The following is a 57671-nucleotide window of genomic DNA, read 5'->3' on the forward strand; positions in this document are numbered from 1 at the left end:
CCAGAATAAGAACCGTGTGCTCCTGGAGCGCCGTCAGCTCATTTAGCAGCGCGTCGAGGAAGGTTAGAATGGACAGCGTGGGCAGACTGCCCGACAGCTGCTCGACTCTAGCCTGCGCCTCGACCTTCAGAAGCTTGCCGACTGCGCCGGCAACATAACGCCAGAACCTGATCTCGTCATTGTCCATGGCATCCATCGCAAACCAGCCGCTAGGATGTCCGTTCTGATTGGCCCATTGGGCGAGCAGGATGGTTTTCCCGCAGCCGGCGGGGGCGCTGAGCGGCGTCACTCGGCTCCCAAGGGCGAGGTCAAGCGCTTCATATAGACGAGGGCGCTCAATAAGCCCTGCTGGCATAGTCGGGATCGTAATTTTGGCTTGCGAGATGATGGGAATGGTCAGCGACATCCACGCGCCCCCTTCAACTTTAATTGGCATTTGGGATTCCTCCCAGGACGGGCTCGCCTAGCTCCGCTGGAAGGCAGATATGGCTTCGTATTCCTTCTCCAGCAATTGAGGCAGTCTGACGAAGATAGGCAGCAGCCTGCGATACGCCTCCGTCGCTTCGAGATTGGGCTTATGGGAGTGGATGCCCCCGACCATGCTGCTTACGTCGCTAAGCGACTTCAATTCGCCTTGGCCGTACATTCCCAGCACAACAGCCCCCAGACAGGAGCTCTCGAAGCTCTCCGGAACAGTGACCTCCTGCCCGAACACGTCGGCTAGCATCTGACGCCATAGCTGGGACCTGGCGAAGCCGCCGGTGGCTTGAATGCTGGCCGGTTCACCGATCCCCTCCTGCAGCGCCAGCATGACGGTATACAGATTCATGATGACGCCTTCCAGCACGGCTCTAATCATATGCTCCTTCTTATGATGCATGCCAAGTCCAAAAAATGACCCCCGCGCGTCGGCGTTCCATAGCGGAGCGCGCTCGCCGGCCAGATACGGATGGAAGAGCAGGCCGTTCGAGCCCGGCGGTACAAGCGCTGCAATATCCGTCAGCACCTCATACGGATCCTTGCCCAGGCGCTTGGCTGTCTCTACCTCGGAGCTCGCAAGCTCGTCCCGCACCCAGCGGAAGATCATGCCGCCGTTGTTGACAGGTCCTCCAATGACGAATCGGTTCTCGGTCAGGACATAGCAGAAAGTCCGGCCTTGCGGATCCGTCACCGGCTTGTCCGTCACGGTGCGAATGGCTCCGCTGGTTCCGATTGTAACGGCTACCACTCCCGGTTCAATAGCGTTCACGCCCAGGTTGGACAAGACGCCGTCGTTGGCGCCGACGATGAACAAGGTATCCGGGAGCAGCCCAATCATGGAGGCGAACTCCGGCTTCATGCCACTGAGGCTGTAGGTTGTGCTGACAAGCGAAGACAATTGGCTCCGCGAGACGCCGGCAAGAGCAAGCGCCTCGTCGTCCCAGTCGAGCTTCTCCAGATTAAGCATGCCAGTGGCGGAGGCGATGGAGTGATCCACGATATATTGACCGAACAGCCGGTGGAATACGTATTCCTTGATGGAAATAAATTTGTGCTGGGGCTGGAACAGCTCAGGGCGCTCCGCCTGCAGCCAGAGGAGCTTGACGAGCGGCGACATGGGATGGATAGGCGTACCCGTTCTCCTATATATGTCGTGCCCATTGTGCTCCTCCTTGATCAAAGCGGCATAGGGAGCGCTCCGATTGTCGGCCCATGTGATGGAAGGGGTAATGGGCTGCCCATTGCCGTCCATGACAATCAGGCTGTGCATGGCCGCGCTGAACGACGCGAATGCGACCTCCTCGCCGGATACGCCTGCGGCTTCCAGACAGCCTCTCATCGCGATAAGGACGGATTGGAAGATCAGCTCGGGATCCTGCTCTGCGGAGTCAGGCACAGGTGTGAGCAGCGGATATTCAACGCCGTGCTTTCCCAAAGCCCGGCCTTGCAGATCGAATAGCACCGCTTTGGTGCTGGTGGTGCCGATGTCTACGCCCATGCGGTATGGTTTCAATGAATAGTCCTCCAGTTAGGGCAGGAGAGCAGCGATTTAAGGGCTCTCTCTGCCCTGTTAGTATTAGGGAAATGCTAGCTCTTCTCCAGCGATAGAAGCTCGCGAATATCCTGCTCGGTTAGGGCAGATACCGCATCGTTGTCGGATTCAATGACATCGTCGATCAGGTTTTTTTTGCGCTGCTGAAGCTCGTGCATCTTGTCTTCCACCGTACCCTCGGCTACTAGACGAATGATCTGAACGACGTTCTTCTGGCCGATTCGATGAGCGCGGTCTGCAGCCTGCTGCTCGACGGCGGGATTCCACCATAGATCGTACAGAATGACCGTATCTGCGCCTGTCAGGTTGAGACCAGTTCCGCCGGCCTTGAGCGACAGCAGGAACAAGTCGCGCTCGCCTTCGTTGAACCGGCTGCAAAGCTCGACTCTTTCGGAAGGGGGCGTGCCGCCGTCCAGGTAGAAGAAGGAGATGCCGCGATAGCCAAGCTCCCGCTTGATCAGCGCCAGCATCTCGGTGAACTGGGAGAAGATCAAGGCGCGCTTGCCGGAGCTCCGGCATTCCTCCACCAGCTCCAGCAGCTGCTCGAACTTGGCGGAGCGGCCGTCGTAGCCCTCTACGAACAGCGCCGGGTGGCAGCAGAGCTGGCGCAGCCGCGTAATGCCCGCCAGTATACGGATGCGCGACCGGCCAGAATCGTCGCTGTCCAGATGCTTCAAGGAGTCCTGCCGCAGCTTCGCCAGATAGGCGGCATACAGCTTCTTCTGCTCCGGCAGCAGCTCAGAGGCATGAATGGTCTCGATCTTCTCCGGCAGCTCCTGAAGCACGTCCTGCTTCAGCCTGCGAAGGATGAACGGCCGGCAGCGCCTCGCTATAGCTTCCCGCGTCATGTCTCCGAATTCCTTTTTGCCTGGCAGAAGCTCCGGGAATACGGCGCGGAGAATGGACCACAGCTCCTCCAGCCTGTTCTCGATCGGAGTGCCCGTCAAAGCGAATTTGAACGCCGCGCGAAGCTGTCTGACCGCCCCGGCGGTCTGGGTGCTGTCGTTCTTGAACGCCTGCGCTTCATCCAGAATCAGCGTATGGAAGGTGCGTTCCGCATAATGCTGGCGGTCTCTGCGCAGAAGCGGGTAGGAGGTGATGAACACATCGGGCGGGTCGCCGCCATCGGCAACCGCGTACAGCCGCTCTTGCCTGCTGCCGTCAGCGACAATTGTCCGCAGCTCCGGCGCGAATCTCGCCAGCTCGTTGCGCCAGTTGTACATCAGCGAAGCGGGGGCTACAATAAGCGCGGGCTGACGTGTTTCCCGGATCGCCTCCTTCACCGATACCAAGTAGGCGATGCTTTGGATTGTTTTGCCCAATCCCATCTCATCCGCGAGGATGCCGCCAAACCTGTAGCTTGCCAGCGTCTTCATCCATTGGTAGCCGAATGCCTGATAATCCCGCAGCTTGTCCGTCAGCGAGTCCGGCACAGGGAAATCCAGCCGGTCGGGATGCTTCAGGTTGTCCAGCAGCTCCCGCAGCGCTCTCCCGAGCTTGATTGTACTGCCCTCCAGGGGCTCGTCCGCCAGGGCGAAGGCCCGATGGATCGGGACCGGCACAGAGAAGCTGTCGTCGAACAGAAGCGGCTGATGAAGCCCCACTCCGTTCATAACCCGCAGCAGCGCCTGAAAGCCTTCCGTATGCAAGGGAAGCAGCGCTCCGCTTGCCAGCTTGTAATAACGCTGCTTCTCCTGCACGGCGCGGACGATCGCTTTGATCTCCCCCTCCGAGATGCCGTCCATCCGGAAGCGGAAGTGGAGCCAGTCAGTACGCTCCTCCCAAGCGATATGCAGCTTCATCGGCGGAGCGTCGGATACCACGCGCAGCTTGACAGCGGATGTGGCGTAGATGGTCAGATGCTGCTCCAGAAGGGGCACGACATCATGGAGAAAATAAAACTCAGCGTCGTCCCCCTCCAGGATGTAGCCGCCTTCCGTTCGTCCGAACCGCTCGTCCTCCATTAGCGCGAGAATGTGAGCTTCCTTCTCCAGCTCGCGCATGAGTATCCGGTCGACGCCTCGCGGCTTGTCCGAGGGCTCCAGCGGATTAATGACGATGTCGCCATATTGGAATTCGAGGCCAGCCAGAAGCCTGCCGCGCACGCGGTCCAAATAGATTCGGGCCTGGAGCGGCTTATATAGGATTTGGTTCGATATCGCTTCGGATATGTCGACCCGGCCCAGCTTCGCGAGCCCTGGAATGGCGCGCTCCATAAGTAATTCAATCTGCTCCGGCGCGACAACGATCCGCTCGGCATCCTCTGAGTCGCGTGTGGCGGCGGTCAGAAGCGATTTCACCCCTCCCAGCCTCTTCATGGCCTCTGAGCCGACTCGATAGAATCGGCCGTCCAGGAACACGAGACCGTAGCCGTCCAGCACGAAGAGACGGGCCACTCCGTCAGCAGTCAGCACATAGCCGCTGCCGCTGGAGTCGCGGTCCAGGGCGAAGCGAAGCGGAAGCCGCTCGCCGGCTTCCGCGAGCCGGACACCTGAGTAGACGGCGGATGGCTTCGCGTGCTTGCGATATATCCCGTCGTACGCTTCAAGCTTGACCTCCTGAGCGGCGGATAAGGCATCTAGCAGCTCCTCCGCGAGGTAAGGCAGGATAAGCATGATTTTGTCGCTGGGCGAGGCCGAAGCAGAAGGATAGCTGCTGCTGAACAATACGTTTTTCGTCCGCTCCTCCTCCTGTGCCAGCCGAATCAGAAGCTGCAGCACGCGCTCATCCTCCTGCGAGAAGGTATGCCGCTTCGGATCATAACGGAATGTCTTCGTCAACGTATGTTCTGTGCCTTGCTCCATTGCGTCCAGCAAGCTGGAAATATGGGAGACGATATACAGGCGATCCGGGCCCAGCCTTAGCTCTATGCCGAAGCGATGCCGTTCGTTCCCGTCCGGGAGCAGCTGAATGGCGAATTCAACGGATAACCTCTCTCGTTCGTCCCTTAACAGGCGGGCTCCCGGTCCCGGTCTGCCCACTGCCGGCTGCTGGTCCCGGAAGAGCGAGAGCAGCCCGTCGGCGACTATTCGATCGGAATCGCTGCTGAGATAAACCTTGCCGGGTCTTTTGCTTGCCATAAATGGATCATTCATCTGAAGCACCTCACTTGCTGATCCACTTTCTGTGAGTATAAATGGAAAAGGTTTGGAATCTTAAAATGGCGGTATGATATATAGTCCGTCTTTTATTATAAAGCATTTTGGGCGGGAAAGGGGATGACGTTGATGCAGAACAGAGAGCTGAAGCAAAAGGACGGGTCCCAGCTATTGAGGCCATCTGAGGAAAAGGGGGCTTTCCCCCCATCCATAGAGGCGTTTGGCAGGCTGCGGGAGGAGACGATTGACTTCGCTGAAAGTGTGCCCGCATCCCAGCTGGATCGTATCATGGAGGGCAGCCAAACGAGTATTCGCTGGCATCTGGGTCATCTGCTGGCAGCGTGGGATCATGGCATATTCCCGAAGCTGGGAGGGAGCTGGCTGCTTCCGACCCCCTATCATACCCTTTTCCCCGAGGGTACAAGCCCCAGCTCCTGGAGCGAGGAGCCGCCGTCTCAGAAGGAGCTTGTTACGCGGCTGAGGGAGCAGATGGAGGACATCATGGACGAGCTCTCCTCTCATCTGGATTATCCGCTGGCAGAGCCGTTCAAGGAGATGTCCTCCATGTCGGAAGTACTGGATTATTTGCTCGACAAGGAGCGGCAGGAGTTGAAGACGATGAAGGAGCTGGCGGACGCGATCGTTTGACTTCACAAACTGTATGAAATATGATTACAGTACTACTGTATGAAAAGTGATTACAGTATGAAAAGTCCAGCGGTATGATGTCAAGTCCCTGAATCGGTCGAATTGGTAATTTTCTTGGCTGTAACAGCTGGGAGTGCCGAAATATGGACGCATCAAACTAGACCCAGTTGAAAATCGAGTGTAATTCCAAAATTTAACTGGGAATTAAGCTAAGGACTTTGGCAAAGGAGGCGTTAATCCTTCGCAGGCGTCACCTTCCTTCGTGGCGTATAGAGTTGGCCGTTGCGTAGCAGCACATCGACCAGACGCACAAGTTTTCTTGCCGTTAAGACGAGGGCGCGTTTATGTTGGTGCTTAGGAACTTCTTTAAATTTCTTTCGGTAGTATTCACCAAATTCTTCATCGCGGTTTTTCACCGAGTTGGCAGCTTCAACCAGGTAATAGCGAAGGAATCGGTTGCCGGATTTAATGCGTTTCGTATCTTCTGCCTCGAATGCGCCAGATTGTTGTCTGCGCCATGTAAGTCCGGCATACTTGGCAACAGCGGCTTGATCACTGAAGCGTTCGATGTCGCCGAGCTCAGCTAGGATACCGGCAGCGTAGACGCGATCAATGCCGGGAACGGAACGCAGGCAAAGGGCTCCTGGAATGGTCTCTAGAATCTTCTCGATCGCCTTGTCCAAATCTTTCAGTTGAGCCTGGATGCTTCGAATGGCTTGGATCGATGTGCCGAGTACAAGGTCAATGGAGTCCTCAACCACCTTGGAGAGGCGGTAGGAAGCTCTGGCGGCCTTTTGTATGCAGGCAGCAACGTTCTCGGGATCTGGGAAGCGATTGCGCCCTTTGTCCCGTAAGTAGTCAGCCAGATCGCCAACCTCCTTCGTCGCGATGTCGTCTAGGCTATACTTCTCGGACAGCATCTCAAGGATGGCATGGCCGAATACAGAGCTCTCGACTTCGGTCGTAAAGGCGTTGCACTTGTAGAACAGGCTCTGTAAGAAGTATTGCTTCTCGCGCGTCAGGTTGTGGATCAAGTGAAATCGCATGCGCGTCAGGCGCTGGAGCGCGACATACTGCTCCTGCATGACGACGGTGGTCGTCAGTCGCCCGAAGCGAAGGCGATCGGCGATGACCCAAGCATCTAGCCTGTCGGTCTTGTCCAGATCGGGATAAGCATCTCGGAACTTGCTGACCAGCTTTGGATTAATCGTGAAGACCTTGGCGCCCCGCTCTCGGAGTGAAGCGTCCTGATGCAAGTACATGGCGGGATGCCAGCTGTACACCGAAGTAGACTCGAGACCAATATGGATCTCTGCGATTGCATGCTTGTCCGCCAGAGCAACGATGCGGTCTCTGAGGTACGAAGCGCCTTCGAGATTATTCTTGACGGTGAGTGTCTCTAACTTATCACCGTCCACATTCATGAAACACGTTTCCAGCTCTTTCGAGCTGACGTCAATACCGACAAAAAGCTTCATTTGGAATTCCTCCTTTCGATGAGGGATAACGGGAATAGACTCTCCGGGATGCCTCCGGCGCACGCGCAGATCAATCACCCTCGCCTATAAGAACACACTTCGGTCCATGAGCTGCCTTGGTTTGCTAATGCCAAGCATGGGGTGCCAAAGGGAACGGCCAGCGGGTCAGAAGCTCAGACGCGTACCGGAGAAACAGACTTAAAAATGTAGACACGCTACAGGAGGCAAAAGAATTTCCCCGATGGATCCCTATGATCCATTGTCCAGAGGCATGCCGGAAAGTCCAGTCCCTTATTCAAATTTCAAGGTGCGAATTTACTGGAAATTGAGAAGTTCGCCTCCAGCTCCCTCGGGAGCTGGAAAATGGCTCAAAACTAAGTTCTAAAAATACTATACGAGGGAGGCGAGAGCATGCCGCAGGAAGAGCAGCAAATGACACAAGGGGAGAAAGCAGAGCATCGCGAGAAGGCAGGTCCTTCATTCCGCGTACCGTTGTCTGTGCTTGACGTGTCCCCCATTATTCAGGGCGGGACGGTTGCGGAATCGCTTAGGAATACATTGGATTTGGCCCAGCATGCCGAGGGGCTTCAATATACCCGATATTGGCTGGCGGAGCATCATAATTCACCCAGCATTGCCAGCTCCGCCACGTCAGTCGTCATCGGCCATGTCGCGGGCGGAACATCGACGATTCGTGTAGGAGCGGGAGGGATCATGCTGCCGAATCATGCGCCGCTGGTCATCGCAGAGCAATTCGGAACGCTTGATGCGCTGTATCCCGGCCGCATCGATCTGGGACTTGGCCGCGCGCCGGGCACGGATCAGCTCACAGCGGCAGCGCTTCGCGGGGCAAGGGGGACGAACGGGGGCAATTTCCCTGAGCAGCTGGAGCAGCTCCGAGCATACATGGACCCCTCCAGGGCCGAAGCGGCTATGGCGGTCAGAGCCATTCCCGGCGAAGGGGCGCAGGTGCCGATCTGGCTGCTGGGCTCCAGCGATTTCAGCGCGATGCTAGCGGCGCAGCTTGGCTTGCCGTTTGCGTTCGCCGGCCATTTCTCGCCCACCTATACCGTGCCTGCCATGAAGCTGTACCGGAACAACTTCCAGCCCGGCGTGCTGGATGAGCCTTACGGGATGGTAGCGGTTAATGTCGTGGCAGCGGATACGGACCAGGAAGCGGCTTATCTCGCCACTTCCATGCAGCAGCTGTTCCTCAGCTTCATCCGGAATCGTCCCGGCCCGCTGCCGCCGCCAGTACGCGATATGGAGGCCCTATGGTCGGAGCAGGAGAAATATGCGCTGCAGCAGCAGCTGGGCTCCTCTATTGCAGGAGGACCCGCCACAGTGCGAGAGAAGCTGTCCGCCTTCGCGGAAGCGACCGGCGCTGATGAAATTATGATAGCCGCCCATATCTACGATCATGGGGCTAGAAAACGCTCGTACGAAATTATTGCGGGCTTGTAGGGGATTATTCCATCCCATCCTGGGGCTCAGCCGGGGGGCGATGCCCTCTCTTAAGCTCGCTAATGGAATAGCCGAAGTCCATCTGCAGATGGGGATAGTCCTTGAAGCCCTGCCAGTTGCCGCCCCAGGTGAAGCCTAGCCGTTTGGCGATCGCGACAACCTCCATCCAGTCGGAGGCGCCATTGCGGTTGCCGTCATATTCCAGATCCCAGATCGCTTTGCCCTTCGGCGTCAGCAGGGCGAAATCGATAGCAAGCCCGTAATTATGATAGGAGGCGCCGCCTCTTACGTGAGTAACGACGGGCCCCGCCGTTGTTCTTCCCTGGGCGTACAACGCTTCCTGCTCCTCATGGCTGCGGAAGCCGTCAGTCACAAGGACGGAGATGCCAAGCGATTCCGCCGCCATTACCAGCTCCTTGGACTTCGCCTCCACTATGGGATGTAGGGCAACGATAGGCGGTGCTTCCTTTACGATGAAGGGAAGCGTCCGCGCGATAGAGTCGGAGCGGTATGTCAGAATAGCTCCGGCGAGCATAAGCAGGAACAAGACGAGCAGCCAGCCCCGAAGGCGCCGCCTTCTGACGGGGTAGCGCGGCTGCGTGGGAATAGGAGAAGCAGGCGCTGCCTGCAGATTCCTTTCAATCGGCGTCATGCGTAATCTCCTTGCATAGATGGAATTCTCGTTCGGCTATCTCTTCGTTGCTCCAGCATCCTTCAGCAGGCCGAACAAATAGTCAACGGAGCGCATGGCGTATTCCTTCCGGAGCAGTACGCCATTTCTCAGAATGACCAGGCAGGGAACGCTGGCAATTTGCCATTGCTCTCGAAGGCGAGGAGCGAAGTTGATGTTAATCTTGGCCAGCGGATAATCAACGCCGGCGGCCTCCGCGACCTCCAGCATGCGCTCGGCTACCTTGCAGGTGCCGCACATGGGCGTAGAGAAGAGGACGGCGGCTCTGCCAACGCGGGCCTCGCTGATCTGAAGCAATTCGGGTTCCTGTAGCTCGTGCAGCGGCAAAGTTTTCACTCTCCTTACAAAAAAATCGGCATTGCCTTATCGATTTCCATCATAGCATATATTAAAAGACTGATTGGCTGGGAGTGCCGAAAAAAAAGTGGAACCATCACAATTGGTGCTGCGTATCACCAAGGGTACAACACAAAACCCGATATGCGAATATTCTCCAAAGGGGAGTAGCTGGCACAATAAGGCCGTCATGACGAGAACAAGCTTCTCCGGTCTTATTGGCAACGTGACAACGTTGTTTGCGAGACCTTTGTCTGGTGTTACATACATCAGACAGAGGTCTTTTTTGCGTGGCGATGTGTGAGTGCACTGGCCGAAGCGGAGCTTTGGGCGGATGAAATCGGATGAGGGGGAATGGAACATGGAAATCGGATTGTTGCTGGAATATGGCTGGGTGCTGCTCGTGCTGGTAGCGCTGGAGGGGCTGCTGGCGGCAGATAATGCGCTTGTGCTGGCTATTATGGTGAAGCATCTGCCGGAGGAGGAGCGGAAAAAAGCGCTGTTCTATGGACTTGCGGGAGCATTCGTATTCCGGTTCGCGTCGCTGTTCATTATTTCGTTCCTGGTGGATGTGTGGCAGGTGCAGGCGATTGGCGCCTTGTATTTGCTGTTTATTGCGCTTAACCATATATTCCGCAAGGCTGTTGTCAAGAAGAGCGAGGAAGCCGCGCGCCAAAGGACGGGCAAGGAGCCGAAGAAAAGCGGCTTTTGGATGACGGTGCTGAAGGTGGAAATCGCGGACATCGCGTTTGCGATCGACTCCATACTGGCGGCTGTCGCGCTGGCGGTGGCGCTGCCTCAGACGAGTCTGCCGAATATCGGCGGTATGGACGGGGGACATTTTGCCGTCATCTTCATGGGCGGGTTTATCGGGCTGCTCATTATGCGCTTTGCGGCTACGCTGTTCGTGAAGCTGCTGGAAAGCAGGCCTGGACTTGAAATTGCAGCCTTCTGCATCGTGGGCTGGGTTGGCGTGAAGCTGGCGGTTCATACGCTGGCGCATCCATCGCTTCATGTCATCCCACATGATTTCGCAGAATCGGCCGGCTGGAAGCTGACCTTCTACGCCGTGCTTGTCGGTATTGCGCTGGCAGGCTGGCTCCTGTCCGGCAAGAAGTCTGGTGCGGCGCATGGCTATGAGGGTAAAGACAAGAAACAGGCGGAAGGGGTATAATAATTCCACTTCAATGTTGTGGAGGAGATACCTGTTGGCACAGCTTTATTACAAATACGGAACGATGAACAGCGGCAAATCATTCGAAATTATTAAGGTGGCGCATAATTACGAGGAGCAGGGCAAGGCGGTGCTGATCTATTCCCCGGCCGTCAGCGCCAGAGGCAGCGTGGATCGGGTCGGCTCCCGCGTCGGGTTCGAGCGGGAGGCGATTCCGGTAGGCGAATCGACGAATTTATTCGACAGCGTGACGGAGCAGGTTGCCGCTTCGGGACGTATCTACTGCGTCTTGATTGACGAAGCGCAGTTCCTGAAGCGTCAACATATTCTGGAGCTGACTCGCGTCGTAGATGAGCTGAACATTCCGGTCATGGCGTTCGGATTAAAAAATGATTTCCAGAATCAGCTGTTCGAGGGCAGCTACAATCTGCTTGTACATGCGGACAAGATTGAGGAAATCAAGACGATCTGCTGGTACTGTGACCGCAAAGCGACGATGGTCATCCGCTTCCGCGACGGTCTGCCAGTCAATTCAGGCCAGCAGATTCAGATTGGGGGCAACGAGGATTATAAGCCGGTCTGCCGCAGATGCTATAATCGGGCATTTCAGGAATCGGCGGTTTAACTTCTATTTTCGAGATGCGCCAAGTACATATTGTATAACGCGAGGGCAATAGCGGGGACGTTAGGACTTGTGTCTGAATAGAATGTAGGACAATAGGTACGAAACGGAGAAAGGAAGAAGCCGACTTTGCTTCATAGGTGACCCTTATGATGAGACGACAGATTCCTCTGCTTCATGAGTGTGTTTTCCGCAATCTAAGCGATCGGGATATGGAGCTGGACGAAGTATTCCGGCGCATTCAACAGTTCATGCGGCTTGAGCCGCGGGGCTCGTATCAGCTTGTGATCGGCACGGATGCACAGGTGCATAACGGCCATACCAAATTTGTGACGGCTGTTGTGATTGTCAGGCAGGGCCGAGGCGCCTGGTTCTGCTACCGTCATGTCATTCTGCCGAGGGAAGTGAAATCGATCCAGGAGAAGCTGGGACTGGAAACCTCGTTCAGCCAGGAGATCGCCATGTTCTTCGATGCCGGCAAGCGGGCTCAGCTTGAGGATATCATAATGCCGCATGTGTACTCGGGCGCTGAATTCCACATGTACATCGACATTGACGCGGGAACGGACATGAGGCGCAACGCGACCGCCGCGTATGTGCCGGACATGGTTGGCCGCGTTGAAGCGATGGGCATGTCAGCCCGCGTCAAGCCGGAAGCCATTGTGGCGTCCGCGGTGTCGGATCGGTTCACGAAATCGCCGTACAGGACTTCCAAAAAGCTGGCCGCCAAGCAGCAGCCCAGCTCCGGCGCTGGCGCCGGCGGCTACTGACGAGCCTGCCTCCTCGGCGGCGTCCCTGCTTTCTACATAAATGAGCTTACGTTTCACTCCCGAAGACAATACGACTATCAAGAGAGAGGTTGGAAGGTTATGTACACGGTCAAGGAAAAGACATTATCAAGTGAAGCCGTTCGCTGGATCGGCACGAAGGAGGAGCATGCCAGGCTGCTGCTCGACAGCTATAAGCGGTTAACGGGCAAGACGCTTCTCGTCGAGCAGGCTGGGCAGTCACTGGCGGAAGCGATGGAAGAGGCGCCCTTTGTTGTGCTGTCGCATGGGCTTGAGGACGATCCCATACTCAATTACGGCAATCGTATGGCAAGGAAGCTGTGGGAGATCGATGAGGCTACACTGCTCACGACACCGTCGAGACTGACAGCGGAGCCCATGGAAAGGGATGAGCGAGCACGCTTCCTCGCGCGAGTGTCAGAGCAAGGTTACGTGGATGACTATACGGGAATCCGCATCTCCAGCTTAGGCAGGCGGTTCTTCATCGTGAACGCAACGGTATGGAATCTTGTGGATGATTCGGGGGCATACAGGGGACAAGCAGCGATGTTCGCCGAGCATCGAGATATATAAGGAGGCTGGCGGGTCATGGCCATATCAATAGGACTAGCGGGCTGGGGTGATCACGACTCGCTGTACCCGGCGGGCACAAAGCCTGGCAATCGGCTGAGCGTGTACGGCAGCCACTTCCCGGTTGTGGAGGTCGACAGCACCTTCTATGCGATACAGCCGCAGGAGCGGTTCGCGGCATGGGTGAGCGGCTCGCCGGCCAGCCTGCGGTTTGTGGTCAAAGCCTATCAGGGCATGACGGGCCATCAGCGGGGTCCGGCTGCCGCAGCTCATGACCCGAATGCCATGTCGGAAGCGTTCTGCCGTATGCTGGAGCCAGCTCTCTCGAGCGGCAGGCTGACGGCAGCGCTGTTCCAATATCCTCCTTGGTTCGACTGCACGAGCCGCAATGTGAAGGGACTGCGGGAGATGAAGCGGCGTATGGAGGGCTTCCCGTGCGCGCTGGAGTTCCGGCATCAGAGCTGGTTCCAAGGCGACATGAGGGAGAGGACGCTTGCTTTCATGCGCGAGGAGGGATGGATACACAGTGTCTGCGACGAGCCCCAGGCCGGAATCGGCAGTATTCCGGAGGTGCTGGAGGCGACGGACGCGGAGACAACCCTTGTCCGCTTCCACGGCAGGAACGCTGCCCATTGGAACAATGGCGGCGGTCCCAACTGGCGCGAGGTGCGTTATCTCTATCAATACTCCGACGAGGAGCTTCTGGAGTGGAAGTCGAAGCTGGAGACGCTGGCGGAGAAGAGTCGAGAGGTCGCCGTCATCTTCAACAACAACTCGGGCGGACATGCCGCCGGCAATGCCAAGACCTTAATGGCGATGCTGGGGCAGAGAAAGCCGGACGGCGGCGATCCGCTTGCTTCGCTGCCAGCCCAGCCGCCGCCGCCCGAGCAGCTTGAGCTGTTCTGAATACAAAAAAATGCAATACATATTCGATTTTCGGCGCAAACGGTGATAAAATGCATACAAGAAGCTAATCCACGCGCTGGAGCCGTGGCAAGTAGGAGGAACAACAATGGAGTACATCAGTACAAGGGGCAAGGTTGGCAAAATCGGATTTATCGACGCGTTTATGATGGGTCTCGCGGACGATGGAGGTTTGCTTGTGCCAAGCGAAATCCCGCAGATTTCGGCGGACACGCTGAAGAAGTGGCAGGACCTCAGCTATCAGGAGCTTGTTCTAGAAATTTTCTCTTATTATACGAACGATGAAATTCCCGCAGCGGATCTGAAGGCCATGGTCGAAGCCAGCTACGCGACCTTCCGCGATCCCGAGGTTACACCGGTTAAGCGAATCAGCGACGAGCTGTACCTGCTGGAGCTGTTCCACGGTCCAACGTTTGCGTTTAAGGACATCGCGCTGCAATTTATCGGCAATTTCTATTCCTATGTAGCCGAGAAGCAGGGCAAGAAGATTCATATATTGGGCGCTACCTCCGGCGACACGGGCGCATCCGCCATTCAAGGCGTCAGAGGCAAGGACGGCATCAAAATTTGTATTCTGTTCCCTACCGGCAAAGTAAGCAGGGTGCAGGAGCTGCAGATGACGACTGTGCAGGACGACAACGTGCTGAATCTGTCCGTAGACGGCAATTTCGACGATTGCCAGGGCATGATTAAAGAGCTGTTCGCGGACCTCGACTACAAATCGGCGAATCATCTGGCGGCGATCAATTCCATTAACTTTGTGCGCATCCTGGCGCAGACGGTCTATTACTTCTATTCCTACTTCCAAGTGGCCAAAGCGAACGGCGGCAGCATCGGCAAGGTGAACTTCAGCGTGCCGACGGGCAACTTCGGCGATATTTTTGCAGGATACTTAGCGAAGCGCATGGGACTGCCGGTTGGCAAGCTGATTCTGGCGACGAACGAAAACAACATTCTGGAGCGGTTTATCGAGGAAGGCGTCTATATGCCAGGCGATTTCCGTATTACGTACAGCCCTTCCATGGATATTCAGGTGGCGAGCAACTTCGAGCGCTATTTGTATTATGTGCTGGGAGAGGACGCGGAGGAAGTGAGCCGTCTTATGGCGCAATTCAAAACCGAAGGGGAAATTGCGATTTCGGCGGAGGTGCTGTCTCTGGTGCAATCGGAATTTGCTGCGCACGGAGTAGACGGGCAAGAATGTCTCGACACGATCTCGCAGTTCAAGACGGAGCATGATTATTTGCTGGACCCGCATTCCGCTTGCGGCGTAGCCGCTGTATACGAATGCGCCGAAGAGGGCGAAATCAGCATCTCGCTGGCGACCGCCCACCCTGCCAAGTTCGACGAAGCGATCCGCCTGTGCGGCATCGAGCAATCGTTCCCAGCCGAAATTTCCGGGCTGTTCGACAAGCCTCAACGTCAGGTGCTGGTCGAAGGCAAGCTGGAGGACGTAGTGGCGCAGCTTGACAAATTTTATAACTAATGACCAAATGCGAGACCCCCGCCGAGTTCCGAATCGGCGGGGGTCTTTCCCATGTGCGCTATGGCATCCGCACCTGCGACGGGGGCATCCCCTTGTACTTCTTGAAGGTCCTGCTGAAGTAATAGATATCATGGAAGCCTGTCTCTGCGGCGATCTCGGAGACGGTGAGCTTGGTCGTTCGCAGCAGATGATCCGCTTTGTCGAGACGGGCAGCTGTCACGTATTCAGTAACCGTGCGGCCTGTCAGCTCCTTGAACAGCCGGCTGAAGTGGAAGCGGCTGAGTCCCGCGATGCCGGACAGCAGCTCGACGGAAAGCTCGTCCCTATAGTGCTCCGCGATATAGCGGAAGACGGGCTCGAAGCGCTCGACGTTTTTCATTCGCTCCGCATGCTCGTCCTTGGTCAGGACGGTGGCCACATGGCCGCGCAGCAGCAGGGTCATGAGGCGGTACAGCTCGGACTTAATGGCAAGCTCATAGCCGAACTTGCGCTCTCTCAGCTCGCCAATCAAAGCCCGCATGCAGGCATTGGTCGACTCGTCCCCGCGAATGAGATTGCGCAGCAGCAGTCGGTTCTGAGATATCGGCGCTATAAACTTTGTTTCGGCGGCGTCCACCGAGCCGCTGTGGAGCAGCGATATGTCTGAAATCAAGCAATAATAGACAACCTCTGACGTCAGGCTGAAGCCGTAGTGAAGCTCATTGCTGTTGACGACAATCAGATCCCCAGGCAAGGCATGTATGGGTGTTGAGCCGCATTCAATAACGGCCTCTCCAGCTTCAATAAACAGAAATTCGAGATGCTCGTGCCAATGATGGGGAAACATGACGATGCCGGCCTGGTCGAAACGGGTCCGGTGCGCCTTGATGGGAAAATGAGGATTCGGCATGCTCATCGTTTCACGAAGCGAGTCGTATTTGCCGGGCATAGTCATGGATAAGTCCCTCCTTGCCAGAGCACATTTGTACAAACAAACCGCACGCCTTTGCATGGGCGCTTCAGGATGAATTCATTATAATACGAAAGTGTGGACATATAAAAGCTATCCAGTGAAATATCACTTTCAAGGCGATAAGGAGAGGTTGGCAATGGCAGTGGTCCAAATCGGAGTAATCGGCAACGGCTCGATCTCGGCATCCCATCTGAATGCTTATCAAAACAACAAAAGTGCAAACATCAATGCCGTTTGCGATCTGAATGAAGAGCGCGCCCGCGCGGCAGCGGACAAATACGGAGCGGAGAAGGTCTATACGGATTACCGAGAGCTCCTTGCGGACCCCGCGATTAACGCCGTCAGCATCTGCACCTGGAACAATACACATGCGGAGATCAGCATTGCAGCCGTGAAGGCTGGCAAGCACGTGCTGGTGGAGAAGCCGCTCTGCCGTACAGTCGAGGAGGCGCTGGAGGTGCAGCGGGCCGTGGAGGCTTCAGACCGCATTCTGCAGGTTGGCTTCGTCCGGCGTTACGACAACAACGCTCAGCTGCTCAGAAGCCTGGCCGAGCAAGGCGAATTCGGCGAAATCTATTACGCCAAGGCGACGGCGTTCCGCCGGCTGGGCAATCCTGGCGGCTGGTTCTCGGACATCGAACGTTCAGGCGGAGGCCCGCTGATCGATATCGGCGTACACGTCATCGATCTATGCTGGTATATGATGGGCCGGCCCAAGCCGACAGCCGTCAGCGCCAATACATATCGCAAGCTGGGCAACCGCTCCAACATCCAGAATCTGTCGTTCTACAAGGCGGCGGATTATGACTCCTCCAAGAATACCATCGAGGATATGGCCAACGCGCTTATTCGGTTCGAGAACGGCGCTTCCCTGATGGTTGACGTCAGCTTCACCCTTCATGCCAAGAAGGATGAGATGAGTGTGCGTCTATACGGGGACAAGGGCGGCATGGAGATTGATCCAGAGGCAGTGATCGTATCGGAGAGGAACAACACGATCGTCAACATTCATCCGCAGACGGATCATAAAGCCTTCGACTTCGCGAGCGGCTTCCAGAACGAAATCGACCACTTCATCGAAAGCGTGCTGAATGGCACGCAGCCAATCAGCCCCGTGCAGGACGGCGTCGAAATCATGAAAATCTTGTGCGGCATCTACGAATCCGCGGAGAAGGGCCATGAGGTGAAGCTATGAAGCTGGGCATCAGCACGTACAGCCTGCACAAGGCGTTCTCCTCCGGCGAGCTGTCCATCATCGAGGTCATCGATTATATTGCCAGTATCGGAGCGGAGCATGCGGAGATTGTACCGCTTGGGTTCTCGTTGACGGACAATCCGGAGCTGGTTCAGGATATTCGTCAAGCGGCGGGGCGCGGAGGCATCGAGCTGTCCAATTACGCGATTGGCGCGAATTTCGCCGGCTTGTCGGATGAAGCGTTCGAGAACGAGATTGCACGCGTGAAACGGGAGGTCGATGTCTGTGCTGCACTCGGCATCTCTCGCATGCGGCATGATGTAGCCTCACCCAAGGACATCTCTATCGGCAGCTTCCTGGCGGAGCTGCCGCGACTGGCACAGGCCTGCCGCGAAATCGCGGAGCACGCGCAGAGCCGCGGCATTACAACCAGCGTGGAGAATCACGGCTATTTCATACAGCATAGCGACCGGGTGCAGGCGCTTGTCCAAGCGGTTGGACGGGATAACTTCCGCACGACCCTTGACGTTGGCAACTTCCTGTGCGCGGACGAGAATCCCGTTACCGCCGTCCGCAATAACATTGGGCTGGCATCCATGGTTCACGTGAAGGACTTCTATATCCGGCCTTCCAAGCGGTATCCGGGCGAAGGCTGGTTCAAGTCCTCCGGCGGCAATTATCTGCGCGGAGCGATCGTCGGCCAAGGCGATATCGACATGCCGGAGGTGCTCCGCATCGTCAAGGACAGCGGCTACGACGGCTATATCTCTATCGAGTTCGAAGGCATGGAAGAATGCAAGGCCGGTACAAGGATGGGGTTTGACTACGTCAAGGGATTATGGGCCGCATTATAATACAAGGGAGGAATAAGGGTATGGCATCTCCGATTATGACGAATAAGATTGGCGTTATCGTGGACAGCTTCCAGGTCGGCGTAAGAGAAGGACTGCAGAAGGCGAAGCAGGTTGGGGCGGATGGCGTACAGATCTATGCGGTGAAGGGCGAGATGGACCCTGACAATCTATCGCCTGCGGCGCGCAAGGAGCTGAGGTCGTATATAGAGTCGCTGGGCTTGCAGATATCAGCGCTTGTCGGCGATCTTGGCGGCCATGGCTTCCAGGATTCTGCCCAGAATCTGTACAAGATCGATAAATCGAAACGAATTATGGAGCTTGGCATGGAGCTTGGCACGAATATTATTACGACGCATATCGGCATTGTGCCAGACGACACGAACAGCCAAGTGTATGAATCCATGCATGCGGCTTGTGAGGAGCTTAGCCGCTTTGCCAGCGGGATGGGCGCATACTTCGCAATCGAGACGGGACCGGAGACGTCCCAGCATCTGAAATCCTTCCTCGACAGTCTTGGATCGAGAGGCGTATCCGTTAACTTCGATCCCGCGAACATGGTAATGGTGACCGGCGATGACCCTGTACAGGGTGTATATATGCTGAAGGACTACATCGTGCATACCCATGCCAAGGACGGCGTGAAGCTGGGCAGCATCGATCCCAGGGACGTCTACGGCTTTTATGGGTACGAGGCGGAGCTCGATCACGAGAAGGTTGCCTCCATGGCGGAATCCGGCGAGGCGTTCCGCGAGGTGCCCCTTGGAGAAGGCAGCGTCGACTGGAACGCTTACCTTCAGGCATTAAAGGACATTGGGTACGGAGGCTATCTGACGATTGAGCGCGAGGTTGGAACAAATCCGGAGGGGGACATTCGGCTAGCCGTTGAGTTTCTGAAAAAGTATAGACGTTAACTGTCACCTCTAGGCCCTTGCAACGATGGCTATACGCTATTGTTAGCAAGGGCTTTTTGTTGTTGCTATATTTTATAGTTGTTGCACACTTCACAAGGCTAGTGTCGAATATGGATTTCCATTGTAGGAAATAATGGGAACATGTCGAATAAACGGGTGATTTCAAGTGAGTAAAGAGACGGAAGCGGCGACAATGGGGCAGGAGCTCTCTTCTGATCTGGAGCAGAACCTGCGGCAGCTTAAGCGTATATTCCAAGGCAGCGGAGATATCCTGTTCAGGCCTTGGGGCTACGGTTCGGACTACAGCAGCAAAGCGTGCTCGATTTACTATAGCACGCTGGTCCAAGAGGATGCGGTCAACTATATGAAGTTGTCGCTGCAGGACCTCGAGAAGCATGAGGTGGGTCCAGGAACAGGAGTTTCCTTGGAGAAGCTTCAGCTTTTTTTTGAAAACAACGGGGCATCGACACGGAAAGCGATGCTTGTGGATCATATGACGCAGCTCGTAGAGGAAATTTCAAACGGAAAGCTGGTCATCTTATTCGATGGCTGGAGCAAGGCGCTGAGCTATCAAGCGCAATCGGTGGAAACCAGGCAGATTAATGAGCCGGTGAATGAATCCGTTGTGTTGGGACCACGCGAGAGCACAGTAGAAAATTTAGAAAAAAACTTAGGCTTGCTCAGGCTGAGACTCAAAACGCCAAAATTTAAAATTGAGATGGTGACGGGTGGCGGTGGAACCCAAACCACAATAGCATACGGCTATATCGAAGGGACGGTCGACGACGAGCTGCTGACGGAATTTAAGCAAAGAATGAAGCAAATGGAGTCAACGGAAATACTGGAGACGTCTTATATCGAGCAGCTTATTGAGGATTCTGTCTGGTCCCCGTTCCCCCAGCATCGCTATACCGAAAGAACGGATATGGCGGTCGCCGCTCTGCTTGACGGCAAAATTGTCGTTCTTGTACAGGGCACGGGAGGCATGCTTTTATGCCCCGGATTATTCCCGGAATTTTTCCAATCCAGCGAGGATTATTACCAGCGCACCGTGATCTCCTCCATGATTCGCTGGCTGCGCATTGTTGCGTTTATTATCGCGCTTACCTTGCCCAGCATCTATATCGCGCTGTCGACCTTTCACCCCGAGCTGATACCGACAGTGCTACTGCTGGCGATACTGAACGCGAGAGAAGGCATACCGCTGCCGGCTTTTTTCGAAGCGCTGCTGATGGAGTTTTTTTTCGAGCTGATGCGGGAGGCCGGCGTCAGGCTGCCTCGTCCAATCGGATCGGCGGTCAGTATCGTTGGCGCGCTTGTTATCGGTGACGCGGCGATCAGCGCAGGCATTGCGTCTCCTATTATGGTTATTGTCGTTGCGCTTACAGGCATCGCTTCCTTCTCTATCCCGCAATACGGGATGGCGATTGCCCTGCGCATATTACGATTTCCGTTAATGATAAGCGCGGCTGTGCTTGGAGGCTTCGGCATGATGATCTGCATCCTGTTTATGCTGCTTCACCTATGCAAGCTTCGTTCGCTTGGCCAGCCTTATCTGGCGGGTCTTGGGCCATTCCGAGTTCAGGATCTTCGTGACATTGTGATGCGTGTACCGCTCAAAAAGCTGCTCCGTTCACCCCGAAGCCTGCATAAACGATGAAAGGGAGGAGCGGGATGGTCTACAAGGCAACAATCGTTATTCTGTTCATGTCTTTCATCCTGACGGGCTGCTGGAGCAAATATGAGCTTACGGAACGGGCCTTCGTTATGGGAGTGGCTCTGGATTTGCGGGAGGACGGCCGAATTGAAATGCTGACGCAAATGTATCGTCCAACCTCCTCGGAAATCGGAAAATCGACAGCTACGATTTCAGAATCCAGTGTGAATATCAAGACGGCGGACGACACCGTCATGGAAGCGATTCGCGATATTCCGATTCATCTGGGCCGGCTTGGGCAATGGAGCCATATGCGCGTCATTATTGTAGGGGAGAAGCTGGCGCGTTCGATGAATTTGCTGGAGGGGCTCGATTTTTTTTACAGGGATCATGAACCGAGGGCCAGTGTTTCCATTATGATCTCGAAGGGCAAGGCGGCCAAACTGTTCGAGAAAAGTCCTCTGATTGAGCAGACGACGGCACAGCAGCTGCTGCGTTCGGAGGTAGCCTCTTATATGAATGCCGCCAAAACGGTGGACACCAGCCTGCTTGACTTAGTTCGCGATATGAAGAGCGCCCACCCGGATACTGCAATCGCATATGTGTATGAGGATACACGAACCTCCCATATGTTTTCTGCAGCTGGAATGGCGCTGATTAAGGACGGCAGGATGACAGGCGTGCTTCCATCGAGCAGGGTCGAGGGATATCTGATGCTCACACAGAAATATCAGTCTGGCGCCATCGAGATTCGATGTCCGGGACGGAATCGAGCGGAAGAGTCGGTAGAAGTGCTGACTCTGGATACCAACGTTAAGCCGCATATTCAAGGGGAGCAGATTGAAGTGAAGGTAAAAATCGATGCCGAAATATCTATTAATGAGCTGAAATGCACGAAGATCGCCAGCAAGGAAGATGAGCGCGCGTTTAATCGCAAGGTCGAGAAGGAGATCTCTCGACAGGTGAAGGAAGCGATCCAGACGCTGCAGGAGCAGAAGATCGACGCCATTGGCATTGGCAAATGGATATACCGCCATCATCCAAAGGAATGGGAGCGGCTCAAGCCCAATTGGGACGAGAGGTTTGCGGCCATTCCCTTCAAGATCGAGACCAAAATGAAGCTGGTGACGAACGGCACCATTACCAGCAAGAAGCTGTCCAAATAAAAAGGTGGTGACCTCACACATCCATGTGGGAAAGAATGCTGATTGTCGGGACCGCACTCGTCGGCATGGCGTTGTATGACGGCTTCACTTTGCGAAATAAGCTTGCAGCAAGGGGGAAGCTGGTATACGGCGCGCTTATTGCGTTATCCTTGTATGCCGCCGTCGATTTTATATTTACGCTGAATCTGTTCGATTACCTGGACGCGGTGATTATACCGTTCGAGTCGACGGCCAAAGCGATTGAGGAAGCACTCAAAACCGACTGGGAGAAGTAAGCGTTAGGGGCAAGCTGATGGCCAAGCTGAAGGAGGAGCCGCATGAAGAAGGAGCAGATCAGCCACATGCAAGCGGGAGTACTACTCTTTGTATTTATGACGGGGTCCTCCATTATTAATATTCCGGGTCCTCTTATTGCCAAAGCTGGCAATGGCGCATGGATTTCTCTGCTGCTGTCCGGCGCCTGGGGTCTCTGTGTGCTGTCCATGCTGCTTTTCCTGTACAAACGATTTCCAGAGCTTAGCTATATCGACTACAGCCGCAAGCTAATCGGACATGTGCCAACGCTGTTATTTGGCCTCATGACGCTCACCTTTCTGTTCCAGATGCTATCGGCTATTGTGATGGATGTTGGTTTGTTTATGGTGACCTCCATGCTGCGGCAGACGCCCGTCTATGTGTTCACTTCATTGATCCTGCTCATCGCTGCGATGACGGTCAGGGCGGGCATTGAGGTTATCGCCCGAATGTTCATGATCATTATGATGTTCAGCGTATTTTTTATATCCATTACATTATTGCTCGCGATCCCTGACTATCACCCCGAATTTCTGCTGCCGATTATTCCGAAGGGGATCAAGCCTGTGCTGCACGGCGCATACTTCACATTCGGCTTTCCTTATGCCGAGGTATTTATGTTCGGGATGATTATGCAGCATGTGGGGATCAAATATAGGCACAAGGTTTCAAGGTGCATGCTGATTGCGCTTGGCCTGAATGTCATTACCTTGATGATATCGGTGGTCAGCTCGATTATGATATTCGGCCCATATGCGAGCGTTCAGCCATATGTGCTGTTTGCGGTGGCGCGGCTTGTGGAATTTCAGGAAATCATTCAGCGCATTGAATCGATTATCGGCATGTCGCTCATATTGGGCTCTTATATGAAAGCGACGATTACCCTGCATGTTATCTGCCTGTTTCTTGCGCGTCTCTTCGGGCTGGAGAACAGCTCAGCGCTTGCGCTGCCGGTTGCGTTCCTCTGCTTTATCGCAGGGCTGGTTACCTTTGATGGTCCTTCGCAATGGGGAATGGTTGTGACGGCTGTGCACCCCTTATGGGCGTTTGCTGTTTTTTTTCTGCCGGTTGCCATTCTGACGGTGACAGCGGCGGTTAGGAGAAATGTGTAGCGTGAAGACGGTCGATTCCTGTAAAATGGTGTCATATTGTTGGCATCATTAGGAAGGGGATACTCCGGTTGAATCGTTTGCTGACTCGCATGGTTTTGTTTTTCTCTTGTTTAATTATTGCCGCGGTGGTCGTGTTAGGCTTCACGATTTACCGTTCCTCCATGAGTCTTGTTGAAAGCTCGCTGGGGGCGCAGGCCCAGCTGGCGGCCGAGAATGCCGCCAAGCTTATCGATCCTGAGAAGTATGCGGCATTGACGCCGGATGCAGGAGAAACGGCTTATTATTACGAGCTGCGAGAGCAGCTGAACGAGCTGCGAGAGCTGAACGGGCTTAAGTACTTATACACGTTAGGGCGTGGTGAGGAAGGTGGCCAATACTATTATTATTATATGGTTGACGGCGCGCCTATGGACGTTTCTGAGGATGATTTCTCGCCAATCGGCACAAGAGAGGATTACGCTTATCCCGGTATGCTTCAAGCGTTCGCGGAAGGGAATCCTGTTGTTGGAGAGCTGACCAACGATGAGCAATACGGAGCGACGATTACGGCATATGTGCCGCTTCAGGATGCGGATGGTGCATTAATGGGGCTTATCGGCGCGGACTTCGATTCCACCAAGGTGTATGCGCTAATGGCGGACAATACTAGGACGACGCTGATCGTTGCGGGTGCCATTATTGCGGCAGGCATCGCGCTGGTCTTCGCCCTGGCAAGCTATTTGACACGGCCGCTGCAGCAGCTGACAACAACGGTTGCCAAAGTGAGAGAAGGCGATATGACTGTGGATATCGGGATCAAGCGCAAGGACGAGATTGGCCATCTGGCGATGACGTTCCAGCAGCTTGTGAGCAATACAAGAACGGTTATTCGCAGCATGAGAGACAATTCGGAACGGCTGCTGACGGCTTCGGAAGGCGTGTCCCACCATGCAAGGAGCACAACGGAGGCAAGCCGGCAGATCGCAGCCAGCATTCATGAAGCCTCCGCAGGGGCTTCCACCCAGGTAAGCCGTGCGACCGATATGACCAAGGCGGTAGAAAGCGTAGCTCGCAGCATGCAGCGGATTACGGAATCGGCGGGCGTAGTGTCTGAGATTGCCCAGGATACTAAGGAACGCTCCGATCGGGGCAAGGTGCTTATCGGCAGCGCGGTATCGGAGATGGAGAGGATCGGAGAAGCAGCGGGCGCCATGCTGGAGGCAACGAAGCGGCTTGAGAGCCGCTCTGGAGAGATTGGCGGCATTACGTCTGTGCTGGCGGATATTGCTTCGCAGACGAACCTACTGGCTCTGAATGCGGCGATCGAAGCCGCAAACGCCGGTGAGCACGGGAGAGGTTTTGCGGTTGTTGCGGATCAGGTGCGAAAGCTTGCGGTGCAATCCCGCACGTTTGCGGAGCAGATCGCGGGACTTATCGAAGCGACTCGCGCAGAGACAGTCCAGCTGTCGGCGGACATGGCGGACAATGCCGTTAAGGTGAAGGACGGAATCGGAGTGGTTAAGGAAGCCGGAGAGACCTTCTACGCGATCGTGAATGGGCTGGATTTGGTTCACGCCCAGCTGCAGGAGATGTACGCCGCGTCGCAAGAGGTATCCGCCGAATCGGAGGAGGTGGCGGCGAGCGTGGAGGAGATGGAGCGGATATCCCGCAACGCCGCCCAGCATTTCCAGGGCATCGCGGACAGCTCTGGCGCTCAGATCATATCGATGGATGAGGTGGCGGTATCCGCTGAATCGCTCCGTGGCATATCGAACGAGCTGGACGCTTTGAATCGGCGGTTTACGGTTTAAGGCGCCAGTATGGGCGGCCATTTATAATTTTGACTTATAGTATAGGAATACGGTGGATTTAAGGGTATAATCGGTAATAGTGTATCATCAACCTAAACGGCCCATGCGGCTAATCTATTTGGTAAGGAGTAATTGGCAATGGCAAAAACGCTTATTTTCGGGCACAAAAACCCGGACACGGACACCATTACATCGGCAATCGCTTATGCGGAGCTGAAAACAAAGCTGGGAGCTGACGTTGAGGCGGTTCGTCTTGGCGAAGTAAATGGAGAGACGGCTTTCGCACTGCAAACATTCGGCATCGAGGCGCCGCGCCTCGTGGAGAACGTTGCGGACGAAGCGAAGGATGTTATTCTGGTTGACCACAACGAGCGCCAGCAAAGCGCTAACGATATCGATAAAGTGCGCGTTGTCGAGGTTATCGACCATCACCGGATCGCCAACTTCGAGACAGCGGGCCCGCTGTACTTCCGCGCAGAGCCAGTAGGCTGCACAGCAACGATTCTGCTGAAGCTGTACAAGGAGAACGGCGTGGAGATCCGCAAGGAAATTGCCGGTCTTATGCTGTCGGCAATCATCTCCGACTCCCTGCTGTTCAAATCGCCGACTTGCACCGAGCAAGACGTAGCGGCTGCTCGCGAGCTGGCAGCTATCGCAGGCGTAGACGCAGAGACTTATGGATTGGACATGCTCAAGGCTGGCGCTGATCTTAGCGACAAGACGATTGAGCAGCTGATCTCTATCGACGCGAAGGAATTTTCGATGGGCAGCTACAAGGTCGAAATCGCGCAAGTCAACGCTGTTGACGTAAACGATGTGCTGAGCCGCCAGGCAGAGCTTGAAGAAGCGCTGAACGGTATTATCGCTTCCAAAGGCCTGGATCTGTTCCTGCTGGTTGTGACAGACATTCTGAACAACGATTCCATCGGTCTGGCGCTTGGCAGCCAGGCGCAAGGCGTGGAGAAGGCGTTCGGCGTGAAGCTGGAGAACAACAAAGCGCTGCTCCAAGGCGTCGTATCCCGCAAATCGCAAATCGTGCCTCCGCTGACTGAGGCGCTGAGCGCTCTGTAATATTTGATAGGATGAATAGGAGGCAGTCCGGGGCTTCGTTGCGAAGCTTCGGGCTGTCTTTGCTTTAACATATACTATAAGTTATCTCGTTTACGCCTGGGAAGGGCGAGATGAAGGGGTGAAGGTGACATGTTTGAAATTAGGGAATTTACGATTGAGAAGCTAAGGGATCCATACCGCATCTTGTCCGGCGATCGCTTCGAGCTGTATATGGAGCTGGAGATTGATGAGGAGGACGAGCTGTATATGGAGGAAGGGGTCAGGCTTCGCGTTATTTACGTCAAGGAAGAGTCTAGCGCGTCCCGTATTGTAAAATATGAATTTCTGAATGCAGGGAGCGGCGCTTACATCGATATGGAGATGACGGAGGAGGAGGAGGCGTTTATCGACGCCTTCTGCAAGGAGCGGCTGGAATTGCCTCTGGAGGAATAGGCATATCGCTTGATTCCCTCCGCATAAGTTTCATAGAAGAGCTCTACGAACCTTTATTACCTGGCTAAGGGGGAGAGACTTATGCGGGAGCCTTTCCGGAACGAGCCGTTTACGGATTTCACCTTAAGCGACTCTATCTCAGATTTTCAAGCCGCGCTGCGAAGCGTGGAGTCCCAGCTTGGCCTCGAATATCGACTGAAGATCGGTTCCGACCGCATCGAAACGACGAATAAGCGGAAGTCGATTAATCCTTCCGAATTTAAGCAGATTGTAGGTATCGTCTCGCAGGGGGACGCGAATTATGCCCACAAAGCGATACTGGCTGCGGCCGCAGCCTTCGAGGACTGGAAGCGGGTTCCGCCCGCGGCACGGGCCAGAGTGCTGTACAAAGCGGCGGCGATTCTGCGACGCCGCAAGCATGAATTCTCCGCGTGGATGGTGTACGAAGCGGGCAAAACCTGGGTGGAGGCGGACGGCGATACGGCGGAAGCGATCGATTTCATGGAATTCTACGGCCGTGAGATGGAGCGACTGGCAGAACGGCAGCCGTTGGTGCCCTTCCAGGGTGAAGACAACGAGCTGACCTATATGCCGCTTGGCGTCGGCATCGTCATTCCGCCGTGGAACTTCCCGCTTGCCATTATGGTCGGTATGACGATGGCTTCTGTCGTTGCGGGCAATACGGTTGTGCTGAAGCCGGCAAGCCCGACCGCGGTAATTGCCGCCAAGTTCATTGAGCTGCTGGAGGAAGCGGGCTTGCCGGATGGGGTTGTGAATTATTTGCCCGGGGCCGGAGGCGATATCGGCGATTTCCTGGTGGAGCATCCCCTGACAAGATTTGTTTGCTTTACGGGCTCGCGGGAGGTAGGTCTCCGTATCAATGAACGAGCGGCAGCGGTACAGCAGGATCAGAAGTGGATCAAACGTGTCATTGCGGAGATGGGCGGCAAGGACACCATCATTGTGGCGGAGGATGCCGATCTGGATCTGGCGGCAGAGGCGATTACCGCCTCGGCGTTCGGCTTCTCGGGACAGAAGTGCTCTGCCTGCTCGCGGGCTGTCATTGAGGAAGCCGTCTACGAGGATGTGCTGGAGAGGGTAGTAAAGCGCACGGCAGCGCTGAAGATCGGGCTTGCAGCGGAGCAGTCGACGGAGATTGGTCCGGTCATCGACGAGCGGGCTTATATTAATATCTTGAAATATATCGAGGTGGGACGCACGGAAGGCACGCTAGTGCTGGGAGGCAGCAAGCGGGGCGGCACAGGCTATTTCATAGAACCTACGATTATTCGTGATGTGGCTCCTTACGCAAGAATCGCCCAGGAGGAAATATTTGGTCCGGTGCTTGCGTTCATCAAGGCCGCGAATTTCGACGCGGCGCTTGATATCGCAAACAATACGGCATTCGGCTTGACCGGGGCTGTCATCTCGCGCGACCGCGCGAAGCTGGAGAAGGCCAGGGAAGAGTTCCATGTGGGCAATCTGTACTTGAATCGCAAGTGCACGGGGGCTCTCGTCGGCGTTCAGCCATTCGGCGGCTTTAATATGTCCGGCACCGATTCCAAGGCGGGCGGACGGGACTATTTGCTGCTGCTCACCCAGGCTAAGGTCGTGTCGGAGCGGTTTTGAATGAAAGTTCAAAGGGCTCTCCTTTGATCACGAAGCATTTCCTGAAGGCAGATTCGACTTCGAGTCTTGGATTCAGCCGAGATCTCCGGTGCTGAAAAGTGGACCTTTTGAACTTGATTTGAATTGAAGCTATTTAATGAATTAAACCTGCCTAAAGAATTAAACCTTGATTCTGAAAGTGAATTTGGTTAGCGGGTACAGCCACTTCACGCCGCTCGGCGTGAGGGTGTCCGCTGCGAGATGGGACAAGTATCCAAGCGCTGCGGTTATGGCCAACCCCTCTACCTGAAGATCCTGCTCAAGCCCTGTGCCGAGCCACCACCAGAGAGGAATCATCCATAGGGTATGCGTGAGTCCCCGGTGATTCAGCCACGGCGCCCAAGCGATGAAGACACCCACTCCGATCAGCCACCATTCTCCTCTGGACAGTCCAAGCGCCGCAACGCCAATGCCGACAAGGCTGACTAGAGCATTACGAATCGCGCCAGTGCTCATTGTTAAGCCGATCAGCATGGCGGAGATGCCCGCGCATGCGATTTCCAGCCGGACGGTGTGACCGGCGAGCCATAGATAGAGGACTGCAGCCGCGCATATGCAGCCGACCCATACGGCGTATTGACGAATTTGTCTGCTGGCCTTGGTCAGCTTGCCGCTCAGCATGCTGGTGCCGTCCAAATCTGCAGCAAGCGCCGAGAAGGCCGCAGCTCCGATATAAGTGTGCGCGTGCGTTAAATCCGGCGAAAAGTAGACTGCCGCCCCCGCGCCGATGGCGACTCCGATCGCCAAATGCGTTTTTCCCCTCATGCTGCTGTGAAAGCCTCCTGTATGTTCTAGTAGTAATGTCGCCAGCAGCGAATAGACGTTCTTGGCACGTCTATTTCACTCAAACATGCCTCATTCGACCATTTAGATGTTTCTGGCACGTCTATTTGCTCGAAAACTCCCGTCCCGGCACGAATAGACGTTTCTGGCACGTCTATTTCACTCAAACATGCCTCACTCGCCCATTTAGATGTTCCTGACACGTCTATTTGCTCGAACCCCCCCGTCCCAGCACGAATAGACGTTTCTGGCACGTCTATTTCACTCAAACATGCCTTACTCGCACATTTAGATGTTTCTGGCACGTCTATTTGCTCGAAAACCCCCGTCCCGGCACGAATAGACGTTCCTGGCACGTCTATTTCACACAAACATGCCTCACTCGACCATTTAGACGTTTCTGGCACGTCTGTTTGCTCGAAAACCCCCGTCCCAGCACGAATAGATGTTTCTGGCACGCTTAATGTTTCAGTGGTTAGCTCGCTGCCCTCATAAGTGCTCCTTGTTAATTTGCTCATTGCGGACCATCTGCTCCAGCTTCTCGACAAGTCTGTCGTGAACATCGTCCCGTCTCCGAAAGCCCCAGAATGCCTTCCGTTTCTCCTGTCTCAGCAGCTTCAGCAAATACAGCTTCTCCTTCAATGTGAGCATGGTGCCGCCTCCTTCCTGAGTACCGCTTCTTCCATCATTATATACGATATTGCTTGGCTGCGGGATGGACTAAAGTGTGACAATGTGTTCGAAGTGAGAAGTGAGCGAAGTAAGTTGAGTAAAGTAAGTAAAGTAAGTAGAGTGAAGTAAGTAGAGTATGTAGTGTGAAGTAATAGAGTGAAGTAAGTTGAGTAAGTAAGTAGAGTAAGTAGAGTGAAGTAAGTAGGGTGAAGTATTAGAGTGAAGTAAGTAGGGTGAAGTATTAGAGTGAAGTAAGTAGAGTAGACTAAATTAGATTTGAGTAGATTAGATTTGATTTGAGTAGAATACGGTTTGGACTATGGAGTGGGAGGTTTGCGGCGTTTGATAACAGGCAGCTTAGTACGGGATTACTGTGTGAGGGTGTTTTTACAATGCACTTTTTTGGACAATGTTTTCAAACTGCACTTTTCTTGACAACTCCACTACTCTAAATCCTGCAAATCCGCAGCAATTCAGGCCTGTGACCTTGGAATATATTCAAATTGATGTAGAGTGTGCAGGAATATAGCCTGTTGGTGGTCGGTAAATGGGTGGTTCTGCTGAAAATGATGTACAATCGCAGCAATCCCCCTCTTTTGAACATAAGGGTATCCAAAATAATGTAAAATCGCAGCAATTTCCTTCGCTTGAGCCAAGGGATGCAGAAACTCATGTATAATAGGATCAACATGTACACGTCACACCGCGCGTATCACACCGCACGTATCACACCGCATGTAAGGCAATAGCCGGCTGAGGGAGATTGGAATAATAAATCCGCCGACAATAAAGGAGAGTGGCTCGATTGCAATTTCCCGTGATAACCAAGGCGTTATCCGAGCGGCTGGAGGAGTCGGAATTGGATTATATGACCTCCAGAGTGATTGCCATCAAAGAACGCGACGGCAATCCGATGGGTGCTGAGGTGAAGAGATTTGGCGGGGCCACCGCCTTTTATGTGAAGGAAATGCCTTGGGGGAGCTTCAATACGGTGAAGGGGCTGGGCTCTGAGGATATCGGCTACGTGGATGACATCATTCGTTTCTTCCGAGAGCATAATAGGCCGTTTCAGTTTGAGATTATGCCCGCCAAGGCCAATGGAGAGCTGCTGGGTTACTTGTCTCAAAGGGGCTTCTATCAAAATGGCTTTCATACCACCATGTTCGGCGTTCCAGCCTTGCACTTGCCATCCTTCTCAAGCGGCATTACGATTCGTGAATTGAATAGGGATGAATTTGCCCTGTACGGACAATTGCATTGTCTAGGAACGGGATTAAACGTAAATGGAGCAAGCCATGTAGCGGATAACAATTCCATATTGTTTGACCGCCCTGGGTGGCGTTTCTTCATTGGCTTCGTAGAGGATCAGCCTGCAGGCGTTGCGGTTATGTATATCAACCATAATGTCGCGTCCTTGACCTTTGCCGCTACTGTTCCGGAGCTTAGGCGACGCGGGCTGCAAACGGCCTTCGTGCAGGAGAGGATACGTGAAGCTGCACGGGCGAGCTGCGAGCTCGTAGTCAGTCAATGTGCTTATGCATCCACCAGCCAAAATAACATGGAGAGATCGGGAATGAGGGTTGGCTACACAAGAGCGACCTGGGTAGGGAAATGATAATGGGATCGAGCTGCTAAGCATAGCCCAATAAAAAGCGACAGTCCTGGACGTCTAGCTCCTTGTCCTCGGCTGTCGCTGTTTCATTTCATCCTCAGGGCTGTGATTGCCGATAAGCCCAGTGGTTGGTTGGGCCGATGCCGCCGCCGATATGAATGCCGTCCTCGATCGCTGCCTGAATGAAGGCTTTGGCTTGGCTGACCGCTTCATGGGCGCTTAGCCCTTGGGCAAGTCCCGCTGTTAAAGCAGCCGAGAAGGTGCAGCCCGTTCCATGCGTGTGCATGGTGCAGACGCGCTTGGAGGAAAACTCGGTGAAGCTGGTTCCGTCATACAGCAGGTCAATCGCCTCGTGGCCGGTCTCATGACCGCCTTTCATAATCACATGGCGAATGCCGAGGTCGGCGAGCCGTCTGGCGGCGTCGCGTTTATCAGCGTCGCTCCTTATTGACATGCCGGTCAGCCGCTCGGCTTCAGGAATATTCGGGGTGACGAAGTCGACCAGGGGCAGCAGCTCCTTCTTGAAGGCCGCAAGCGCGGCGTCCTGAAGCAGCACGGAGCCGCCTTTGGCTACCATAACGGGGTCGACGATGACACGCGTCCACTTGAACTCTCTTAGGGAAGCGGCTACGGCTTCGATGATATCATGGCTGAACAGCATGCCCGTCTTCAGCGCGTCGACCCTGATATCGCTGCCGATGGACCGAATTTGCTCCGTTACGGCTTCGGGACTAAGCGGATAGACGGCTTGCACGCCCGTCGTATTCTGCGCGGTCACGGCTGTAATGGCTGACATGCCGAATACGCCGAGCTCCTGGAACGTCTTGAGATCGGCCTGAATGCCGGCGCCGCCGCCGCTGTCCGATCCGGCGATCGTCAGCGCGCAGGGAACCTGACGGCGCGAAGCATGCTTATTTATGCTCAACATGGTGGGAACCCCTCTCTCCTTACGATATAGCAAAGCGACGCGGCGAGAAATACGGATAATAGCTTGGCAAGGCGTTGTTCTGAATACGGTCGGCGACCAGCTTGGCTGTAATGGGACTCAGCAGTATGCCATTGCGGTAATGGCCCGCCGCGAACATCACTTGAGCTGTATGGTCGAGCTCGCCGAGGAACGGATAGCCATCCTGCGTAGAGGGTCTAAGTCCCGCCCATTGATGGAAGGGGACTCGAGACTCCAGCATCGGGACGGCGAGCTTGTTCCAGCCTCGCAGACGCTCGATGCCGCGTTCCGTTACAGTCGTATCGAAGCCCGCCACATCCTCCGAAGCGCCGCATACAAGCGTGCCGTTCGCTTTGGCCACCAAGTAGCCTTGATTGCCGAACAGCATATGGCGTACGGCTTGCCCGTTATGAGCAGCGTTGACTTCATCGAAGGCATAAGCGCATATTTGCCCTCGGATAGGATAGATGGGCAGCGGGATGCCGAAGGTGCCGGCAAGCTCCTGCGCCCAAGCGCCCGAGCAGACGACAAGGCGGTCGCCTTCAAAGCGTCGGCCATCCTTCGCCGCGAGCACGATGCCATCCCTCCACTGCTCTACCGACACTCCTCCCAGCTCATCGTGAATGGCGACGCCTAATGTCCGGCAGCCATCCTCCAGCGCTCTGACATAGTCAGGCGCATAGAGGTGGCTTTCTTCGGGCGTATACAGCGCCGCCTTCACCTGACGGGACAGCAGAGGCTCCATGTCGAATAAAGCGGCGCCATCCACGATCGTCCCCGTTGAGCCATGCTGCCGCTGCCATAGCAGCCTGCCCTCCAGCGCAAGCCGGTCAGCCTCGTGATAGGTCAGATAGAGACTGCCGGATTCCGAATATTGGAACGGTATCGCAGACTGCTCCCGAATACCCTTAATCCACGAGAGATAGAGGCGCAGACTGTCCAAGCATAATTGGAAAAAGGGATCGGGACCCTCCACGTTCTCTGAATAAGGCGCCAGCATGCCGGCCGCCGCTCCGGATGCCTGGCCGCCGCAGCGCGCGATTTCGAGCACCGTCGTTGAACAGCCTCGGCGTTGCAGCTCGAAGGCAACGGATAATCCGATAACGCCGCCGCCCATTATGATGATATTCTCGCTCATGTGCGTAACCAGCCCTCTATCTTCTGTCATAAGAATAATCAGTCTAAGTCAGCTTTAAGGAATCGTATCCACTGCTCGCCGTAGCGTATTTTTTCTTGGCGATTCGACCGGAAAGGTAGGATAGACGGCCGGCTTCAATCGCAAGCCGCATAGCTCTCGCCATACCGATAGGATCGCGCGCTTTGGCGACGGGCGTATTCATCAGCACGCCGGCGCAGCCGAGCTCCATCGCTTGGGTAACATCGCTTGCAGAGCCGAGCCCCGCATCGACGATAATAGGTACGCCGGCCTCTTCCACGATAAGGCCGATATGATAAGGATTAAGGATGCCGAGGCCAGTGCCGATCGGCGCTCCTCCGGGCATGACTGCCGCAGCCCCCGCTTCTTCAAGCCGCTTGCACAGAATAGGGTCGTCGGATGTATAGGGCAGCACGGTAAAGCCTTCCTTAACAAGCTGCTCCGTTGCTCGAAGCGTCTCGATGGGATCAGGCAGCAGCGTCCGTTCGTTGGCGCTGATCTCGACCTTCACCCAGTCGCTTAGCCCTGAGGCGCGGGCCAGCCGCGCGATGCGAACGGCTTCGTCAGCTGTACGCGCGCCCGATGTATTCGGCAGGAAGGTGAATTGCCCCGGCTCGATATGCTGCAGAATGGAGTCGTCCTCCGTCGCAGAGAGGTTGACGCGCCGAATGGCGAAGGTCAGCACCTCCGAGCCTGACGCCCGGATCGCTTCCTGCTGCACGTAGGGATTGGGGAACAAGCCGGTACCGAGGAACAAGCGGGAGCTCAGCTCCCGGCCTCCGATTTGCCATGTATCTGGTTGTGTCATCGTTTGCTTAACCTCCTCCTACAAAATGAACCAGCTCAACCCGGCTCTCCTCGCGGACATCGGTGGATGCCCATTGCTCTCTCGTCAGGACGACACCGTCGGCCTCGACGACAATCGGTTTGGCCAGCAGGTCGTAATGGGCCACAATATCTTCAATCGTTCGAACGTTCTCAAGCTTCTCGGTCTTGCCGTTGATGATGATGTTCATGGCGTCCCATTCCCTCCATTCAGCTTGCGCAGGAAGGCTTCGCAGGTGCCCTTGACATCGGGGCTGCCCACAATTTCGCTTACCGCACAAATTCGGGTAGCGCCGGCGGCGATAACCTCGTCCACATTATGCAGCTTAATGCCGCCAATCGCCACAAAGGGAATGCGAACGCGCTCTGCAACCTCGCGGACGTAGGCCACCGTTACGGGATCGACGACATCCGCCTTTGTTGCCGTAGGGAAGACGGGGCCAACGCCGATATAATCGGCACCCTGCTGCTCCGCGAGCAGAGCTTCCTCAATCGCATGCGTCGAGATGCCGATTATTTTGTCGCCGACCAGTCTTCGCGCCTCCACAAGAGGCACATCGCCTTGACCGAGATGAACGCCGTCGGCGTCTACCTCAAGCGCGATATCAATATGATCATTGACGATAAAAGTAACTTGGTATTGGCGAGTCAGCTCCCGAAGCGCCTTAGCCTTCTTCAGCAGCTCCTCGCGTCCGCTTGTTTTGTCGCGCAGCTGAATGATGTCGACGCCGCCCTTGATGGCCTCTTCCATCACGTCAATTAACTCCCGTCCAGGATGGAATACCTCGCCGGTAATGGCGTACAGCTGAAAGTCCTTCATGCCCTTCATCTCCTCTCTATGCTCAACTCAACTGCCGATATAACGGTCATAGATGACCTTGGCCCGGGTCAAATCGTCGGTTCCCTGCACCAGCACCCGGCCGTCAGGGAAGAGAACAAGCTTCTCCCCGTCCCCCAGCTCCGCGCGGAGCAGATAGGCATTCAACAGCAAGCTTGCCGCAACCGGCTTCAAGCGCTGCTCCCAAGCGGACAGATCGAGAGGGCCTTTGCTCGCGAACTGCACCGTTTCCCTGCCGCATAATGCGAGGGCTTCATCGCCTTCAGTCTGAAGCGCGGGGTATTGCTTCAACTGGCAGCAGGGGCAATCCTCGCGGGGCGCGCCGAGCTTCATCTCGAACAGGCGGTTGCCCCAAGCGTCAATGGAGAGCAGGCTGTCCCTGCGTGCTTCATGGTCGCCGACGAGAAACTTCAGCGCTTCGACCGCTTGGAAGGAGGCGACAATATCGACAATCGGCGAGATAACGCCGATCATATCACAGGTTTGCCCGCTGGAGTCGCCCGATGGCACGAAGCAGCGGAAGCATGGCGTCGCGCCAGGGACAAGCACCGCGCTCATGCCTCGGCTGCTGACGGCGCCTCCGTATATAAACGGTATACCTCGCTGGAAGCAGGCGTCATTCAGCAAGAAACGGGTTTGAAAATTATCCGTGCCGTCCAGCACAAGGTCTATATCTTCCAGCAGCGGCCCGATGGTATGGGCGGTCACATCCATGACGCGAGCGTCGATCCGCACATCGGAGTTGATGCGATTCAGTTTTTTTTGAGCGGCAATGACCTTGGGGTAGCCTTGTCTAACGTCGTCTTCATCATAAAGCAGCTGTCGCTGCAGGTTGCTGGCTTCCACGTAATCCCGGTCGACCATTCGGACGAAGCCGACGCCGGCTCTGACCATATGATTCGCGAGCACGGTGCCCAGCGCGCCCATGCCGATGATGCATACCGAGCTGCCCTGGAGCTTCAGCTGTCCTTCCTCTCCGATCGGACGGAATAACATTTGTCTTGAATACCGTTCCTTCATGGGTGCATCCCTTCTTGCCTACAAGTTCCGGAACGCTTGCTCCGGGTCTACCTCTTGCTTCAGCTGACCGTGCTCCTGCAGCCATTCCACAACCGACTGCCAGGTCTCCAGCGACTGGGAGCCGAACGGCTCATCGCCCGCATCCATAAGCGGCAGCAGCATGTCTAGGCTCAGCTTCTCGATGTCGGCGTCGAGCGGGTATTCGGTTTTTTGCTGATCGAGCAGTACTCCCAGCGCTTCCTCCGGATGCTCCGCTGTATACTGCTGGCCTTTGGCTGCGGCATCCAGGAATTTGCGGTACAGCTCCTGCTTCTCCTCCGCGCCGTCCTCGCTTGCGATCAGCACCAGCTCGTAGTAGCTTGGCACGCCGTATTGTGTGGGGTCAAAGGAAACGAGCTCGACGCCTTCCTTCTCCAGCAGCAGCTTCTCGTGATTAATGTAGCCGCCAACGATGGCGTCTACCTTGTTGGTCGTCATAGCCGGGATAAGGTCCCATCCAATATCCTGCAGGCCTAGAGAGGAGGCGTCTCCGCCGTCGGCCTTCACCATTGTGCTTACAATGGCTTCGTTCAGCGGGATGGAGGGAAAACCGACTCGCGCGCTGGTCAGCTCCTTCGGACTTTGAATGCCGCTGGACTTCAGCGCGAGGACATGGCTAAGCGGATGCCGAACGAATGCGGCAAGCGATACGACCGGGATATCCTCCGAGCGGGAAATCGCAACCTGCATCTGATAGCTGAGCGCCAGATCCGCTTTGCCTGTGGCGACGAGCTTAACGGCATCGTTGGTGCCTGCCGGCGTCTGCAGATTGACCTTCAGCCCGGCCTCCTCGAAGTACCCTTGCTCTTCAGCGGCGTACAGGAAGGTGTGTACGGCATTGGGGTACCAGTCCAGCAGAAGCGTCAGCTCCTGAAGCTCGCCGGCCTCTTGTTTGTTGGAGCCTGCCGAGCAGCCTGTGAGCAGCAGCGCGCCTGCGACGGCCAGCGACAGAGTGGTGCGAAGGAACGATAATGGATGCTTGTTGAATTTCATGAATGATTCATCTCCAGTTTCTATAGGTCTAAGGTTCAAAAATCATAGAATTAAGCGCGGCGATGGCCGAGCAGCAGCCGTTCGATTGCCAACACAGCCGCAAACAATCCGATGCCCATCAAGGAAAGCAGCAGCACGCCCCCGAATACGGCATCGCCGGCCAGCATATGGGAGGCTCGCTTGGTATACATGCCGATTCCCGCCTGGCCGCCAAGCCATTCACCCAGCGTCGCTCCGCCTACGCTGATCGCGGCCCCAAGCTTCAGGCCCGTGAAGAAGCCGGGCATGGCGGAGGGGAGCTTCCACTTCAGGAACAGCTGTCCTGCAGTCGCGCCCATCGTCCGAAGCAGATCGCCAGTGTCTGCATCGGCGCGGCGGAAGCCAGCCGCAGTGTTCACCGCAATCGGGAAGTAGGTGAACAGGATAACGACAGCTACCTTGCTGCCAAGCTCATAGCCGAACCACATCACCATGATCGGTGACAACGCAACAATCGGAATCGTCTGGGAAGCGACGATTAGCGGATAGAGCGTGCGCTCGGCCAGACGGGACCGATCGATCCAGATGGCCGTCAGCAGCCCCAGCAAGGTGGAAAGGCCGAGGCCAAGCACCGCCTCCCACAAGGTAACGAAGAAGTGTCGCAGCAGCGGCTGACGATCCTCCCAGATGGCGGCGAGCACATCGGACAGTCTAGGTATCACATAATGCGGGATGCCTGCCAGCGGAGGGCCAAGCTCCCACAAGCCGGCAAGCAGCGCGGCGAACAGCAGAAGCGGTCCATTCGCGCGAGCCGCCGGAAGCAGCTTCTTCATCATCATCGCGTCACCGCCTCCTTGGCGGGCGGGCTAAGCGGATCCCGCTGCTCATACAAGTGAAGCAGCTGCCGCTTGAGCTCGATGAAGGCCGGGTCCAGCACCAGCGATGAATGACGAGGGCGCGGCAGCGGAACGTGAAGCTCGCGGAAGGAAACCACCGGCGCATGTGAGGCGACGAGCACCCGATCCGACAGCAGCAGCGCTTCATCCACATCATGAGTAATAAATAAGACCGTCTTGCGATGCTGCTCCCAGGTTTGCAAGAGCCACTCCTGCATGGAGGAGCGCGTCATGGCATCCAGCGCACCAAACGGTTCGTCCAGCAGCAGCAGCTCGCCCCCTCCCAGCAGGGAGCGGAGGAACGATACGCGCTGGCGCATGCCCCCGGACAACTCATGCGGATATTTGCGTTCCGTCCCGCCAAGTCCCATGCCCGGCAGCAGCTCCAGCACCTTGCGCCGCGCTTCTCGGCGCGCCACGCCTCTGAGCTCAAGTCCGATCGCAGCGTTATCCAGTACGGTACGCCAGGGCATCAGTCCGTCACGCTGCGGCATGTAGCCGATTCTCCCTTGCCTGACCGCTTCGGCGATGTCCAACCTCTCTGCGCCGAAGCCAATGGAGCCTTGCTCGGCAGGGAGGAGACCGGAGATGAGACGGAACAGCGTTGTTTTGCCCAGACCGCTCGCAGCCAGCAGGCTGACGAACTCTCTCTCCTGAAGCTCGAAGCTTAATCCCTCGAACAGCGGCCGCTCATCACCGGGGTAACGGAAGACGAGGCCGTTCACGGCTAACGCGGCAGGTTTCTTCCATGGCGCTAGGCCGTTGTGGCTCACACCGGCCACTCCTCAAGCCGGTATGCCATATCCCAGAACAGATATTCCAGCCGGGAGGTCGTCAGGAAATGCTCCTCCAGCAGCGCCAGCTCACGCTCAGGCAGACCGTCGGCCAGCTTGTTCATCTGTCCGATGCACCAGTCGGTCAGCTGTCCGAACTCCTCCGAGCTGTACATCAGAATCCATTCCCGGAACAGCGGATGCTCCAGCGCTTCTGGAATGGCCGCCAGCGCGACGCCAATCTCGCGATAGCTCCACATGCAGGGCAGCAGAGCGGCCAAAACCTGGGCAAGCGAGCCGCTCGCAGCCACATCCAGCATGTATTTGGTGTAGGTGATGGTTGTCGGCGCAGCCTTGGTCCCCTCCAGCTCCTCCCTGGTGACTCCGAACCGCTCGGCGTATTGGCGGTGAAGCTCCATCTCGACATGCAGAGTGGAATGGTACAGCTCCGCGAATTTGTGCATCGTCTCCAAATCAGGGGATTTGACGCTTGCAAGCGCGAACAGCTTGGCATAGTCAATGAGGTATACGTAATCTTGCTTCAAGTAATAGATGAATCGGTCAGCGCTTAACGAACCATTCCTAAGCTCGGTCAGGAACGGGTGCGCGTGGCTGCGATCCCAGATCGGCTTGCTGGCTTGATAGAGCCGCTCGCTGAATAAGGTCATGACAATCCCATCCTTTCTTGTGAGTAGCTTGGTTGAGGCGAGGACGGCTTCGGCGTATTACACCACTCCACAATAAAAGCCAGCATCACTTGCGCGTACCGGACAAGCTCCTCCATACTTGCGCTTTCATTAACGGCATGGGCTTGGCGCAGCTCGCCGGGACCGTAGATGACGGTTGGAATGCCCGCTCGGGCGATCCATCCGGCATCGGTGACGGTAGGGCTCATGCCGATCTCCGGGGCGGCGCCGACCAGCGCCTCATGGCTGCGGGCGAGCCCCTGCAAGCCTGCCGCATGACGGTCCAGCGCGAGCGACGGGAATATCTCGCCGCGTTCCTCCAGCATGGAGCGTCCGCCCCAACGGAAGCTTGGCGGATGGCTGCGGAGCCATGGGTCTCCATCTGCTACTCGCAGCAGATGGTCCTCAATCTCTTGGGTAACCTCTTCGAAATCCTCATCGGGGTAGAAGTGAACCGTGATCCATAACGCGCAGCGATCCGCGATAAAGGCGGCATGCCGTCCCCCTTCAATGACGGCGGGGTTAATCGTGTTGGAGCCTGCTGGGAAGCCGGGGTAAGACTTTGTCACGGCCCAATGCCTCTCCAGCTCCTGCAGTCCGTTAATAAGCTTCATCATCTTCTCGATGGCGCTGGCTCCCTGGACGCCGCCGCCTGCATGGATGAGCTTGGCGCGCATGCCGTCGTGGAACGTCTCCGGGCTTTGAATCGTAATCCAGCCGGTAATAACGCCGCCCTGCCCCTGAATCGCAAGGGAGCTTGTGTCGGCCACAATCGCGAAGTCGGCCTCACAGCCTCTTTCCATGCAAGCCCGAGTGCCGGCTTCGCCGGCTTCCTCACCAATAACGGACTGGAAGAGCAGGTCTCCACGGAGCTCGACCTCTTGCTCCCGCAGCAGTCCAAGAACGAATAAGAGAGCGGCAAGTCCGCCCTTCATATCGGATACGCCTCTGCCGTATAGGCGGCCATCCTCCAGAGACAGCGTGAAGGGATCACGCTTCCAACCGGAGGGATCGCCGACCTCGGCAACGTCAATATGGCCGTTAAGCAGCAGGCTGTTGTATTGGGCGCTGTGGGAGCCGCACTTGACAGCCGTTACATTAGGATCGCCGGGATAGACCTCCCAGAGTGAGGTTTCGAACCCGCATGCCGCGAGCTGGGACTCTACATATTGCTGAGCCTCCGCGGTGTTGCGGGCGGGTGGACTTACTGTGGGGAAGGCGACCAGCCGCTCCAGCAAGGCGAATAATTCGTCTTGACGGGATTCGGCGAGCGCCTGCAGTTGTTGAATGAGCTGCTGCGAAGCTTGTTGCTGCATAATTCCTCATGCACCTCCTAGATCGATGACCAGGACAGCGCCGGACATAGAAAAAACCATTCGAGAATAAACGAATGGCTTCAATTCGACTTGTTCTCTACGCCAGCATTACCTGGTTCAGATTAACGGTCAGGGAAACCAGTTCCCAATCTCAGCCAGACTTCATCCAGCCCCCGTACGATATTTAATTAGCTGTCACCACTATAAACCAGGTAACGGGAAAATGGCAATAACATTTTGGAGTAATATGCTATAATGAGCTTTAACGATGATAGGTTTGGTGGGATGGGTCATGACGATTACGGAGAACGGCACGCGGTCAGCGGCTTGTGATGATCCGTGCGGCGGTACGGAAGCGGATATTGGCAGCGTAAAGGACAAGCTGGTGGACGACCATACAGCCGTGGAGCTTGCGGATCTGTTCAAGGCGCTGGGAGACCCCACGCGCATACGGATTCTGCACGCCCTGCTGCAGTCGGAGCTGTGCGTGCATGATCTGACCGAGGTGCTGGAGATGGGGCAGTCGGCGATCTCCCACCAGCTGAGGCTGCTTCGCAACATGAGAATCGTGAAACGGCGCAAGGTCGGCAAAACCGTCTATTATTCACTGGACGACGACCACGTCGAGCAGCTTATCGTCCTCACGCTTCAGCACCTGAGACATGAATAACTGCAGAAACGGCCGCACGCCATCGCTTAGCGCTTCTAATAGAGGCTGGGCGATGGCTTTTTTTGGCGCGTTGGCAGAAATGGTGACTCACGCAGTGAAACTAATGGAAACCTCCTCGACTGATCCACTCATCCTCTACATGCAGTTGTGCAGTTAATTTCCTGAAAATGCTTATTATGCTTCAAATTAACTGCAGGTTCTGCAGCTCATTATCGCATTTGTGGCCAACTTTGTAATGTGAGCATTTCCATTCCAAAGCTGCTGCCTCACTTCCTCGGCTTAACTAAGGGAAAACCGCTGGCGGTACTCGCGAGGAGAGAGCCCCTCAAATCGGGAAAAGCAGGTCGCGAAGTAAGCCGCTTGGTTGAAGCCGACCTCCTCAGCTACGCGCGAGACGGACAAGTCCGTCTGCAGCAGAAGCAGCTTGGCTTGCTGGATGCGGAACCGCAGCAGATAGTCGAACGGCGAGCAGCCGAATTCCTGCTTCATGCAGCGGGCGATGTAGACGGGGTGGAAGTTGATGCTCTCCCCCAGCGATTGTGCTGTAATGTTTTCTCGGTAGTGCTGCCGCAGGTAAGAAGCGGCCCTCTCCGCACAAGCGAGCGCCGGCGTTGGTGAACGGGCTTCGACGGAGGCGGAGAGCAGGTCGATCACCTCCTGGAACACGAGCTGCTGCTTCCAGCGCACGCCGTGGATATGGTCGTTGATGCTCATCTGCGCCAATTGCGGAAGCTTGCTCTCCAGCAAGGCAAGGCTGGCAGCCTTGGCGAATTGGGGCAGACGCTTCACGAATGTGCGCGGGGCGAACTGCTCAGCCGCGGGGATCGGCTCCGCCGAATCGCTGAGTCTGGCCGGCGTCAGGGGGAAATCCGCATAGGACCATTCGCCAAGAGTGCGGAAGTGCGCCCAATAATATTCGGTATCCTCTTCACATGCTTGAGTGGGATAATGCTCCGCGTCGGGCCTCAGAATGAGCATATGCCCCGCGCGCACCTCGTAATGACGATCCTCTTCCCCCATATACAAGCAGCCCTTCATGACAACAATGAGATCAAATACGCCAATTGCTCTCCGGCTGGGATGCCGTCGTCCCGGAGGCATGACGGTGTGTCCGCCTATAATGTAGTGAGGCAGCGGTGGAACAGTCAGCTCAATTAGGCTCAGTTACAATCCCTCCACGTCAGGTTGGAATAATGAAAGTTTCGGTTGAAAATTTGAACCATCCTTTTCAGTATACCATTTATCATAGACATCGAGAATACCCCTGCATCTAAGCTACCTTACTAACGAAGTGAGAGTGTAGGCAGGGGATGAATCGGGAATTTTGCTCATGGATAGACACGAACATTTGTGCTATAATTGGAATGAGTTAACATTCATCTCTTTTGCAGCGAGGTGACGAATCAGACGATGCTCCAGCATAAAGCCTTCAAATTTCGGATCTATCCTAGTCATGTACAAATCATGCAACTGCGCAAAACGTTGGGTTGCTGCCGTTTTGTGTTCAACCACCTCCTATCAAAATGGAGTCAGATCTATCAGGCTACAGGCAAAGGTTTGTCTTATAACGCCTGTGCATCTCAGCTTCCTGACATGAAGCGCGAGTGGTCTTGGTTGAAAGAAGTGGATAGCATTGCCCTGCAGTCAGCTGTGCGAAACTTGGCTGACGGATATCAGCGCCACTTCAACAAGCAAAATGAACGACCTCGCTTCAAGAGTCGAAAGCATCCCGTACAAAGCTATACGACGCGATATACGAACGGGAACATTGCCGTGAAGGGAAACCGTCTGCAACTTCCCAAGCTAGGCTGGGTACCCTATGCCAAGTCAAGGGAGATCGAAGGCCGGATCCTATCCGCTACCGTACGACTAGCCCCAAGCGGCAAATGGTTTGTATCGTTGGTATGCGAGGTTGACATCCAGCCTCTTCCTTTAACGGACAGCATACTTGGCATTGACGTGGGTATCAAGTATCTTGCCGTGCCTTCGGAAGGTCCTGCAATGGATAATCCAAGATATACATTGCGATATGAACGGCTGCTCACGAAATGGCAGCGCATCCTTGCAAGAAGGAAACAAGGCGGAAGTAACTGGTCTAAAGCGAAAAGAAAAGTCGCCCTCATCCATGAAAGGATTCGAAATAGCCGATTAGACGCGATGCATAAGCAGACGACGAAATGGATCCGTGAAAACCAAACGATCTGTCTCGAGGACTTACGCATTGCTAACATGATGAAACAACAACACCTCGCCAAACACATAGCAGATGCTTCCTGGGGCGAAATGAGCCGACAACTGCATTATAAAGCCAAGTGGTATGGCCGAACGGTCAAAGAAACACCGGTTTTTGCGCCAACGAGTCAAACCTGTCACATCTGTGGGAACAAGCAAGCAGAAGTGAGAGATTTGAGCGTGCGGGAATGGACATGTTCATCCTGCCAAACACCACATGACCGAGATTGGAATGCGGCACAAAACATAAAGGCCATGGCCCAGTAATGAACAAAATAGGAACTGTGGGAACCGCAGGGATCGCTTGGTGTACGATATTTTGAAAGGAAATATCGCTACGACTTTGCTCCGTGAGGAGCAACAACCCAAGAATCCTCCACCTCTTAGGTGGCGGGAGTGTTCAAAATTCAATATGAAATGGAGCGAAGAAGAGCCCTCCGCCGGGCTTAGCGATTCGCGCTGGAGGATGGGGAGCATGAAGGATAACGTCAAAAAACTGACCCTGTGGGCGCTCGCCTGGCCAATCTTCATTGAGCTGTTTCTGCAGTTTCTGCTTGGAGCGGCGGACACGCTGATGGTCAGCCGCATTTCGGACGACGCGGTTGCCGTCGTCGGTTTTTCAAATCAGTTGTTTTCAGCGATGATGACGTTGTTCGTGACGGTGGCGAGCGGAGCGGGCATTCTGATTGCACAGAAGCTGGGGGCGGGCAAAGCCGAGGATGCCCGTACGCTTGGCATTATGTCCTTAACTGTAAGCGGCGGTATCGGACTTGCCATTAGTGTCTTGCTTTATTTGTTCCCCCGCCAGATCTCGGCATGGCTGCAGCTGCCGGAGGAGCTGCTGCCGCTTGCGGAAACATATGTCTCCATCGTGGGAGGGGGCATGGTGCTGGTCGCCATGATGTCGGCGCTCAGTACAGCCATCCGCAACACCGGCAATACGAAGGGACCGATGTACATCGCGATTGGCATGAACGTGGTGCATGTGGCGTTGAACTACGCCTTTATTTTCGGAGCGTGGGGATTTCCCGAATGGGGCTTGCTGGGCGTTGCATTGTCCACCGTCATTTGCCGGCTGCTCGCGGTGCTGGTGCTCTTATTTATGTTCCTGCATACCTTCGCCCGTCCTATTCGAATTCGCGACTTGGCGCTGTTCGACCGTGGTTTGTTCGGTGAAATTATCCGGATTGGGTGGCCGCTCGGCGTCAATATGTCCTGTTGGGTATTCTCGCAGCTGGCTATCTATACGTACATTGCAATGATTGGTGCGGCGGAGCTTGCGGCGCGAACCTATATGAATACGCTGGAGTCGTTCTGCTTCATGCTTGGCTATTCCATTGCGTTGGCGCTGCAAATCCAGATTGCCCTCCTGTTCGGGGCGGGGCGAATGAAGGAGGCGTATCGGACGTCGTTCCGCGCGCTGGGCATAGGGCTTGGCCTCGTATTCGTGAACGCGGTCGTTATCTATGCGATCGGCAAGCCGGTGCTTGGGCTGCTCACGGAGGATGAGGCGATTATCGCATTCGGCGTGTCGCTGCTGGGACTTAATATACTGCTGCAGCCGGGCAAAATGCTTAATATGGCGATTCAAAACGCCCTGAACGCTGTAGGCGACACCAGATTTACGATGTGGATTTCGCTCGGCTCACTGTCAATCGTCGCAACCGGTGTCTCGTATTGGTTCGGAATCGGGCTTGGCTGGGGGCTGGCCGGTATTTATGCCGCGATGATCTTGGACGAATACATTCGCGGAGCGCTGGCGCTTATGAGATGGCGAGGACGCAAGAAGCTGCGCGCTGCGGCCGGCGATATGGCGGATGAGAGAGCGCCGGTGTCGAGCATTCGCCATGATGGGGTATTGGAGGTATAACGATTTGAACCCGCAGAGATGCGGGTTTTTTTCAAATTACCAGAAAGTATAAGTTTTCTCTATACTGGGCTTATATTTCAACGCGAAACGTATGATTCACACGGTTTAGGGGATTAGTAAAAAGTGGTTGCGGGATTGGTGAAGCAATTATATAATACATATGAGCATGTATTCATATATTAGCAATGGCTGGTCAGCATGCAAGCTGACGGCAAGGAGGGATAGTCGTGAGCCATCATAACGATTCTGTAAACACTCATACACACGCCCAAGGCGATAGCTGCAATCACTCACATAGTCAGGAACAGACACATAGCCGTGAGCAGACTCATAGCCATACACACGCACACTGTCACGGGGACGGGCACAGTCACAATGGCGCGCACAGCCATGACCACGGCCACCATCATGGCCACCTCGGCCATCATCATCACGGGCCGAACAACAAGGCGGGGCTGACGATCGCGCTTCTCATCACCTCAGGCATTATGTTTCTTGAATGTATTGGAGGTCTGGTGACCGGCTCGCTGGCGCTGCTGTCCGACTCCGGCCATATGCTGAGCGACGCGGGGGCGCTTGCGCTGAGCCTCGTAGCCATGTGGTTCGCGGCGAAGCCGGCTTCGCCGAACAAGACGTACGGCTATTATCGGTTCGAAATATTGGCGGCGCTGCTGAACGGCGTCACGTTATTCGTTATCGCGGGCTTCATTATAGCGGAAGCGATCGAGAGGTTTCAGCATCCCCCTGAGGTGGCCAGCGGCACCATGATGCTTATTGCGTCAATCGGTCTGTTGGCTAATCTAATCAGCGCGTGGGTGCTGATGCGCAAAGGCGATGTGCATGGCAATCTGAACGTGCGAAGCGCGTATTTGCATATTTTGGGCGATGCCTTAGGCTCGGTTGGGGCGATTGCTGCAGGGCTGCTTATGCTAGCTTTCAATTGGTACATTGCCGATCCTATCATAAGCGTTGTTGTCGCACTGCTTATTCTGAAGAGCGCATGGGGAGTGATACGCTCGACGATTCATATTCTGATGGAGGGCACGCCTGTTACAATTGATACCGCCAAGGTGAATGAAGCGCTGCTCGCAATTGAGGGCGTCAAGGATGTACACGATTTGCACATATGGACCATTACGTCAGGACTGGATTCCCTATCCTGTCATCTACTCATCGAGGACAGCGCAAGCAGCCAGAAGGTGCTGCAGGAGGCGGTGAAGCGAATCGAGGAAACGTTCCAAATCCAGCATACTACCATTCAAGTGGAGAAATCGCAGCTGCAGCATTCGGAAATGAAGGTTTGACCCTTGGAAAAAACGGCATTCCACTCGCGTTAAGCGATTCGGAATGCCGTTTCTTTTTTTGCAGCAAATGGACTTACCTCGTTGCCGCATTTGATTTGGATTTGTAGACTATCGACCCAATCAGGTAGCTGACGATGCCCCAAGTGCTCATGATGGCAACGCCCATCCAGAAGCTGCCCGACAAAACGCCGTTTGCGTAGATCAAGCCGTCCCGCATTCCGTCAACAAAGTAGGTAAGGGGGAGAAGCTGAGGTACGATTTGGAGCCAGTCTGGCAATGTATTGACGGGAAAAAACACGCCGCTCAGGAACATCATCAGCATACTGGCGATATTCGCCATGCCCATGTAAGCCTCCATCGTCTTGCTGAAGGAGGAGAACAGATATCCCATCGCGCTGAACGCTAATGCGCCAACAATAAACGCAATGAGCAGACTGAATAGGTTGACATGCAGCGTTGCGCCAAAAGCGAATACGCCGACGAGCGTAAGGCAGAAGATCTGAATAACGCCAAGCATCAGTCTTACGATCATACTGGCGAGGCCGAATAGCCCCATCCTGGCAGGGGTCATCCGAAGTCGCTTCAGAAGGCCCCGCTTGCGCATGTCAACGATCTCGACCATGCCGAACAGGCCGCCCTGCGCAACAGCCAAGCCGATCATGCCCGTCAGCAGGAAATCCTCATATTGCACATCATCCGCGGCGGTTGAGATGGATTCCATACTGACTGTATAGGTGGCTGTGGCGCCCGCAGCCGCGAGATTGGCCTGCTGGATCAGGGTGTTCAGAATGCTGGATACCGCCTGAGTCGATGCGCCGCCTTCATTCGCTCGATTGACGATTAAACCGACCTCGGACACTCCTTCTTGCTCAGGCAGCACAATAAGCGCGTCAACCTCCTCGCTTTGAATCCAATCCTTGCCTTGCTGTATGGAGACGGTCCCGCCGCTCTTCACCTCAAATACAGGAATTTGCTGAAGCTGGCCCAGCAATGCGCTTGAGGACGCGTTAGGCGAAGGATCCGCGACGGCAATCGTCGCCTTGAATGGGCTGGAGCCGCCGCCTCCAAAAATAACCATAAACAACACCATTAAGATAATAGGAAAAAACAAATTCCAGAACCAGACCTGCTTGTCGCGGAACATCATTTTGACTTGAGCGGTGAACATGCTTGCGAACTGCTTGGCAGCCATCCTCAGTCCCTCCATTCCTTGCCCGTGAAGGCGATAAATACGTCCTCCAGGCTCATCTCGCGAATCGAAATCTGCTCTACCCGATACCCATTATTCTTCGTAAAACCAAACAAATGATAGAGTGTTTCCTCCGGTTTTGTCGTCCACAGCTTAAGCGACGTGCCTTCGAGCTCTGTACGAACGACGGCGTTATCCTGCAGGGCAGACAGCTCCGTCTCTGCTGCCGCTGCAGCGCCGTCGAGGAACGACAGCCGGACCTCGCGCTCCTTGGTCAGCCGGTCTATCAGCGCAGCGGGCGTGTCCAGCGTTACGATTCGGCCCTGATCTACAATGCAGACGCGGTCGCTCAGCTTCTCCGCTTCTTCCATGTAGTGCGTGGTTAGTATGATCGTCTTGCCAATCCCCTTCAGCTTGAGAATGATATCCCATATGTTGCGGCGGGCTTGGGGGTCCAGGCCGGTTGTAGGCTCGTCGAGAAAAATAATGCCGGGATCATTAATCATCGCCAGTCCGATTGCGAGACGCTGCTTCTGTCCCCCGGACAGCGTCTTCACGTGCTTGTTCCTCTGCTCCGTCAGGTTAATCATCTCCATTACTTCACCAGCGGGACGGCAATGGGTGTAGAAGGTGGAGAACAGCTCCAGGTTCTCCTGAACCGTCAGCAGATCGAACAGGGCGCTGGATTGGGGCTGTACGCCAATCTGGCGTTTAATACGATCCTCGTCCCTGGCCCAGGTCAAGGAGCCGAAGCGAATGTCGCCGGAATCAGGCGGCAGCAGCCCTTCAATCATTTCGAGCGTGGTTGTTTTGCCGGCGCCGTTCGGTCCGATAATGGTAAAAATTTCGCCGGGCATCGCGGTGAAGCTAATCTCCTGTACGGCTTTAACATCGCCGAACGACTTGCGCAATTGATGTACTTCCAATACGGGCAAGGCCATTGATGGATCACTCCTTTTTTTGGCATAAGCGTCAACTGGGATCTCTGCTAAGTCACATTGTAGCAAACACATGGGGGAGTCGATTACGGTCCAGGGAACGCAGTCATCTCCGTCTGAAGACTGAGATTGGCAGGTTTTGGCGGCGCTTTAGCGAATGTAAGTAGAGTGGATGTTGAATAATGGGTGCGGGAGAGGGGAAGCGCAATGAAAGCTATCAGATGGGGAATTATCGGCTGCGGCAATGTGACGGAGGTGAAGAGCGGGCCCGGATTTCAGAAGGCGGAGGGAAGCGAGCTGGTTGCGGTAATGAGGCGCAATGGCGAGCTTGCTGCGGATTATGCCGCCAGACATGGCGTGCCAAGATGGTATGATGATGCGGACAAGCTTATCCAGGACCCTGAGGTGGACGCTGTGTACGTGGCGACTCCACCTTCGTCGCATAAGGAATACGCGATCAAATGCGCGGCGGCCGGGAAGCCGGTCTATGTCGAGAAGCCGATGGCTCTGGACGCTGAGGAATGCCAGCACATGCTTGAGGCTTGCGAGGAGAAGGGCGTACCTTTGTTTGTTGCATTCTATCGGAGGGCTCTGCCGTATTTCACACGGATCAAAGAACTGCTGGAGAGCGGCGCGATTGGCGAGATACGTTATTTGACCATGACGCAGCATCAGCCAGCAGGAGTCAATAGTGGAGCGGAAGTCCTGCCGTGGCGCCTGGACCCCGCCGTCTCGGGCGGCGGACTGTTCGTCGACCTCGCGAGCCACACGTTGGATATTATGGACTTTCTGCTCGGGCCGATCCGCTCCGTTCAAGGAGCCGCGGGCAACCAAGCCGGCTTGTACGCGGCGGAGGATATCGTGACGGGAAGCTTTGTGTTCGAGAACGGCGTGCAGGCGACGGGTACATGGTGCTTCAGCGCTTACGACTACTGCGATCGGAACGAGCTAGTGGGGAGCAAGGGAAAGCTTGTATTCTCGACGTTCGGCAACGAACGAATAGAAGTGATCACCGCTGAGGGTGTGGAGGTCATTGAACTGGAGAAGCCGCTCCATATTCAGCAACCGCTTATCCAGCTCATTGTGAACGAGCTGCGCGGCGGCGAGCCAAGCCCGAGCAATGGCCTCAGCGCAATGCGTACAAGCAGGGTAATGGATGAGCTGCTGCGGGACTACAAGACGGGGCGACAATAGAAGGGGCGGTGTGCATTTTTGAATCTTAACGGCACTTGTTGAAGCAATCGACTGCCTAACGGACAAAATGTAATCTTAGCGCACAAATTTGACTGGTGCAGATCGTAATTCGCGCGCTAACGATGCATTTTGTCCGTTACAGATTCAATCGCGTTGAAAACTGGCGCTAACGTTAAGAAGTGAACGTTAGAGATGGCTGCTCCCAGAGAGGCTAGTTGCCGATGGCGCATAGCCTGGCTGAATGTTCGCTCCCAAGCTACGCCAATAGTCCGTCCGTTACAAAGTCTTGAAGTCGCAAGCTCGACTCATTCGTGTTCATCTAATGATGGTTACGCCAGCACCAGCACGCCGAAGCCTTCGAGCGAGATGGTGCCCTGGAGCTTGCGGCCCGTCAGCAGGTCCGTCTTGGCCTCGCGAAGTGTCATTTCGGCAGGCTCTTCCGCATAATTCAGCAAGAAATAGAGCGGGCCGGCGGCATCCTCACGAATGGCGAGCTCAACCTGCGGCGGCAGCTCCAGAATGCCCTCCGCCGGAGATTGCAGGCCGATGCGTGAGATGACCTGCGCCGCGGACGCTTCGTCGAAGACGGCGCCGTAGTACCAGGCCTCGCCTTGGCCAAACGCGTTGCGAGTCACCGCTGGCTTGCCGGCGTAGTGGTCGCTAGCGTATGTCGCGATGATCTCCACCGTGTCGCTCTCCGGCAGCAGCACGTCGTTGAAGCGGTCGGCTGCTGTGTCGGCTGCGGCGATGCCGGCAGACTCATCCGACAGCCAATTCATGCGGACTGCGGCGCGTGTACCCTTCACCATTGTAAACTCCTCGACCGAAATACCGCAGAGCTTGGCTGCCGCGCCCGGGAACGGACGCATATAGCATTGCGCCCGATCGTCCTTGTAGCCGGTACGGCAGGCGAACACGACAATACCGCCTTGGCTAACGTATTCCTCTAACAGAGCTGCGGCTTCGTCCGTCATAATTGCTGCGTGCGGGTAGATCAAGGCTTTGTACTTCCGCAGCTCCTCAAGCGTCGTTCCTTGGCGCAGGCAGAGGGTATCGCACGGAATGTGCCTTCTCGTTAACGCCTTGTACCAAGCGGTGCGGCTCTGCCAATAGAACGGGCCATGCCATACATCGTATTCGCCGTCCCACTCGTTGTCGTAATCGCGGACAATGGCGACCTCCGCCTTGTACAAGGTGCTTGCGATACGCGCTCCGGCTTCAGCAAGCTCACGGCCAATCCCTCTTGCCTCACGAATCCGTCTGTTCTCACGGTTATGGTAATCATTCAAGCCGTGCCAATACATCTCATGGCCGAACGTCGCGGTGCGCCAGCGGAAGTAGACGACCATGTTGGCGCCGTGCGCAATGGACTGGTACGTCCACAGCCGCATCTGGCCAGGCTTCGGCGATGGCATATCCAGTCGGTTCACCCAACCGCCGGGACCGGCTTGCTGCTCCATGACGCAGAACTGCGGGGAGATGGAACGCACGGTGCTGAGTGTCTGGCTCCAGCCTCTGTCCGCCAGCGGGCTCTCTTCATTGGGATCCTGGAAGATGGTTGAGAACTGCGGATACGAATCATAGCTGAAGAAGTCAAGCAGCTCGTCAGTCATACGGTGGCTGTCCAGATGTCCGAACAGGCCGTTGGTCGTTACCCAGTGCCGGGGCGCGATCTCCCGAATGATATCAACCTGAACCTTGGCGAAATCGATGACGCTGTCGGATATAAATCTTTTTTCGTCCAAATAGAGATGAGGATTCGGCTGCTTGCCCGCTGTTGTCATACGGGACAGATGGACCTGGGACCAGTCCGTATAGGTTTGGCTCCAGAACACTGTACCCCATGCCTCGTTCAAAGCCTCAAGACTGCCGTATTTGCGCTGCAGCCATTCCCGGAAAGCCGCGTGATCAGCAGGCGAATAAAACTCCGAAATTTCACAGTTGAACTCGTTGTCAATCTGCCAGCCGACAATAGCGGGATGATCGCGGTAATGCTCTGCCATCCTCCGTACGATAATAGCGCACAGCTCCCGGTACTTCGGGCTGTTGTAGTTGTAATGGCGGCGCAGCCCGTGTTCAATCGTCTGTCCGTTGAAGTTGACGTTCAGCACCTCCGGATACTTCTGCGTGAGCCAAGCGGGCGGCGTTGCTGTTGGTGTGCCCATAATGATCTGCAGTCCATGCTGATGGGCGAGCTCCAGCGCTTTGTCGAACAGCTCGAAGGAGAAGACACCCTCCCGGGGCTCGAAGATCGACCAGGCGAATTCGCCGACTCGAACGATCGAGATGCCGAGCTCCGCCATGCGGCGGAAATCATCCGCCCAGAGCTCCTCCTTCCAGTGCTCCGGGTAATAGCAGACTCCAAGTCGTAAATGGTCAAGCGCGGTTGTTGGCTGATTCATGCATGCTCCTCCTACATCAAAATATTGCGATTATAATTGGAATAGATATAGTGTAAGATGCTTTTCGACTCGCGTATATGACAATATCCTGCGACAGATAGTACAATATTGCTAAACGCTGTTTCAAAAGGAGAGTGCGCCTGCATTGCATATCCACTGTATCGTTCCCAAGCCGTCGTATCCGCTGTATGTCTGTTATCCCGACATGTTCGGACGTTACTCTGACTTCCCTCACCATGCGGAGCGAAGAGAAGAAGGCGTTCTGAAGGAATATAATCTTCATCTCATATTTGGGGGCGGCGGGTATGTGGTAGGAGAAGACGGGGAACAGGTTCAAGTGAAGGCGGGAGAAGGCTTTCTATTCGCGAAGGAAGCGTTCCAGCAATATGGTTCAAGCCAGTCGGACCCATGGGATGTCAGGTGGATTCACTTCACGGCGTCCATTCCTTCTGCAATGCTTAGGGGGGCGGATGAGGCAGGAGCCTGGCTGTTCTCCTTCTCGGAAGGTGCGAGAATGCAGGAGCTGACGGATCGTATGTATGAGCTTAGCGATTCGTTCGGCTTGGGGAGCGAAGCGGCCATTTCGGCTTTGCTGTACGAGCTGCTAGCTCAGTTGGATCAGCATACTGAAAGTCTGGAGGGCGCTGCGGCGCTCCGGAAGCGCCGGGAAATGCGGGAGGCTGCCGATATCATTCGCAGCCGGTGCCGGGAGGCCTGGGATATCGCGGGCATGGCGAAGCTGACCGGGTATAGCCCTTATCATTTTATCCGAGTGTTCGGAGATGTCATGGGGAGGACGCCCATTCGCTATCTGACGGAGTGCCGCATGTTGGAGGCGAAGCTGCTGCTTGCCACCTCGGGGCTGCCGATCAAGGACGTTGCGCAACGGTGCGGCTTCTCGCAAGCAAGCTATTTCATCCGCGTCTTCCGAGGGATGGAGGGTCTGTCGCCGTCCGCTTATCGTGAGCTCCACGGCCGACATGGCCAGTCGTAACAGGAGGTTACGGCAATCTGGAAGTGCCAAGCATGCCATTCGGTGCTAGAATGGAGGATATGACTTCTGCCGGATGGCGGAGGAAGCTTGAGGGGAGAACGTACGGAATGTGGCTTACCTATTCAATACTTGCGGCAATCAGCTTTGGGCTTCGAGGCATCCTATATCATTGGACCAGCCAGAAGCCTGTGAGCCGCAACGCGCTTCTATGCGGCACTTTTACGATGGGAGCGGTTATTAACCTGGCATTATGGCTGCTGCTGAGCTCCGAGTGGACGACTGCTTGTCTGATCGGGATGCAGATGGGGCTGTTTTCCTTCGGCGCGAATGCCAGCATGTTCAAAGGCTTTGCGGTGGGCAAGGCGTCGCTTGTTGCTATATTAACGGCACTGCCGTCCGTTGTTGTGGTGGCGCTTGCTTATTTGATGTGGGATGAACGATTGTATGCCGCGCAGCTTATCGCGTTTCTTATTATCGTAGGCGGCGTGCTGCTGGTTCGGTATTCCAATGATCTGTCGCTTCGCAATCTGCAGGGGGCACAGTGGGGCTTGCTGGCGCTGCTGCTGTTCGCCGGCAATGATCTGTCGGGCAAATGGTCGACTATTATGGAGGCGTCGTTATATCCGACTTTGTTTATGATGTTCTCGACTGGCGCGTCCTGCTTTGGCCTGTGGTGGTGGAAGGATACAAGGAGCGCAGCAGCCCGCAGCCGGGCTGCCGCTGCTTCGGAGGCGGCGGTGACGGAGGAGGTTCGTATAGCCGCGGCAGCCGCGGCGACGGCAGGCTCGACCCCGGGTACGACGATCGCTGCTGCTGTACCTCCTGTTACGCCGGAAGCTCATGGGTGGAGCGAAAGCCGCGCCTTCCTGGTCGGCATGGCCATCGGCATAACGAACACTGTCGGTATGATGCTTATTATTGTGGCTTTTGATCTGGGCAAGGCGGGCCTCGTCTCGGCTGTTGTGGCGGCGAACGTGCTGCTTATGCTGCTGTATACGCGCTTCGTCGTGAAGGAGAGGTTCAAGCGAACCGAGCTGATCGGCATTACCCTCGCATTCGCAGGACTCGTGCTGATGCGGCTGTTCGGGGAGTAATCGAGAGGGGGAGGGCAAGCGCGATGAGATTTTATACGGATCCTAGAGGGACGGCTTACGAGCAAATTATAGATGTGGCGATTGCGGAATCGGAATGTTTTATCCTCAAGGAGCATACAGGCGGCTGGGCAGGTATGTTGAGAAGCGACAGCTATAATAAGGTGCTGGAAGAGCTGAAGCCTTACCTGATTGACACCATTGACCTCAAGGATGCTGATATGGACGAAATCATGCAAGCGCAGAAGCTGTTTCGCAGCAATGCCTATTACACAGCGGGCACCTATCATAAGTATCGCTGCTGCGAAGCTAGCGGCTTAATACTAAAGGGTGCCGCATATCGTCTATCGGATTGGATTTATCCGCAGCTGCCGGAGGATTTGTGCTTCGTGATGGAGGGCGGCGGGGATTACCTCTACTCCATTGTCCATGAAGGAATGTATGGCCTGGAGGTTACGGAGGAGCAAGCGCGCGAGCTGATGGAGCGAATTACGGGGCTGTTTCTGGAATTGGAGGAGCATCGGGCTTTGGAGCGATTGCTCGACGATGCCATCAAGCATCGGTCCGACAAGCTGTATATCAGCGGTCATCGGCTCGCGGAGCTGCCAGGACGCATTAGGGAGCTTACGGAATTGCGGGAATTGGACATTTTCGAACAAGATGTATATCGGCTTCCAGAAGAGCTGTTCGAGCTGAGCAAGCTGGAACGGTTGGTTGTTATGACAGCTGATCTGGCGTGTATTCCCGCTTCCATCGCCAAGCTGCGAAACTTGAAGGAGCTGAATATTAGCTGCGGCAGCTCGGATCGGCCTGCCCCGGGCTGGCAGGTCAAGCCGAAGGAGGCCATCAGCTTGAACCGAATACCTCCAGAGATTGGGGAGCTGGAGGAGCTGGAGCGGCTGTCCATCCAATATTGTGCGATTGAGGAGCTGCCGCCCGAGCTGGAGAAGCTGAAGCGCTTGAAGTCGCTGTATTTGAGCAATTGTATGATCAAGACAAAGCCAGCTTTCCTCAGGCGAATGAGGAATCTGGAGCATGTTCATTTGTCGCAGGGTTTATTCTGAGGTGTCAATTCGTTAGCTATCAGATTCACAATAAACTGCGCCACACCGTCAGCGTTATTGCTTTCGGTGAGATGTGTGGCCATCGAAGCAAGCTTCGGATGGGCGTTGGATACAGCTATCCTGGTTCCTGAGGCTTCGAATAGACCGACGTCATTCAAGTTATCTCCAAACACAATAAGCTGATCCGGACTGCAACCGACGTAGGCAGCCCACTTTCGAGCACCCTCGTATTTGTTGGCGTCCGGATGGCTGAATTCCAGAAAAAAATGGTCTTGGATATAACTGTCTTTCATGAGGTGGATACATACGCTTTCCTCGAATTGTCTCCGAATTTGGGCTTCAAGCGGCTGCAGCTCCTCCAATAAACCGATGTAGGTTATAATCAATGTGCGGCATGCGTCAGGACAGATGAGCTGATCAAGCTCAACAAACCTGGGATCATTAGGCCGACTGTTATAGAATGCTGTATCTCCCGAACGGCTCAGTCGTTCATGGAACACTTTTTCTTTATTCTCTGAATCGAGGGCAAATAGTAAAGGGGTAAGCCCAAGAGATTTCCCAATGCTTATTATCTTGTGTGTCACGTTTCTGTCCAGCCAAGCTCCTTCGATAACCTGTCCTGTCAGCGGATCGAACAGCATTGCCCCGTTATATAGAACCAGTGGATGCTTCCATGGAATATCGCCGACAACTCGGTTTGAGCTTATGTAGCTTCTCGCCGTTGCATAACCAATAGCCGCCCCAGACTGAATTGCTTCAGTAATGACCTGTTTCGTGTATGGCGATAACGTGGCGTCCGAATGCAGCAGTGTCCCGTCAAGATCAGTGAGAATGTACGAGGTGGTCATATAGACTTAGCCTCCGTTTTATATTGGATCAACACCTATTAAGCATCGCATAGTGCCGATTGAGGCGTCAATATCTAGTGATTCCCTTTTAATTCTCGTGGGGCTACTTGAACTTGAGGAGCGATAGCGACACGAGAGATCGTTATGGGGGCTGATGGAGCGACTTGAGGAGCGATAGCGACACGAGAGAGCGTTATGGGGGTTGAGGGAGCCACTTAAGGAGCGATAGCGACACGAGAGATCGTTATGGTGGCTGAGGGAGCGACTTAAGGAGCGATAGCGACACGAGAGATCGTTATGGTGGCTGAGGGAGCGACTTAAGGAGCGATAGCGACACGGGAGATCGTTATGGGGTCTGCGGAAGCGACTTATGGAGCGATAGCGATACGAGAGATCGTTATGGGGGCTGAGGGAGCGACTTAAGGAGCGATAGCGACACGAGAGATCGTTATGGTGGCTGAGGGAGCGACTTAAGGAGCGATAGCGACACGGGAGATCGTTATGGGGTCTGCGGAAGCGACTTATGGAGCGATAGCGATACGAGAGATCGTTATGGGGGCTGAGCGTGCGACTTGAGGTGTTTGGTAGCTGCACCACTACGCTGAGCTGCTGGGCAATTAATTGGGATAGGGGCGAACAAACGGCGAGGGCACCCATAGAGGCGCCCTTCTGCAGCTTAAGCTTACACCGCTGGCAGCTCTGCCTGCGCTGCTTCGCGCTTTCGGAAGGCGGAATGGGACAATAGAACGCTTAACTCGAACAAAGCGGAGAGCGGGAGCAGGATAATGAACGACGATACGAAGTCAGGCGGCGAGATCAGGTTCGAGACAATGACGAGCACCAGATACGCGTATCGGCGGGACTTGCGCAGACGTTCAGGCGTGAGCAGGCCAATCCGCGTAAGGAACATGACGACTATTGGCAGCTC

General features: G+C 55.3%; 54 protein-coding genes and 1 riboswitch (2 of these 55 cut by a window edge). Of the genes, 28 read left to right on the plus strand and 26 right to left on the minus strand.

Features of this window, described 5'->3' with window-relative positions:
- From AB1S56_RS06225 to AB1S56_RS06235, 3 genes are all read right to left on the minus strand, one after another.
- Positions 1-436: the beginning of a LuxR C-terminal-related transcriptional regulator gene (locus tag AB1S56_RS06225; RefSeq protein ID WP_340873017.1), read on the minus strand. The gene continues 2201 nt to the left of window position 1, outside the view; the window shows 436 of its 2637 coding nt (coding positions 1-436); its start codon is at positions 434-436; its stop codon lies beyond the left edge, outside the window.
- 27 nt (positions 437-463) lie between these two features.
- Positions 464-1978 carry a gluconokinase gene (gene gntK / locus AB1S56_RS06230; protein ID WP_340873021.1) on the minus strand — a complete coding sequence of 505 codons (1515 nt, stop codon included), beginning with the start codon at positions 1976-1978 and terminating at the stop codon, positions 464-466.
- An 89-nt stretch (positions 1979-2067) separates the two neighbouring features.
- Positions 2068-5127 (minus strand): DEAD/DEAH box helicase, encoded by a 3060-nt coding sequence (locus AB1S56_RS06235; RefSeq protein ID WP_340873018.1) that lies wholly within the window; start codon positions 5125-5127, stop codon positions 2068-2070.
- A 123-nt stretch (positions 5128-5250) separates the two neighbouring features.
- Here AB1S56_RS06235 and AB1S56_RS06240 point away from each other — a divergent pair, with 123 nt between their 5' ends.
- On the plus strand, positions 5251-5778 hold the full coding sequence (locus AB1S56_RS06240; protein WP_340873019.1) for a DinB family protein: 528 nt from the start codon (positions 5251-5253) through the stop codon (positions 5776-5778).
- A 233-nt stretch (positions 5779-6011) separates the two neighbouring features.
- Here the strand turns inward: AB1S56_RS06240 and AB1S56_RS06245 are convergent, their stop codons facing one another.
- Positions 6012-7256, minus strand: coding sequence for an IS110 family transposase (locus AB1S56_RS06245; protein ID WP_340873803.1), 1245 nt, complete (start codon positions 7254-7256; stop codon positions 6012-6014).
- A gap of 432 nt (positions 7257-7688) precedes the next feature.
- Between AB1S56_RS06245 and AB1S56_RS06250 the strand changes: the two genes are divergently transcribed.
- Positions 7689-8720: an LLM class flavin-dependent oxidoreductase gene (locus AB1S56_RS06250; RefSeq protein ID WP_340873284.1), complete on the plus strand. Its 1032-nt coding sequence runs from the start codon at positions 7689-7691 to the stop codon at positions 8718-8720.
- 4 nt (positions 8721-8724) lie between these two features.
- Here the strand turns inward: AB1S56_RS06250 and AB1S56_RS06255 are convergent, their stop codons facing one another.
- Together AB1S56_RS06255 and AB1S56_RS06260 are read right to left on the minus strand one after the other, a co-directional pair.
- On the minus strand, positions 8725-9372 hold the full coding sequence (locus AB1S56_RS06255) for a M15 family metallopeptidase (RefSeq protein WP_340873226.1): 648 nt from the start codon (positions 9370-9372) through the stop codon (positions 8725-8727).
- A gap of 36 nt (positions 9373-9408) precedes the next feature.
- Complete coding sequence (locus AB1S56_RS06260) at positions 9409-9738, minus strand: thioredoxin family protein (protein WP_340873230.1); 330 nt, start codon at positions 9736-9738, stop codon at positions 9409-9411.
- Positions 9739-10108: 370 nt separating this feature from the next.
- Here AB1S56_RS06260 and AB1S56_RS06265 point away from each other — a divergent pair, with 370 nt between their 5' ends.
- The 6 genes from AB1S56_RS06265 (at position 10109) to thrC (ending at position 15311) form a co-directional block, all read left to right on the plus strand.
- Positions 10109-10921 carry a TerC family protein gene (locus AB1S56_RS06265; RefSeq protein ID WP_340873231.1) on the plus strand — a complete coding sequence of 271 codons (813 nt, stop codon included), beginning with the start codon at positions 10109-10111 and terminating at the stop codon, positions 10919-10921.
- A gap of 34 nt (positions 10922-10955) precedes the next feature.
- Positions 10956-11546: a thymidine kinase gene (locus AB1S56_RS06270; protein ID WP_340873233.1), complete on the plus strand. Its 591-nt coding sequence runs from the start codon at positions 10956-10958 to the stop codon at positions 11544-11546.
- Between the two features lie 146 nt (positions 11547-11692).
- Positions 11693-12313: a ribonuclease H-like YkuK family protein gene (locus tag AB1S56_RS06275; protein WP_340873234.1), complete on the plus strand. Its 621-nt coding sequence runs from the start codon at positions 11693-11695 to the stop codon at positions 12311-12313.
- 99 nt (positions 12314-12412) lie between these two features.
- Positions 12413-12904, plus strand: coding sequence for an MEKHLA domain-containing protein (locus AB1S56_RS06280; RefSeq protein ID WP_340873236.1), 492 nt, complete (start codon positions 12413-12415; stop codon positions 12902-12904).
- A 15-nt stretch (positions 12905-12919) separates the two neighbouring features.
- Positions 12920-13807, plus strand: a complete 888-nt coding sequence (locus tag AB1S56_RS06285; RefSeq protein WP_340873237.1) for a DUF72 domain-containing protein — start codon at positions 12920-12922, stop codon at positions 13805-13807.
- 106 nt (positions 13808-13913) lie between these two features.
- The gene (gene thrC / locus AB1S56_RS06290; RefSeq protein ID WP_340873238.1) at positions 13914-15311 is read left to right on the plus strand and encodes a threonine synthase; all 1398 of its coding nucleotides are present in this window, start codon (positions 13914-13916) and stop codon (positions 15309-15311) included.
- A 58-nt stretch (positions 15312-15369) separates the two neighbouring features.
- On the opposite strand, the gene AB1S56_RS06295 is transcribed toward thrC, so the two are convergent.
- Positions 15370-16245, minus strand: a complete 876-nt coding sequence (locus AB1S56_RS06295; protein WP_340873240.1) for an AraC family transcriptional regulator — start codon at positions 16243-16245, stop codon at positions 15370-15372.
- A 154-nt stretch (positions 16246-16399) separates the two neighbouring features.
- Between AB1S56_RS06295 and AB1S56_RS06300 the strand changes: the two genes are divergently transcribed.
- From AB1S56_RS06300 to pruA, 11 genes are all read left to right on the plus strand, one after another.
- Positions 16400-17458: a Gfo/Idh/MocA family oxidoreductase gene (locus AB1S56_RS06300; protein WP_340873242.1), complete on the plus strand. Its 1059-nt coding sequence runs from the start codon at positions 16400-16402 to the stop codon at positions 17456-17458.
- Positions 17455-18312 (plus strand): sugar phosphate isomerase/epimerase family protein, encoded by an 858-nt coding sequence (locus tag AB1S56_RS06305; protein ID WP_340873243.1) that lies wholly within the window; start codon positions 17455-17457, stop codon positions 18310-18312. Before AB1S56_RS06300 ends, AB1S56_RS06305 begins: the two co-directional genes overlap by 4 nt.
- 20 nt (positions 18313-18332) lie before the next feature.
- Complete coding sequence (locus AB1S56_RS06310) at positions 18333-19223, plus strand: sugar phosphate isomerase/epimerase family protein (protein ID WP_340873244.1); 891 nt, start codon at positions 18333-18335, stop codon at positions 19221-19223.
- A gap of 166 nt (positions 19224-19389) precedes the next feature.
- On the plus strand, positions 19390-20883 hold the full coding sequence (locus tag AB1S56_RS06315) for a spore germination protein (protein WP_340873246.1): 1494 nt from the start codon (positions 19390-19392) through the stop codon (positions 20881-20883).
- A gap of 14 nt (positions 20884-20897) precedes the next feature.
- Entirely contained in the window at positions 20898-22046 is a 1149-nt protein-coding gene (locus tag AB1S56_RS06320) for a Ger(x)C family spore germination protein (RefSeq protein WP_340873247.1), read from the plus strand.
- A gap of 23 nt (positions 22047-22069) precedes the next feature.
- Positions 22070-22321, plus strand: a complete 252-nt coding sequence (locus tag AB1S56_RS06325; protein ID WP_340873248.1) for a hypothetical protein — start codon at positions 22070-22072, stop codon at positions 22319-22321.
- A gap of 42 nt (positions 22322-22363) precedes the next feature.
- Positions 22364-23452 carry a GerAB/ArcD/ProY family transporter gene (locus tag AB1S56_RS06330; protein WP_340873249.1) on the plus strand — a complete coding sequence of 363 codons (1089 nt, stop codon included), beginning with the start codon at positions 22364-22366 and terminating at the stop codon, positions 23450-23452.
- 68 nt (positions 23453-23520) lie between these two features.
- Positions 23521-25242 (plus strand): methyl-accepting chemotaxis protein, encoded by a 1722-nt coding sequence (locus AB1S56_RS06335; RefSeq protein ID WP_340873250.1) that lies wholly within the window; start codon positions 23521-23523, stop codon positions 25240-25242.
- Positions 25243-25380: 138 nt separating this feature from the next.
- Positions 25381-26313, plus strand: coding sequence for a manganese-dependent inorganic pyrophosphatase (locus tag AB1S56_RS06340; RefSeq protein WP_340873251.1), 933 nt, complete (start codon positions 25381-25383; stop codon positions 26311-26313).
- 129 nt (positions 26314-26442) lie between these two features.
- Positions 26443-26745: a DUF6509 family protein gene (locus tag AB1S56_RS06345; protein WP_340873254.1), complete on the plus strand. Its 303-nt coding sequence runs from the start codon at positions 26443-26445 to the stop codon at positions 26743-26745.
- 81 nt (positions 26746-26826) lie between these two features.
- Positions 26827-28374, plus strand: a complete 1548-nt coding sequence (gene pruA / locus AB1S56_RS06350) for an L-glutamate gamma-semialdehyde dehydrogenase (RefSeq protein ID WP_340873255.1) — start codon at positions 26827-26829, stop codon at positions 28372-28374.
- Between the two features lie 159 nt (positions 28375-28533).
- On the opposite strand, the gene AB1S56_RS06355 is transcribed toward pruA, so the two are convergent.
- Positions 28534-29178: a metal-dependent hydrolase gene (locus tag AB1S56_RS06355; protein ID WP_340873256.1), complete on the minus strand. Its 645-nt coding sequence runs from the start codon at positions 29176-29178 to the stop codon at positions 28534-28536.
- Between the two features lie 507 nt (positions 29179-29685).
- Complete coding sequence (locus AB1S56_RS06360) at positions 29686-29847, minus strand: hypothetical protein (protein ID WP_340873257.1); 162 nt, start codon at positions 29845-29847, stop codon at positions 29686-29688.
- An 826-nt stretch (positions 29848-30673) separates the two neighbouring features.
- On the opposite strand from AB1S56_RS06360, the gene AB1S56_RS06365 reads away from it, so the two are divergent.
- A complete protein-coding gene (locus AB1S56_RS06365; RefSeq protein WP_340873258.1) occupies positions 30674-31483 on the plus strand; it encodes a GNAT family N-acetyltransferase in 810 nt (269 codons plus the stop codon).
- 94 nt (positions 31484-31577) lie between these two features.
- Here AB1S56_RS06365 and thiD read toward each other — a convergent pair whose 3' ends face one another.
- From thiD to AB1S56_RS06420, 11 genes are read right to left on the minus strand one after another with little or no spacing between them, the layout of a single operon-like run.
- The gene (gene thiD / locus AB1S56_RS06370) at positions 31578-32408 is read right to left on the minus strand and encodes a bifunctional hydroxymethylpyrimidine kinase/phosphomethylpyrimidine kinase (protein WP_340873260.1); all 831 of its coding nucleotides are present in this window, start codon (positions 32406-32408) and stop codon (positions 31578-31580) included.
- 19 nt (positions 32409-32427) lie between these two features.
- Complete coding sequence (gene thiO / locus AB1S56_RS06375; RefSeq protein ID WP_340873261.1) at positions 32428-33564, minus strand: glycine oxidase ThiO; 1137 nt, start codon at positions 33562-33564, stop codon at positions 32428-32430.
- A 43-nt stretch (positions 33565-33607) separates the two neighbouring features.
- The gene (locus tag AB1S56_RS06380; RefSeq protein WP_340873263.1) at positions 33608-34390 is read right to left on the minus strand and encodes a thiazole synthase; all 783 of its coding nucleotides are present in this window, start codon (positions 34388-34390) and stop codon (positions 33608-33610) included.
- A 7-nt stretch (positions 34391-34397) separates the two neighbouring features.
- The gene (gene thiS, locus AB1S56_RS06385) at positions 34398-34598 is read right to left on the minus strand and encodes a sulfur carrier protein ThiS (protein WP_340873264.1); all 201 of its coding nucleotides are present in this window, start codon (positions 34596-34598) and stop codon (positions 34398-34400) included.
- Positions 34595-35227, minus strand: a complete 633-nt coding sequence (gene thiE / locus AB1S56_RS06390; protein WP_340873265.1) for a thiamine phosphate synthase — start codon at positions 35225-35227, stop codon at positions 34595-34597. The genes thiS and thiE overlap by 4 nt, the downstream gene beginning before the upstream one ends.
- Before the next feature lie 27 nt (positions 35228-35254).
- On the minus strand, positions 35255-36265 hold the full coding sequence (locus tag AB1S56_RS06395) for a ThiF family adenylyltransferase (protein WP_340873266.1): 1011 nt from the start codon (positions 36263-36265) through the stop codon (positions 35255-35257).
- An 18-nt stretch (positions 36266-36283) separates the two neighbouring features.
- Positions 36284-37297: an ABC transporter substrate-binding protein gene (locus tag AB1S56_RS06400; RefSeq protein ID WP_340873267.1), complete on the minus strand. Its 1014-nt coding sequence runs from the start codon at positions 37295-37297 to the stop codon at positions 36284-36286.
- Between the two features lie 50 nt (positions 37298-37347).
- The gene (locus tag AB1S56_RS06405) at positions 37348-38115 is read right to left on the minus strand and encodes an ABC transporter permease (RefSeq protein ID WP_340873270.1); all 768 of its coding nucleotides are present in this window, start codon (positions 38113-38115) and stop codon (positions 37348-37350) included.
- Positions 38112-38945: an ABC transporter ATP-binding protein gene (locus AB1S56_RS06410; protein ID WP_340873272.1), complete on the minus strand. Its 834-nt coding sequence runs from the start codon at positions 38943-38945 to the stop codon at positions 38112-38114. Before AB1S56_RS06410 ends, AB1S56_RS06405 begins: the two co-directional genes overlap by 4 nt.
- Positions 38942-39613 (minus strand): thiaminase II, encoded by a 672-nt coding sequence (tenA, locus tag AB1S56_RS06415; RefSeq protein WP_340873275.1) that lies wholly within the window; start codon positions 39611-39613, stop codon positions 38942-38944. Before tenA ends, AB1S56_RS06410 begins: the two co-directional genes overlap by 4 nt.
- Complete coding sequence (locus AB1S56_RS06420; protein ID WP_340873277.1) at positions 39610-40947, minus strand: acetylornithine deacetylase; 1338 nt, start codon at positions 40945-40947, stop codon at positions 39610-39612. The genes tenA and AB1S56_RS06420 overlap by 4 nt, the downstream gene beginning before the upstream one ends.
- A 77-nt stretch (positions 40948-41024) precedes the next feature.
- Positions 41025-41134, minus strand: a riboswitch (TPP riboswitch).
- 81 nt (positions 41135-41215) lie between these two features.
- Between AB1S56_RS06420 and AB1S56_RS06425 the strand changes: the two genes are divergently transcribed.
- The gene (locus tag AB1S56_RS06425; RefSeq protein ID WP_340873279.1) at positions 41216-41617 is read left to right on the plus strand and encodes a metalloregulator ArsR/SmtB family transcription factor; all 402 of its coding nucleotides are present in this window, start codon (positions 41216-41218) and stop codon (positions 41615-41617) included.
- A gap of 279 nt (positions 41618-41896) precedes the next feature.
- On the opposite strand, the gene AB1S56_RS06430 is transcribed toward AB1S56_RS06425, so the two are convergent.
- Positions 41897-42718 carry a helix-turn-helix domain-containing protein gene (locus AB1S56_RS06430; RefSeq protein WP_340873282.1) on the minus strand — a complete coding sequence of 274 codons (822 nt, stop codon included), beginning with the start codon at positions 42716-42718 and terminating at the stop codon, positions 41897-41899.
- A gap of 309 nt (positions 42719-43027) precedes the next feature.
- Here AB1S56_RS06430 and tnpB point away from each other — a divergent pair, with 309 nt between their 5' ends.
- The 3 genes from tnpB (at position 43028) to AB1S56_RS06445 (ending at position 47023) form a co-directional block, all read left to right on the plus strand.
- The gene (tnpB, locus tag AB1S56_RS06435) at positions 43028-44116 is read left to right on the plus strand and encodes an IS200/IS605 family element RNA-guided endonuclease TnpB (RefSeq protein ID WP_367903437.1); all 1089 of its coding nucleotides are present in this window, start codon (positions 43028-43030) and stop codon (positions 44114-44116) included.
- A gap of 208 nt (positions 44117-44324) precedes the next feature.
- Entirely contained in the window at positions 44325-45719 is a 1395-nt protein-coding gene (locus AB1S56_RS06440; protein WP_340869793.1) for an MATE family efflux transporter, read from the plus strand.
- Positions 45720-45946: 227 nt separating this feature from the next.
- Positions 45947-47023, plus strand: a complete 1077-nt coding sequence (locus AB1S56_RS06445; protein ID WP_340869598.1) for a cation diffusion facilitator family transporter — start codon at positions 45947-45949, stop codon at positions 47021-47023.
- A gap of 73 nt (positions 47024-47096) precedes the next feature.
- On the opposite strand, the gene AB1S56_RS06450 is transcribed toward AB1S56_RS06445, so the two are convergent.
- Together AB1S56_RS06450 and AB1S56_RS06455 are read right to left on the minus strand one after the other, a co-directional pair.
- Positions 47097-48215, minus strand: coding sequence for an ABC transporter permease (locus AB1S56_RS06450; RefSeq protein ID WP_340869600.1), 1119 nt, complete (start codon positions 48213-48215; stop codon positions 47097-47099).
- Positions 48216-48217: 2 nt separating this feature from the next.
- Complete coding sequence (locus AB1S56_RS06455; protein WP_340869603.1) at positions 48218-49153, minus strand: ATP-binding cassette domain-containing protein; 936 nt, start codon at positions 49151-49153, stop codon at positions 48218-48220.
- A 204-nt stretch (positions 49154-49357) separates the two neighbouring features.
- Between AB1S56_RS06455 and AB1S56_RS06460 the strand changes: the two genes are divergently transcribed.
- Positions 49358-50344, plus strand: a complete 987-nt coding sequence (locus AB1S56_RS06460) for a Gfo/Idh/MocA family oxidoreductase (protein WP_340869604.1) — start codon at positions 49358-49360, stop codon at positions 50342-50344.
- 329 nt (positions 50345-50673) lie between these two features.
- Here AB1S56_RS06460 and AB1S56_RS06465 read toward each other — a convergent pair whose 3' ends face one another.
- Positions 50674-52746: a beta-galactosidase gene (locus AB1S56_RS06465; RefSeq protein WP_340869606.1), complete on the minus strand. Its 2073-nt coding sequence runs from the start codon at positions 52744-52746 to the stop codon at positions 50674-50676.
- 145 nt (positions 52747-52891) lie between these two features.
- Here AB1S56_RS06465 and AB1S56_RS06470 point away from each other — a divergent pair, with 145 nt between their 5' ends.
- From AB1S56_RS06470 to AB1S56_RS06480, 3 genes are all read left to right on the plus strand, one after another.
- On the plus strand, positions 52892-53740 hold the full coding sequence (locus AB1S56_RS06470; RefSeq protein WP_340869608.1) for an AraC family transcriptional regulator: 849 nt from the start codon (positions 52892-52894) through the stop codon (positions 53738-53740).
- 107 nt (positions 53741-53847) lie between these two features.
- Positions 53848-54834, plus strand: a complete 987-nt coding sequence (locus AB1S56_RS06475) for an EamA family transporter (protein ID WP_340869610.1) — start codon at positions 53848-53850, stop codon at positions 54832-54834.
- Between the two features lie 23 nt (positions 54835-54857).
- Entirely contained in the window at positions 54858-55895 is a 1038-nt protein-coding gene (locus tag AB1S56_RS06480) for a leucine-rich repeat domain-containing protein (RefSeq protein WP_340869612.1), read from the plus strand.
- Here AB1S56_RS06480 and AB1S56_RS06485 read toward each other — a convergent pair.
- Positions 55871-56743, minus strand: a complete 873-nt coding sequence (locus AB1S56_RS06485; RefSeq protein ID WP_340869615.1) for a Cof-type HAD-IIB family hydrolase — start codon at positions 56741-56743, stop codon at positions 55871-55873. The two genes, AB1S56_RS06480 and AB1S56_RS06485, sit on opposite strands and share 25 nt — an antisense overlap.
- A gap of 682 nt (positions 56744-57425) precedes the next feature.
- Positions 57426-57671, minus strand: partial view of a twin-arginine translocase subunit TatC gene (tatC, locus tag AB1S56_RS06490; RefSeq protein ID WP_340869617.1) — the end only. The gene runs 501 nt beyond the window's last position; 246 of the gene's 747 nt are visible here — the last part of the coding sequence; the start codon falls outside the window, past its right edge — the gene reads right to left on this strand; the stop codon is at positions 57426-57428.

Origin of the sequence: Paenibacillus sp. PL2-23 (genome assembly GCF_040834005.1) — a bacterium.
GTDB lineage: Bacteria > Bacillota > Bacilli > Paenibacillales > Paenibacillaceae > Pristimantibacillus.

What these genes read in the sequence shown, in the direction of transcription:
- gntK (WP_340873021.1), bottom strand. Translation starts at nt 1,978, where the DNA reads ATGGGCGTAGACATCGGCACCACCAGCACCAAAGCGGTGCTATTCGAT.
- AB1S56_RS06235 (WP_340873018.1), bottom strand. Translation starts at nt 5,127, where the DNA reads ATGAATGATCCATTTATGGCAAGCAAAAGACCCGGCAAGGTTTATCTC.
- AB1S56_RS06240 (WP_340873019.1), top strand. Translation starts at nt 5,251, where the DNA reads ATGACGTTGATGCAGAACAGAGAGCTGAAGCAAAAGGACGGGTCCCAG.
- AB1S56_RS06245 (WP_340873803.1), bottom strand. Translation starts at nt 7,256, where the DNA reads ATGAAGCTTTTTGTCGGTATTGACGTCAGCTCGAAAGAGCTGGAAACG.
- AB1S56_RS06250 (WP_340873284.1), top strand. Translation starts at nt 7,689, where the DNA reads ATGACACAAGGGGAGAAAGCAGAGCATCGCGAGAAGGCAGGTCCTTCA.
- AB1S56_RS06255 (WP_340873226.1), bottom strand. Translation starts at nt 9,372, where the DNA reads ATGACGCCGATTGAAAGGAATCTGCAGGCAGCGCCTGCTTCTCCTATT.
- AB1S56_RS06265 (WP_340873231.1), top strand. Translation starts at nt 10,109, where the DNA reads ATGGAAATCGGATTGTTGCTGGAATATGGCTGGGTGCTGCTCGTGCTG.
- AB1S56_RS06275 (WP_340873234.1), top strand. Translation starts at nt 11,693, where the DNA reads ATGATGAGACGACAGATTCCTCTGCTTCATGAGTGTGTTTTCCGCAAT.
- AB1S56_RS06280 (WP_340873236.1), top strand. Translation starts at nt 12,413, where the DNA reads ATGTACACGGTCAAGGAAAAGACATTATCAAGTGAAGCCGTTCGCTGG.
- AB1S56_RS06285 (WP_340873237.1), top strand. Translation starts at nt 12,920, where the DNA reads ATGGCCATATCAATAGGACTAGCGGGCTGGGGTGATCACGACTCGCTG.
- thrC (WP_340873238.1), top strand. Translation starts at nt 13,914, where the DNA reads ATGGAGTACATCAGTACAAGGGGCAAGGTTGGCAAAATCGGATTTATC.
- AB1S56_RS06295 (WP_340873240.1), bottom strand. Translation starts at nt 16,245, where the DNA reads ATGACTATGCCCGGCAAATACGACTCGCTTCGTGAAACGATGAGCATG.
- AB1S56_RS06300 (WP_340873242.1), top strand. Translation starts at nt 16,400, where the DNA reads ATGGCAGTGGTCCAAATCGGAGTAATCGGCAACGGCTCGATCTCGGCA.
- AB1S56_RS06305 (WP_340873243.1), top strand. Translation starts at nt 17,455, where the DNA reads ATGAAGCTGGGCATCAGCACGTACAGCCTGCACAAGGCGTTCTCCTCC.
- AB1S56_RS06310 (WP_340873244.1), top strand. Translation starts at nt 18,333, where the DNA reads ATGGCATCTCCGATTATGACGAATAAGATTGGCGTTATCGTGGACAGC.
- AB1S56_RS06320 (WP_340873247.1), top strand. Translation starts at nt 20,898, where the DNA reads ATGGTCTACAAGGCAACAATCGTTATTCTGTTCATGTCTTTCATCCTG.
- AB1S56_RS06325 (WP_340873248.1), top strand. Translation starts at nt 22,070, where the DNA reads ATGTGGGAAAGAATGCTGATTGTCGGGACCGCACTCGTCGGCATGGCG.
- AB1S56_RS06330 (WP_340873249.1), top strand. Translation starts at nt 22,364, where the DNA reads ATGAAGAAGGAGCAGATCAGCCACATGCAAGCGGGAGTACTACTCTTT.
- AB1S56_RS06340 (WP_340873251.1), top strand. Translation starts at nt 25,381, where the DNA reads ATGGCAAAAACGCTTATTTTCGGGCACAAAAACCCGGACACGGACACC.
- AB1S56_RS06345 (WP_340873254.1), top strand. Translation starts at nt 26,443, where the DNA reads ATGTTTGAAATTAGGGAATTTACGATTGAGAAGCTAAGGGATCCATAC.
- pruA (WP_340873255.1), top strand. Translation starts at nt 26,827, where the DNA reads ATGCGGGAGCCTTTCCGGAACGAGCCGTTTACGGATTTCACCTTAAGC.
- AB1S56_RS06355 (WP_340873256.1), bottom strand. Translation starts at nt 29,178, where the DNA reads ATGAGGGGAAAAACGCATTTGGCGATCGGAGTCGCCATCGGCGCGGGG.
- AB1S56_RS06360 (WP_340873257.1), bottom strand. Translation starts at nt 29,847, where the DNA reads ATGCTCACATTGAAGGAGAAGCTGTATTTGCTGAAGCTGCTGAGACAG.
- thiD (WP_340873260.1), bottom strand. Translation starts at nt 32,408, where the DNA reads ATGTTGAGCATAAATAAGCATGCTTCGCGCCGTCAGGTTCCCTGCGCG.
- thiO (WP_340873261.1), bottom strand. Translation starts at nt 33,564, where the DNA reads ATGAGCGAGAATATCATCATAATGGGCGGCGGCGTTATCGGATTATCC.
- AB1S56_RS06380 (WP_340873263.1), bottom strand. Translation starts at nt 34,390, where the DNA reads ATGACACAACCAGATACATGGCAAATCGGAGGCCGGGAGCTGAGCTCC.
- thiS (WP_340873264.1), bottom strand. Translation starts at nt 34,598, where the DNA reads ATGAACATCATCATCAACGGCAAGACCGAGAAGCTTGAGAACGTTCGA.
- thiE (WP_340873265.1), bottom strand. Translation starts at nt 35,227, where the DNA reads ATGAAGGACTTTCAGCTGTACGCCATTACCGGCGAGGTATTCCATCCT.
- AB1S56_RS06395 (WP_340873266.1), bottom strand. Translation starts at nt 36,265, where the DNA reads ATGAAGGAACGGTATTCAAGACAAATGTTATTCCGTCCGATCGGAGAG.
- AB1S56_RS06400 (WP_340873267.1), bottom strand. Translation starts at nt 37,297, where the DNA reads ATGAAATTCAACAAGCATCCATTATCGTTCCTTCGCACCACTCTGTCG.
- AB1S56_RS06405 (WP_340873270.1), bottom strand. Translation starts at nt 38,115, where the DNA reads ATGATGATGAAGAAGCTGCTTCCGGCGGCTCGCGCGAATGGACCGCTT.
- tenA (WP_340873275.1), bottom strand. Translation starts at nt 39,613, where the DNA reads ATGACCTTATTCAGCGAGCGGCTCTATCAAGCCAGCAAGCCGATCTGG.
- AB1S56_RS06420 (WP_340873277.1), bottom strand. Translation starts at nt 40,947, where the DNA reads ATGCAGCAACAAGCTTCGCAGCAGCTCATTCAACAACTGCAGGCGCTC.
- AB1S56_RS06425 (WP_340873279.1), top strand. Translation starts at nt 41,216, where the DNA reads ATGATAGGTTTGGTGGGATGGGTCATGACGATTACGGAGAACGGCACG.
- AB1S56_RS06430 (WP_340873282.1), bottom strand. Translation starts at nt 42,718, where the DNA reads ATGCCTCCGGGACGACGGCATCCCAGCCGGAGAGCAATTGGCGTATTT.
- tnpB (WP_367903437.1), top strand. Translation starts at nt 43,028, where the DNA reads ATGCTCCAGCATAAAGCCTTCAAATTTCGGATCTATCCTAGTCATGTA.
- AB1S56_RS06440 (WP_340869793.1), top strand. Translation starts at nt 44,325, where the DNA reads ATGAAGGATAACGTCAAAAAACTGACCCTGTGGGCGCTCGCCTGGCCA.
- AB1S56_RS06450 (WP_340869600.1), bottom strand. Translation starts at nt 48,215, where the DNA reads ATGGCTGCCAAGCAGTTCGCAAGCATGTTCACCGCTCAAGTCAAAATG.
- AB1S56_RS06455 (WP_340869603.1), bottom strand. Translation starts at nt 49,153, where the DNA reads ATGGCCTTGCCCGTATTGGAAGTACATCAATTGCGCAAGTCGTTCGGC.
- AB1S56_RS06460 (WP_340869604.1), top strand. Translation starts at nt 49,358, where the DNA reads ATGAAAGCTATCAGATGGGGAATTATCGGCTGCGGCAATGTGACGGAG.
- AB1S56_RS06465 (WP_340869606.1), bottom strand. Translation starts at nt 52,746, where the DNA reads ATGAATCAGCCAACAACCGCGCTTGACCATTTACGACTTGGAGTCTGC.
- AB1S56_RS06475 (WP_340869610.1), top strand. Translation starts at nt 53,848, where the DNA reads ATGTGGCTTACCTATTCAATACTTGCGGCAATCAGCTTTGGGCTTCGA.
- AB1S56_RS06480 (WP_340869612.1), top strand. Translation starts at nt 54,858, where the DNA reads ATGAGATTTTATACGGATCCTAGAGGGACGGCTTACGAGCAAATTATA.
- AB1S56_RS06485 (WP_340869615.1), bottom strand. Translation starts at nt 56,743, where the DNA reads ATGACCACCTCGTACATTCTCACTGATCTTGACGGGACACTGCTGCAT.